Source organism: Hydrogenophaga sp. GW101-3F08 (genome assembly GCF_059424585.1).
In genome coordinates this window covers 1-57,500 of the sequence record NZ_JBWKZP010000014.1, presented here as the reverse complement: position 1 = coordinate 57,500, position 57,500 = coordinate 1, and the positions used below count along the sequence as shown (strand labels likewise).

The following is a 57,500-nucleotide window of genomic DNA, read 5'->3' as shown; positions in this document are numbered from 1 at the left end:
GCTGGAGGTGGCCAGCGGCAACGCCAGCGGCAAGATCGTCGCCGAACTCGACCGCATCAGCAAATCCTTCCCCGGCGCGGATGGCGGACAACGAACGGTGATCCGTGATTTCACGGCCACCATCCTGCGCGGCGACAAGATCGGCCTGATCGGGCCCAATGGCGCAGGCAAGACCACCCTGCTCAAGATCATCCTGGGTGAACTGGCGCCCGACAGCGGCACCGTGCGCCAGGGCAGCAAGCAGACCGTGGCGTACTTTGACCAGATGCGCGACCAGATCGACCTGGACGCCACGCTGGAGGACTTCATCAGCCCGGGCAGCGAGTGGATCGAGATCGGCAACAAGCGCACCCACGTCAAGAGCTATCTGAGCGACTTCCTGTTTTCCCCGGCGCGGGCCAACGCGCCGGTGCGCACGCTCTCGGGTGGCGAACGCAATCGGTTGCTGTTGGCCCGCCTGTTCGCGCGCCCGGCCAACGTGCTGGTGCTCGACGAACCGACCAACGACCTCGACATCGACACCCTGGAGCTGCTGGAGGACCTGCTGCAGCAGTACGAGGGCACGGTGTTCCTGGTCAGCCACGACCGGCGCTTTCTCGACAACGTGGTCACCAGCACGCTGGTGTCCGAGGGCGAAGGGCGCTGGCGCGAATACGTGGGCGACGTGCAGGACTGGCTGACCCAATCGGCCCGTGCCGAAGCCTTGCAGCGCGATCGCACGCCCGCGGCCGCCACGTCCGCGCCTCCTGCAACGCCCGCGCCCGCCAAAACGCCCAGCGCCACGGCCAAACCGAAGCTGAGCTACAAGGAGCAGCGTGAATTCGATGCGCTGCCCGCGCGCATCGCCGCGCTCGAAGCCGAACAGGCCGAGATTGACCGCCTCCTCGCCGATGGCCAGCTTTTTGCCACCGACGCCACACGCGCCGCTCAACTTGGCGCCCGGCATGCCGATATCGAGGCGGAGTGGCTGCAGGCTCTGGAACGCTGGGAGGCGCTCGGCGGCAGCTGACGCCTTTCGTGCAAGGACCGCACGCAGCCCGTCTCTCATGCCAACGACGCCCCCTCGCATTGCTCAGGATCTGCAGCGCGCGCTCCAGGAGTTGCGCGCTGAGCGAGAGCGCACCCAGCAGTTGTTGGCCGAGCTGGAGCGGCAAAACCACGAACTGGACCAGTTGCGCAGCTCGGTGCACTGGGAGTCCAACAGCCGCCTGCTGGCCGAAGAAGCGCTGGACGCCACCCAATACCGACTGCAGCTGGCCGTGGACGCGGCCGGCCTGGCCTTGTGGGACTGGCAGCTCCGTTCGCCCCAGGTGTACCTGACGGCGCGCTGGGGCGAGATGCTGGGCGACGTCGCCATGGACGGCTACTGGGACACCACCGCCCTGCTTGAACGCGTGCACCCGGACGACCGGGGCCTGGTGCAGACCGCCGCGCGCAAACTGCGGACCGGGCGGCGGCAGCGTGGCGTGGTGCAGTACCGCGTGCGCACCGCCGACGGGAAATGGCTCTGGATCGAGAGCCACGGCATGGTCACGGAGCGGGACGCCACGGGGCGACCGCTGCGCCTCATGGGTACCCACGCGGACATTGGCGAGCGCAAGCGGGTGGAAGAAGCGGGCGTGCGCGCTCGCGAGCTGGCCGAGCAGGCCAGCCGGGCCAAGAGCGAGTTCCTGGCCAACATCAGCCACGAGGTGCGCACCCCGCTCAACGCCCTGATCGGTCTGACCCGCCTGCTGATCGACTCCCCGCTCAACCTTGAACAGAAAAGCTGGCTCGACCTGATGGACAAGTCGGCCCACGCCCTGCTGGACCTGCTCAACGATGTGCTGGACCTTTCGCGCATCGAAGCCGGCAAGCTGCCCATGGAAAACGTGCACTTCATGCTGCGCGACACCTTGCAGGAAGTGAGCGCTCTCTATGGCGAACAGGCACAGGCCAAGTCGCTGGGCTGGAGCCTGTTGCTGGCACCCGACCTGCCCGAGCGCATGCAGGGCGACCCCGGGCGGTTGCGCCAGGTGCTGGGCAACCTGCTGTCCAACGCGCTGAAGTTCACGCCGCGCGGTGGGCGCATCGTGATCACGGCGCGTGTGCTCGCAGCCAGTGCGACGGCGCCGCAACGCCTGCGGCTGCAGGTGCAGGACAGCGGCGTGGGCATTGCCCGCAAGCACCAGGCCAGCATTTTTGACGCATTCACCCAGGCCGACGCCTCCACCGCACGCCGCCACGGGGGCAGCGGGCTCGGTCTGGCCATCTGTTCGCAGTTGGTCAAGCTGATGGGCGGCGGCATCGAACTGGTGAGCGAGCTGGGCCAGGGCAGCTGTTTCACCGTGACGCTGCCCATGGGCGACAACGCCGCGGATGCGGGGCCACACAGCGCGCCGATGGAACTGAGTGAAGTGGCCCAAGCCGGGCGGCGTTTTGCCGGCCTGTGCGTGCTGGTGGCCGAGGACCACCCGGTCAACGAGCTGCTGATGCAGCAGTTGCTCACGCGCCTGGGCTGTACCGTGCGACTGGCGCGCGACGGGGAACAGGCCGTGGCACGGTGGGAACAGGGCGGCGTGGATCTGGTGCTGATGGATGTGCAGATGCCGGGCACCAACGGTCTGCAGGCCGCCCAGCGCATCCGCGATCTCGAAATCGGCCGGCGCATCCGCCGCACCCCCATCGTGGCGGTGACGGCCAACGCCATGCCGGGCGACCGCGAGGCCTGCCTGGCCGCGGGCATGGACGGCTATATCTCCAAGCCGGTGAGCCCGCAGACCCTGATCCGCACCATGGACGAGGTGCTGATGCGTGTCTCGGGCGTGTTCAGCGACTGGCGCGAGGCGGTGGAGCTGGCGCCCGATCAGACCGGCGCCACCGGTACCGCGCCAGCGGGGCCGCTTGATCTCGACGCGCTGCGCCGCCGGCTCGACGGCGACGACACCACCCTGCGCCAGCTGGCGCTGGCCATGCGCAGCGACCTCGGCGAACGCCTGCAACAGCTGCAACTGGCGCTTCAGGCCCGCAACGCCGACCTAGCGGTGGCCCACGCCCACGGGCTCAAAGGCTCGCTGGGCAGCATGACCGCCGAGCGCGGCGCGCGCCTGGCCAAGGGACTGGAACTGGCGGCGCGCTCGCGCGACTGGCCGCTGTTTGGCCGTGTGTTGCCGCTGATGCAGGCCGAGGCCCAGCGCATCGACACCGCCCTGTCCGACCTGCTCAGCGCTGCGCCACCAGGCGACTGAAGACGCGCCAGAAGGCCGCGTCCTGCGTGGTCGCGAAATTGATGCGCATGAGCGTGCTGGGTGCGCGCGCGGCGTGGAACAACGCGCCGGGCGCGAGCAGATAGCCCTCGTCGAGCATGCGCTGCGCCAGCACGTCGGTGTCCACGCCGGTGTCCACCCAGCCAAACAGGCCCGTGGGCTCGGCCGCGAAACGGCAACCCGCCGCCAGCGCCAGCTTCACGCTGCGCGCCCGCGCCGCATCCAGCCGGGTGCGGATGCGCTCGGCATGGCGCCGCAGCTGCCCCTGCTCGATGCACAGCGCCAGGGCCTTCTCCAGCAGGGCCGGCGTGGTCAAGGTGGCCAGCAGCTTGGTGTCCAGCAAGGACTCCACCAGGGCGGGCGGCGCGGCCAGGAAGCCGATGCGCCAGTTGGGCGCCAGGATCTTGGCGAAACCGCTGACGTAGATCGTGCGCTGCAACCCGTCCAGCGCGCTCAGGCGCGTGGCGTGTTCGGGCGCGATGTGGCTGTAGGTGTCGTCCTCGACGATGTGGAAGTCGTGCTGGTTGGCCAGCTGCAGCACGCGGTGCGCGCTGCCGGGCGAGAGGCAATAGCCAGTGGGGTTGTGGAATACGCTCACGCTCACATAGAGCTTGGGCTTGTGCGCCTCGCAGTACTTCGCCATCACCTCCAGGTCGGGGCCGTCGGCACGGCGCGGCACGGGCAGGATGTGCATGCCCAGCGCCGAGAGCCGTGCGAACTCCACCGCCCAGCCCGGCTCCTCCACCATCACCGGATCGCCCGCGCGCAGCAGCGTGCGGCTGACGATGTCCAGCGCGTGGGTGGCGCCCACGGTGGTGATGATGTGCTCGGGCGCGGTGTGCACGTTCAGCGAGGCCAGCTTCTTGGCCAGCACGCGGCGCAGCCCGCCGTCACCCAGCGGCTCGCCGTACTGCAGGGAAAAGTCCTGCAGCGCGCGCGTGCCCGTGACCTTGCGCACGGCCGCCGGCATGAAGGTCGATTCGAGCCAATCGGGTGGAAACACGCCCATGCCCGGCTGGGGCTTGTTGCTGATCTTGTGGAACATGCCGCGGATCAGCGCGGTGGCGTTGACCGGTGGCGCGTCGCGCCCGGGGCCGCGCATGGCCATCCAGTGGGCGGTGTTCCAGTGGGCCGCCGCGGCGCCCGGCGGCCCGGGCTCGCCCGCCGCCTGCGTGGCGTGGTCCGCGCGCTCCGGCGTCAGTTCCCGCACAAAGAAGCCGCGGTTCTTGCGCGCCTCCACCAGCCCCTGCGCCAGCAACTGGTCGTAGGCGGCCACCACGGTGGACGGACTCACATCGTGCTGCAGCGCGCACTGGCGCACCGAGGGCAGGCGCGCGCCGGGCGCCATCAGCCGGTTACGGATGCGCTCGGCGAAACGCGTCGCCAACTGCTCGGTCAGGGATTGCGTGGAAGACTTCATCAACATGGGCGCGCATCCTTGGGGGGGTGTCTGTACTGCCACGGCAAACCATACAGTTCATCAACTGCACTGGTTAACTGTATTGGTCGTGTATTGATTTGAAAGATTACATTGAACCCCATCGATTGACAAGACCGACCGAACCACCGCCCCACCCCGCCCCATGAGCGCCTCCGAGCTGACCGCCCTGCTGCTGTTTTGCACCGCGATGAGTTTTTCGCCGGGGCCGAACACGACGCTGTCCACGGCGCTGGCGGCCAACCTGGGCCTGCGGCGCGCCATGCGCTTTTGCCTGGCGGTGCCCGCGGGCTGGACCCTGCTGATGCTGGCCACCGGCCTGGGGCTGGGCGCGCTGATCACCGGCGTGCCCGCGCTGCGCTGGGGCGTCACGCTGTTTGGCGTGGTCTACATGCTGTGGCTGGCCTGGAAGCTGGCGGGCGCGGGGCAGCTGTCCCAGGTGGACGCGTCGCGCCTGAACGTGGGTTTCTGGCAGGGCGTGGGCCTGCAGTTCCTCAACATCAAGGCCTGGATGCTGGCGCTCACGCTCACCGCGGGCTGGGTCGTCAACGCGGCCGGGCAGCCCTCGGACAACCCGGGGCAACGCCTGGCCATCATCTGCGGGGTGATGGTGGGATTCGCCTTCAGCAGCAATTTCCTCTACGCCCTGGTGGGCTCGCTGCTGCGCCAGTGGTTGGCGCAGGGCCGGCGCCTGCTGTGGTTCAACCGCGTGCTGGCCCTGGTGCTGGTGGCCACGGCCCTGTGGATGCTGATGGTGGGAACGCAACAAGGAGGCACCCCATGACCGCCGCCAAGGAAAAAGAAGCCCTGCTCTGGGGCCTGGTGGGCATCACCCTGTTTGCCGCCACGCTGCCGATGACGCGGCTGGCCGTGGGCAGCGCCGAGGCGCCACAGCTCTCGCCCTGGTTCGTCACCTTCGGGCGCGCGGCGGTGGCCGGGGTGTTGTCCATGCTCTATCTGCTGTGGCAACACACCCGAGGGCAGCTCAAGGTGCCCCGGAAAGCCGAGTGGCCGCTGGTGGGCGTGACCGCGTTTGGCGTGATCGTGGGCTTTCCGCTGTTTCTGGCACTGGCGCTGCGGCACGTGCCCAGCACCCATGGCGCGGTGGTCACGGCGCTGCTGCCCCTGTCCACCGCGGTGCTGGGCGCGCTGTGGTTCCGCCAGCGCCCCTCCAACGGTTTCTGGGCCTGCGCGGTGCTGGGCAGCGGCCTGGTGCTGGCCTACATGGTGTGGCGCGCGGGCGGCCTCTACCTGGGCGCGGCCAACATCTACCTCGTCATCGCCATGACCACGGGCGCCTTCGGCTACATCGGCGGCGCGCGCCTCACGCCGCGGCTGGGCGCCGAGCAGGTGATCTGCTGGGTGCTCATGTGCAGCCTGCCGCTCACCCTTCCGATGGCCTGGTTGTTTGCGCCGGCCGACGTCTCGGCCATTGCGGCCATCAGCTGGTGGGGCTTCGTCTATGTGGCGCTGTTCTCCATGTGGATCGGTTTCTTTGCCTGGTACCGCGCGCTGGCGCTCGGCGCGGTGCGCGTGAGCCAGATCCAGCTGGTGCAGCCGTTCCTGAGCCTGCTGTTTGCCGTGCCGCTGGTCGGCGAGCGGCTGGACGGGGTGACGCTGGCCTTCGCCCTGGCGGTGATCGCCACCGTCTACGCCGGGAAAAAGATGCCCGTGCACCAGAAGGTTCCCGCATGACCCCCACGCCATACCTGGAGCCACACCGTCCGGTGCTGCGCGCCGACATGGCCCTGCACGGGTTGCCGGTGGCGATCGGGGCCTACGTTTCCGTGAAGGACTGAACATGCAGCTGCACCACATCCCTTTTGGCACCACCGACTGGCGTTCCCTGCCGCGCGAAGAGAAAAGCGCCCAGGCCGGCCAGGCCTACTGGCGCACCCTGCAGCTGGGCGACGTGCGCGTGCGCATGGTCGAATACACCCCCGGCTACGTCTCGGACCACTGGTGCACCAAGGGCCACATCCTGCTGTGCCTGAGCGGCGAGCTGCACACCGAGCTGAAAGACGGCCGCCGCTTCACGCTGACACCCGGCATGAGCTACCAGGTGGCCGACAACGCCGAGCCGCACCGATCCACCGCGCCGCAGGGCGCCACCCTTTTCATTGTTGATTGACTGAACGACTGAACGACCGGAGATGCACATGAAACCCAACGATCTGCCCATGGCCAACCCCTGGACCCTCGCGCGCCGCGCCGAGCGCATGAACCCCTCGGTGATCCGCGAAATCCTCAAGGTCACCGAGAAGCCCGGCATCATCAGCTTCGCGGGCGGCCTGCCTTCGCCCAAGACCTTCCCGGTGGACGCCTTTGCCGCGGCCTGCGCCCAGGTGCTGGGCACCGACGGGCGCGCCGCCCTGCAATACGCGGCCAGCGAAGGCTATGCGCCACTGCGCGAATTGATCGCGGCCCAGTTGCCCTGGGACGTGGACCCGGCGCAGGTGCTCATCACCACCGGCAGCCAGCAGGGCCTGGACCTGGTGGCCAAGGTGCTGATCGACGCCGGCAGCCGCGTGCTGGTGGAGACGCCGACCTACCTGGGCGCGCTGCAGGCCTTCGCCCCGATGGAGCCCGAGGTGGAGAGCGTGGCCAGCGACGCCGAGGGGGTGGACGTGGACGACCTCGAACGCAAAGCCGGCCGCGGCGCCGAGCGCGCCCGCTTCCTCTACGTGCTGCCCAATTTCCAGAACCCCACCGGCCGCAGCATGAGCGAGGCGCGGCGCCAGGCGCTGGTGGAGCGTGCGGCGGCCATCGGCCTGCCGCTGGTGGAAGACAACCCCTACGGCGACCTCTGGTTCGACCAGCCGCCGCCCCTGCCGCTGACCGCGCGCAACCCCGAAGGCTGCATCTACCTGGGCTCGTTCTCCAAGGTGCTGGCACCCGGCCTGCGGCTCGGTTATGTGGTCGCACCCAAGGCCATCATGCCGAAGCTCCTGCAGGCCAAGCAGGCGGCCGATCTGCACAGCCCCAGCTTCAACCAGCGCATGGTGGCCGAGGTGCTGAAAGACGGTTTCCTGGAGCGCCACGTGCCCACCATCCGCGCGCTCTACAAGCGCCAGTGCGCCGCGATGCTCGACGCACTGAAAACCGAGATGGCCGGCCTGAACGTGCAGTGGAACTCACCCGACGGCGGCATGTTCCTCTGGGTGCGCCTGCCCGAGGGCATGAACGCGGTGGAACTGCTGCCCAAGGCGGTGGACAAGGGCGTGGCCTTCGTGCCCGGCGCCGCGTTCTACGCGAGCGAACCGGACCCGCGCGCGCTGCGCCTGTCGTTCGTCACCGCCAGCGTGGAGCAGATCCACATCGGCGTTGCCGCGCTGGCCCAGGCGATCCGGGAACAACAGCAACCGGGCTGAGCACCATGCTGCGCATCTGGGGCCGCCTGAGTTCGATCAACGTGCGCAAGGTGGTGCTGTGCGCGCAGGTGCTGGGGCTGGAATTCGAGCGCATCGACGCGGGCCTGAGCTTTGGCGTCGTGAACACGCCGGACTACCGTGCCCGCAACCCCAACGGCCTGGTACCGCTGCTGCAGGACGGCGACTTCACGCTCTGGGAGTCGAACGTGATCGTGCGCTACCTGTGTTGCCGCGAAGGTTCGGCCCTGTACCCGCTGGACCTGCGGCAGCGCTTCAACGCCGAGCGCTGGATGGACTGGCAGCAGACCACGCTCAACCCGGCGGGCAGCCCCGGCTTCAAGCAGTGGATACGCACGCCGGACGCCCAACGCGACCCGAAGGTGATCGCCGCCTCGGTGGCCGCCACCGAACCGCTGTTCCAGCAACTCGACGACCACCTCGCCCGCCACGCCTTCATGGCGGGCGACGCGCTCACCATGGCCGACATCCCCATCGCCTGCGAAGTGCACCGCTGGTGGGGCCTGCCGCAGCCGCGCCCGGCCTGGCCGCACCTTCAACGCTGGTACGCGCAGTGGCTGGCCCACCCGGGCAGCCGAGGCGTGCTCGACCAGCCTTTGTCCTGACCCTGGAGCCCCCCCATGCAGCAACGCCCGTTCAAACAGGTGGACGTGTTCACCACCACCCCCTACCGCGGCAACCCGCTGGGCGTGGTGCTCGATGGCACCGGCCTGTCGGCCGCCGAGATGCAGCATTTCACGAACTGGACCAACCTCTCGGAATGCAGCTTCCTGCTGCCACCCACCCCCGAGGGCGCGGCCGCCGGCGCGGACTACCGCGTGCGCATCTTCTGCCCGGGCCGGGAACTGCCGTTCGCCGGCCACCCCACGCTGGGCAGCTGCCACGCCTGGCTGGAGGCGGGCGGCGTGCCACGCTCCGAACACGTGGTGCAGGAATGCGGCGTGGGCCTGGTGAAGCTTCGCCGGGGTGAAAGCGCGCTCCCTCGAGGAGCAGCGACCCGCGAAGCGGCGCAGCGTGGGGGCGAGGCCCTGCTCGCGTTCGCTGCGCCACCGCTGATCAAGAGCGGTCCGTTGGATGAAGCCGATGTGCAACTCATCGCGCGCGGCCTGGGCGTGGCGCGCAGCGACATCACGGCCCACGCCTGGTGCGACAACGGGCCCAACTGGCGCGGCGTGATGCTGCAGAGCGCCGAGCAAGTGCTGGCGCTCAAGCCCGATGGCGCGGTGCTGGCGGGGCTGGACATCGGCGTGGTCGGGCCCCACCCGGCGGGCAGCGACACCGCGTACGAAGTGCGCGCCTTCTTCCCCGGCAACCAGGGCCTGGCCGAGGACCCGGTCACCGGCAGCCTGAACGCCGCGCTCGCGCAGTGGCTGATCGGCGCCGGCCTGGCGCCCGAACGCTACGTGGCCGCGCAAGGCACGGCGATGGCACGCGAGGGCCGCGTGCACATCGAGCGCGACGCCAGCGGCAGCATCTGGGTCGGTGGCGCATCCGTCACCTGCATCGACGGGCGCGTGACGCTGTGAGCGTGATCCCGGGCGCCCAGATCGACCACCTGGTGGTGGCCGCGCGCACGCTGGACGACGGCGTGGCCTGGTGCGAGGCCACGCTGGGCGTGACGCCCGGGCCGGGCGGAGAGCACCCGCTCTACGGCACGCACAACCGCCTGCTGCGGCTGGCCTGCGCGAGCGCGCCACGCGCCTACCTGGAGATCATCGCGATCAACCCGCGGGCCACGCCCACGCGCCCGGCCGGGCACGCGCGCTGGTTCGACCTGGACGACCCGGCCCTGCAACACCGGCTGGCGCAACACGGGCCGCAGCTGGTGCACTGGGTCGCCAGCGTGCCCGACATCGAAGCGGCCCACGCCCGCCTGCTGGCGCTCGGCATCCAGCGTGGCCCGGTGATCGGCGCCTCGCGCCCCACGCCGCAGGGCCTGCTGCAATGGCGCATCACCGTGCGCGAGGACGGCCAGCGCCTGTTCGACGGTGCCTTGCCCACGCTGATCCAGTGGGGCGACACGCACCCGGCCGCGTCCATGCCACACAGCGGCCTGACGCTGCAGGCCCTCACCCTCTCCCACCCCGAAGCGGCCCGGTTGCAGCAGGCCTTGGCCGCGATCGGCCTGGACGGCGTGGCCGTGGCGCCGGGCCCGGCCGCGCTCAGCGCACGGCTCAACACACCCCTGGGTCCGCGCACACCGTGCTCGATCCCCTGACTTCCCCGCTCAAACCATGCCCCACACCCTGCCCACCCTTGCCGACATCGAAGCCGCCGCCCAGGTGGTGTACCGCGAATTCCCGGCCACCCCGCAGTACCGCTGGGCCACGCTGAGCCAGCGCCTGGGCGCGGACTGCTGGGTCAAACACGAGAACCACACCCCGGTGGGCGCGTTCAAGATCCGTGGCGGCCTGACCTATTTCGATCGGCTGAAACAGCGCGGCGAAATGCCCCGCGAAGTGATCAGCGCCACGCGCGGCAACCACGGCCAGAGCATCGGCTGGGCGGCGCGCGCGCACGGCGTGGCCTGCAGCATCGTGGTGCCGCACGGCAACTCGCTGGAAAAGAACGCGGCCATGCGCGCCCTGGGTGTGAACCTGATCGAACACGGCGCCGACTTCCAGGAAAGCCGCGAACACGCCATGCGGCTGGCCACCGAACGCGGTGCGCACATGGTGCCGAGCTTCCACAAGGACCTGCTGCGCGGCGTGAGCACCTACTGGTGGGAGTTCTTCAAGGCCGTGCCGCGGCTCGACGTGGTCTACGTGCCCATCGGCCAGGGTTCGGGCGCGTGTTCGGCCATCGCCGCCCGGCGGGCGCTGGGGCACGGCGCGCGCATCGTCGGCGTGGTCAGCGCGCACGCCACCACCTATGCGGACTCCATCGCCGCGGGTCGTGTGGTCGAAGCCCCCGTGACCACCGAACTGGCCGACGGCATGGCCTGCCGCGTGGCCGACCCCGAGGCCCTGGCCGTGCTGGCGCCACACCTGGACCACATCGTGCGGGTGACGGACGACGAAGTGGCCGCCGCCATGCGCACGCTGTTCGCCGACACGCACAACCTGGCCGAAGGCGCCGGCGCCGCAGCCTTCGCGGCCGCGTGGCAGGAAAAACAAACCCTCCAGGGCCTGAACGTGGGCGTCAGCCTGAGCGGAGGCAATGTGGACAGCGCCATGTTCGCCAAGGTTCTGGCCAGCACCAACTGAAGACCGGGACCCTCCGGCGCGAAAGGTCCGAACCGGGAACGCGGCGGAACTGGCTTTGCCAGGCCGCTCGCGTTGCCCCCCCGGGGGGGTGACCCGCCCTTAGGCGGGGCGCGGGGGGGACACCAACCGTGCCACCACCTCGCAGAACGCCTCGACCGCGTCGGTCTTGAACACCACCTCGCGCACACCGGCGGCCACCGCCTCGGCCTGCAGTTCGTCGGTGATGTAGCCCGAGGCCACGGCCACCGGCAGGTTCGGGCTGAGCGCCAGCACCGAGCGGGCCACGTCCAGCCCCGACATGCCGGGCATGTTGTAGTCGGTCATCAAGAGGTCGAAGGCGGCGGGCTCGTTGCGCACCGCGTCGATCGCCTGCTTCTGGTCGGTGAAGGTGGTCACCTTGTAGCCGCGTCGCTCCAGCAGCCGGCGCACCAGAAACACCAGCGTGTCGTCGTCATCCAGGTACAGGATGTGGCGCTGGGCTGTGATGAGGTCGTCGGCCATGGCGGGGGTCTCCACTGAAGTTGGTAAGGGCGGCTCGCTGTCGTCACGGTGTTCTGGCGCCATTGTGCCGCCATCCAGACCCGCTCCGCCGTTCGCGGCCAGGGGGGTTTTCGGGGCCGGCTCGGTGTGCGGTGCGGCCGGAAAATACAGCATGAAGGTGGTGCCTTGGCCGGGCACGCTGTCCACCTGGATCGCGCCGCCGTGGGCCTGCACGATGCCCAGCACCACCGGCAGCCCCAGCCCGGTGCCGCTGCCCACCGCCTTGGTGGTGAAGAAAGGTTCGAAGATGCGGTTGCGCGTGGCCGCATCCATGCCACAGCCGTCGTCCGTCACCATGACGCGCACGGCGCCCACGCCGCTGATCGCGCTGCTGCGCGCCAGCTCGGCGGGCAGGTTGGGGTCGCCCGGGGGCACGGTGTCGACCCGGAACTCGATGCGCCCGGGTTGGCCCTTCAAGGCGTGCACCGCGTTGGTCCCCAGGTTGAGCAGCACCTGCCCGATCTGGGTCGGGTCGGCCTGGATGTCCGGCGTGCCGGTGGCGAAGCACTGCACCAGCTGCACCTGCGAGGGCGTGGCCGCCCGCAGCAGGCTGCAGGACTCGGCCAGGATGTCGCCCACGCAGACCGGTTTGCGCTGCATCGGCTGCTGGCGGCTGAAGGCCAGCACCTGGCGCACCAGCTCACGGCCCCGGCGGGCCGCGGCGCTGATCTCGTGCAGGCTCTCGCGCGCCGGCGCGCCCGGCGGCAGGTCCTGGCGCGCCAGGTCGGCGTTGCCCAGGATGGCGGCCAGGATGTTGTTGAAATCGTGCGCCACGCCCCCGGCGAGCGTGCCCAGCGCTTCCATCTTCTGCGACTGGGCCAGTTGCTGTTCGAGCGCCTGCTGTTGCCACTGCGCCTGGCGCAGCGAGGTGATGTCCACGAAGGTGAACATCACGTGCCGCAGGCCGCCGATGGCGTCGTTTTCGGGGTAGGCGTTGCACAGCGCCCACTGGGTCTGCGCGCCGTCGCCCGACTGCATGCCCATGATCACGTCGGCCACGGGTTGCCCGGTGGCGAGCACGCGTTCAAACGGGACCTCGTGGCGCGGCATCGGTCGCCCGTCTTCGCGCAGCAGGCGCCAGTCGGGCGCCAGCGGTTCGGGCATCGCCGAACGGGCATCGCACTCGCTCCAGCCCAGGAAGCGCCGTGCCGCGCTGTTGACACTGGCCAGCGTCTGGTCGGGCCGGAACACCATCACGCCGGCGCTCAGGTTTTCGATCAGCGCGCGCGAGTCGGCCTCGCGGGTCTGCAGCACCTGCCGCGCCCGGTCCCCCTGCTGCTGCAGGCGCAGCGTGACCAGCGAACTGAAGATCACCAGGCGCAGCAGCACGTCGATCATGGTGGCCAGCAAGAGCACGGGCACCGCCGGGCTGGTGCGTTCGCCGGTGGCGCTGACCGGCAGGAACCAGACGCTCACCGCCAGCCCGATCAGCGCCACGAGCTTGAACCAGGTGACCCAGCGCAACACCTGCAGTTCCAGGATGCGGTGAATGGGGTCGAAGCGGCGGATGTCGTGCAGGGCCACGCCGGCGATCACGACCCCCGCCACGGAAAACAGGGTCTGGCGCGCCGCCATCGAGTCCCAGACCGAGGTCAGCAGCACATTGCCCACGAACACGGCCAGCAGCGCCGCCAGCACCGGCCGCAGCGCGTAGGGTTGCCCCAGGTAACTGCGGAGCCCGATCCACAAGAACGCCGCGCTGGCGACGAACGCGGTGTTGGCCACACCGAAGGTGAGCAGCTCGGGCCCGTCGGGGCGCAACCCCAGCCCCACCGAACCCAGACCCGCCAACAGCCCGGAGACCGTCCACCAGCCCGGGCCGCCCACGGAGGGGTGGCGGCGCGACTGGGCGAAAAATGCGGCGGTTGCCAGCCCATCGACGCAAAGCCGAAGTGCCAGGATGGTCAGCAGATCAAGTTGCATGGAGGGTGGGCGGGTTTCTCGTGCTCCCATTGAAGCACAGGACCCCCCGGCCAAACGCCGGATCTGCCCTGCTTTTCCAGCGCGATTCCGGTCCGGGATGGCGGCAGTCGCTGCCGGGACAAAGCCCGTGCCCCGGCCTCCACCAGAATGCCGCCATGGGAACCCTCTACCTTGTGCGCCATGGCCAGGCCTCGTTTGGCGCCGACGACTACGACCGGCTCAGCGCGCTCGGCCAGCGGCAGAGCCAGCGGCTGGGCCAGTACTGGGCCGAGCGCGGCCTGCGCTTTGACGCGGTGCTCACCGGCACGCTGCGGCGCCACGCGCAGACCTGGGCCGGCATCGCCGAAGGGGCCGGGCTGGGCGACGCCCAGGCGCTGGCCTGGCCCGGTCTGAACGAATACGACAGCGAGGCGGTGATCCGCGCCGTGTTGCCCCGCGGCGGGGACACGGTGCTGGGCGACCCGCACTCGCCCGAGGGTTATCGCGCCCATTTCCGGCTGCTGCGCGACGGCCTGGCGCAGTGGATGGCGGGCACCGTGAGCCCGCAGGGCATGCCCAGCTACGGCGATTTCGTGCACGGTGTCACCAGCGCGCTCGACCATGTGCGCACGCACCACCACGGCCAGAAGGTGCTGATCGTCTCCAGCGGCGGGCCGATCGCCACGGCCGTGGGCCATGTGCTGGGCCTGAGCCCCGAGGGCACGATCGAGCTGAACATGCGCATCCGCAACAGCGCCGTGACCGAGTTCCAGTTCAGCCCGAAGCGCCACACCCTGCTGACCTACAACACCTTGCCGCACCTGGACGGCAGCGCGTACGCAGACTGGATGACGTACGCCTGATCAATCAAACGCCGTGCGCTCGGTGAGCGTGTCCGGCGGCAGGCGGTCGATTTCGCCCAGCAGGTGCGCCAGCGCGCGCCCTGCCGCATCGAGCACCGCGCGGCCCTTGTCGGCGCTGGCGGCGCCCGCGTTGCCCACCGCGCCGCTGGCGTTGTAGTCCTGCATCATCCAGCCGAGCTTGGCGCTGCGGCCGTTGCCCAGGATAGGGAAGCGCTGGGCGCGGTCCTGCGAGCTGGAGCGGAAGTAGCCGGCCTGGTCCATGCGCACCCGCCCGGGCGCAAGCGCCAGCATCAGCGACGTTTCGATCTCGCCGGCGTGCACGCCGAAGCGGTGCTCTTCGGCGCTGAAGAGCGCGTTCAGGTCCTGGCCCTGCGTGTCGGTCAGCGGCAGGTTGAACCAGCTCACGCTGTAGACCAGCATGCCCAGCCGCGCGCGCAGGTCGCGCGCCACCAAGTCCATCGCGCCCACCTGGCCACCGTGGGCGTTGAACAGCACCAGCTTTTTCACCCCGCTGGCGGCCACGCACTCGCCGATCTCGGTCCACACGCGCAGCACGGTTTCGGCCTTAAGCGTGAGGGTGCCGGGGAAACGTGTGTGCTCCGGCGAAAAACCCACCGCCTGGGTGGGCAGGAACAGCGCCGGCAGATGGGGGGCGAGGTGCGGCAGCGCGGCGGCGATCACACCGTTGACGATGTCGGTGTCCACCGACAGCGGCAGGTGTGGGCCGTGCTGCTCGGTCGCGGCCACCGGGAGCACGGCGATGGCGCGCGCCTTGTCGAGCGAAGCGAAGTCGGCGGTGCTCAGGTCGGACCAGTGGCGGGCTTGGGCTTTCATGGGGGGCATCTTACGGCGGTCCGCGCCTTCTTTGGGGCGGGTGGACCGGGGCCGGCGCGAAGCGCTCGGTAAGATGGATCACATGACCCAGGATCTCTTTCGCCAGGACGCTTACCTGCAGCACTGCGGCGCCACCATCACGGCCGTCAGCGAACACGGCATCGTGCTCGACCGCAGCGTGTTCTACCCGCCGGGCGGCGGGCAGGCCGGCGACGCCGGCGAACTGCGGCTGGCCGATGGCAGCGCCATCGCCATCGTCGACACCCGCAAGGGCAAAGACGCCGAAGGCCGGCCCACGGCCGACATCGTGCACGTGCCGGCGCCCGGCCAGGCGGCGGCCCTCGCGGCGGCCACCGTGGGCAGCCCGGTCACCGCCCACATCGACTGGGCGCGCCGCCACCGGCTCATGCGCTTTCACACCAGCACCCACCTGCTGTGCCATCTCGTGCCGGTGCCGGTGAACGGCTGCTCCATCACGCCGGACTACGCCCGCCTCGACTTCCACATGACCGACCCGCTGGACAAGGACGTGCTCACCGCCGGCATTGAGGCCCTCGTGGCCGCGGCCCACCCGGTGGCCATCGGCGCCATCACCGAGGAAGAGCTCGATGCCAACCCCGCGCTGGTCAAGAGCATGAGCGTCTCGCCCCCTCGCGGCAGCGGCAGCGTGCGCACGGTGCGCATCGGCCACACCGATCTGATCGACCTGCAGCCCTGCGGCGGCACCCACGTGGCCAACACGGCCGAGATCGGCCGGGTCGTGGTCACGAAGATCGAGAAAAAGAGCGCCACCACGCGCCGCGTAATACTGGGGTTCGCTGACTGATCTTTCCGGAGAAAGGCCGATCCGCCGCCGGGCCGCCCCAAGGCGGATCAGCCCCCCTGGGGGGCAGCGACCCGCGCAGCGGCGGAGCGTGGGGGCTACTCCTTATTCCTGATACATCCACCCCCGCGACCAGGGCAGCGCCTGTGCGCTCTGCCCGGCCGGGCGGCACAACACCTGGTAGAGCGCCACCTCGTCGTGGTCAAACGCCCAGGCGCAACCCGCCAGGTAGATACGCCAGATGCGCCAGCGCCGCTCGTCCACCAGCGGCTTGATGCGCTCGGTGTTGGCCTCGAAGGCCTCGGTCCAGAGCTCGGTGGTGCGCATGTAGTGGCGCCGCAGGTTTTCCACGTCGAAGGCTTCCAGCCCGCCTTCCTGCAGCGTGCGCAGCACCGTGCTGACGTGGGGCAGCTCCCCGCGCGGGAACACATAGCGGTCGATGAAGCGGCCACCGCCGTGGCGCGTTTCGCCGTCCATCGCGTCGGTGCTGGTGATGCCGTGGTTCATGGCCCAGCCGTCGGGCTTGAGCAGCGCGCGGATGTGGCCGAAGTACGCCGCCAGATTGTCCAGCCCCACGTGCTCGAACATGCCCACGCTGGTGATGCGATCAAAGGGACCGTCGCCCACGTCGCGGTAGTCCTGCAGCCGGATGTCGATGCGGTCCTCCAGGCCGGCGGCGCGCACCCGCTCGCGCGCCAGCTCAAACTGATTTTTCGACAGCGTCACGCCCACGCACTGCGCACCAAACCGCTGCGCCGCGCGCAGCACCAGCGCGCCCCAGCCGCAGCCGATGTCGAGCAGGCGCTGGCCCGGCTGCAGGCGGATCTTGGTGAGGATGTGGTCGATCTTCTTCACCTGCGCCTCGTCCAGCGTTTCGTCGCCGTTCTCGAAATAGGCGCACGAATACACCATGCCCGGGCCCAGCCACTGGGCGTAGAACTCGTTGGACACGTCGTAGTGGTACTGGATGGCCTCGGCGTCGCTCTCGCGCGTGTGGCCAAAGCGCCGGCGGATGCGCCCGAGCAGGCCTTTTTCCGGCTCGGCCGTTTCGGCCAGCCGGTGCGCCACCGCCAGGATTTCGGACAAGGGCCCGTTCACGTCGATCAGGCCCTCCACATAGGCCTGGCCCAGCGTGTCCAGGCCGGGGTCGATCAGCAGCGGCAGGGCCGATGAGTCGCGCACGAGGATCTCCACCCGGGGTTCCACGAAGTCGCCCAGCGCCAGCGCCGAGCTCCCGGCCTCGCCCCAGCGCAGACGCACCGGCAGGTTGGCCCGTGTCTTCACCCGCTGCGCCCAGGGCAGCAGCGCTCGCTCCACGATCGATCCCATGCACGCACCTCCATGCCAGTCCAAACCATGCGCCGAACCCGTTTTTACCGAAAGCCGCCCTTTCTGTGAACCCTGTCACGGAAATGCCCCCGCCGCGGCGCCGGCCAGGAGCGGCCACGCCACCGCCCGCCCCCAACAACAGTGTTACCTTATATTTGAGCGAATCATGCGCCCTGTGAACGCGTTGTGGTGCGGAACTTGAACGCAGCCGCGCCCTCATACTTCACCGGCACCGCCGGCCCGCCAGGGCCACCCACCCTCACCCGCTCCCTCGAATGCTCCCGAAACCCATGCCATCGGCCGTCGCGGCCACCCTCCGCCTGACGCTGCTCCTGCTGTGGGCGCTGTGCCTGCCGCTGGCGGCGCAGGCCCAAGGTCTGCTCTCGGGCGCCCCCGTCCAGACGGTGGTGCAGACCGACCAGGTGCGCGCCGAACTGCTGGCCCACGCCCCCGACGGCGCGGGCCCGGGCAAAACCGTCTGGGTCGGGCTGCAGCTCAGCCACACCCCCGAGTGGCACACCTACTGGAAAAACTCGGGCGACTCGGGCCTGCCGACCCAGTTCGAATGGACCCTGCCCCCGGGCGTGACGGCGGGCGGCATCGCCTGGCCCACGCCGCGCAAGTTCCCGCTCGGCCCACTGGCCAACTACGGCTACGACGGCACGGTGCTGCTGCCGGTGCCGCTGACCATCGACCCCGGCTTCAACGGCAACCACCTGGAAGTGCAGCTCTATGCCGCCTGGCTGGTCTGCCGCAAGGAGTGCATTCCCGAAGAAGGCCGTTTCACGCTGCGCATCCCGGTGCAAGGGTCGACCGGCCTGCACGGCAGCGTGTTTGACGCCGCCTTCGCCGCCGCCCCCAAAGACCAGCCCCCCGCCGACAGCGCCCTGCAGCCCGACGCCGGCTTCCTGAAGGTGTCGCTCAGCGGCCTGCCCGCGGCCTGGCGGGGCCAGACCCTGGAGTTTTTCCCCGAAACCGCCGGCCTGATCGAACCCGGCTCGGCCTGGACCCAGGCCTGGGACGGCGAGCGCTGGAGCGCGCGCCTGCCGCTTTCACCACAGCGCAGCGAGAGCCCGGCCCGGGTGCCCCTGGTGGTGGCCCAGGCCAACCCGCCCGGCTCGGGCGCGGGCAGCGCCGGCGTGCGGCTCGACGTGCCGGTGCAAGGCGCCTGGCCGGCCGTCGCAGCCCTGCCCGTGGCCGTGCCCGACGCCCTGCAGGCCGCGCTCAACGCCAACGCCGCCCGCGCGGCCAGCGCCCCGCCGCCCGCCAGCGGCACCCCCATCACCCTCTGGGCCGCGCTGATCGGCGCGCTCCTGGGCGGCATGATCCTCAACCTCATGCCCTGCGTGTTCCCGGTGCTGGCCATCAAGGTATTGGCGTTCGCGAAACACGCCGACGACCGCACCGCCCACCGCGCCCACGGCCTGGCCTACACCGCCGGGGTGGTGCTGTCGTTCCTGGCGCTGGGCGGCCTGCTGCTCGGCCTGCGCGCCGCGGGCGAACAACTCGGCTGGGGCTTCCAGCTGCAGAGCCCCGGCGTGGTGGCCGGGCTCGCCGTGCTGTTCACCCTGATCGGCCTGAACCTGGCCGGCCTGTTCGAAATCGGCAGCGTGCTGCCCAGCCGCGTGGCCCACTTGCAGGCCAAAAACCCCACGGCCGACGCCTTCCTCACCGGCGTGCTCGCCACCGCCATCGCCTCGCCCTGCACCGCGCCCTTCATGGGCGCCTCGCTCGGCCTGGCCATCGGCCTGCCCGCCGTGCAGGCGCTGGCCGTGTTCGGCGCGCTCGGCCTGGGCATGGCCCTGCCCTACCTGGCCGCGAGCTGGTGGCCCGCCATCGCACGCGCACTGCCGCGCCCCGGCGCCTGGATGGACACCTTCCGGCGGGGCATGGCCTTCCCCATGTTCGGCACCGTGGTCTGGCTGATCTGGGTGCTGGGTCAACAGAGCGGCATCGACGGCGCCGCCGCCCTGCTCATGCTGCTGGTGGTGCTGGCGCTGCTGGTGTGGGCGCTCGGCCTGCGCGGCAAGAGCCGCGCCGTGCTGGCCGGCCTCTCGCTCGCCGGCCTGCTCTGGCTGGGCTGGGCGGTCGGCCCCAACGTGACGCGCCTGCAGGACGCCAGCCCCGGCGCCGCGGTGGCCACCACGGTGGACGGCCTGAACTGGCAGCCCTGGAGCCCCGAGCGCCAGGCCACGCTGCTGGCCGAGGGCCGGCCGGTGTTCGTCGACTTCACCGCCGCCTGGTGCGTGACCTGCCAGTACAACAAGCGCACCACCCTGGCCAACGCCGAGGTGCTCGGCGACATGGCCACGAAAAACGTGGCCCTGCTGCGCGCCGACTGGACCCGCCGCGACCCCGCCGTCACCGCCGCCCTGGCCAGCCTGGGCCGCAACGGCGTGCCGGTGTACGCGATCCACCAGAACGGGCAGCCGAGCACCGTGTTGTCCGAAGTGCTGAGCGTGGGAGAGGTTCGCGCCGCGCTCGCGGGTTTGTAATCCCCGAACCAGCCCGGCCCGCGTTCACTTCCTGGCCAAGAACCAGGCGACCAGCGCGTTGGCGTGGCCGTGACCCAGCTGGTGCTCGGTCTTGAGGAGGCTCACCAACTCCATGTGCTTGAGCGGGCCGGCCTGCGCCAGTACCTGCATCCAGTGGGCGATGGGTTTGCCATACGTCTTCTCGATGGATGGAAAGTAGGATGCGGGACCTTTCACCACTTCTTGCGTTGCCATGGAGGCTCCTTTCGGTCGTTGTTGCGAGGCAAACGGGGCGCGCAGTCTAGATGCACCCACACGCCATGGGCAGCAGGCGACATGGGCTGACTGGCTCCATCACAACGACGAACGTGGGGGCTGGATTTCGACAGACGGAGCGACGGCATCGAAGTGCCACGACGGGTCTTGGAGATCAGGCCCGTGTGGCATGTTCACGATGGCATTTGCATGGGGGAGTGGGAGCTCCCATCGGGCAATCGACCCATTGCGCATCCGCACCTCGGTTCAGATGGGCAAAGGGTCAGGCCTCGGGTGTTTTCGTCGAGCGTGCCAGCGTTGGTGAAATCAATTGCCTCCAGAAGAGTATTCACCAACGGGTGCCGCTGGTCGTGCAACCAATAACTGGTTCCACAGGGGCCCATTCAATGATCCGGGATGCGACACATGGCTGCGCCCGGAGTTGTAACCATCTCCAACTTGTGCAACAAGTCCGTCTATACTGAAAAAGCAGTTGAGGGACGGGGGTCAGTCTGTCGGCTGCAACGGAGGCAAGACCAAAGCGGTTCGAACCTCATCGCATAGGCGGTGAAAAAATCGGACTTCCGACTGACTGCAGTGTCCACATTTTTGAGGAGAATAGGTATGAAAAGAGCTCGTTTCAATCCAATAACTCTTATCCTCGCGCTTTTCGCGTTGGCGGCCGGCTCGATGGCGCAAGCGCAGGCGACCCGCACTTGGGTGTCCGGTGTGGGCGATGATGTCAACCCCTGTTCCCGCACCGCCCCGTGCAAGACCTTTGCGGGGGCCATCTCAAAGACCGCCACGAATGGCGAAATTTCGGTTCTGGATCCGGGTGGGTATGGCGCCGTGACGATCACCAAGTCCATTACCATTGATGGAAGCAAAGGCGCCGGATTTGGCTCGATCCTGGCGGCGTCCACCAACGGAATTATTATTAACATCACGGATATGGCTGACACCCGAAAAACCGTGGTTCTGCGCAATCTGTCCATTAACGGCGGCGGCACCGGGTTGAGGGGAATCAATATCCTGGCGGCGGCGAAAGTGATCATCGCGGATAGCCAGATTTTTGGTTTTCAGGGAAGCCCAGGCGTAGGCATCAGCGATACGCGCGCCGGGGGCAAGCTGATTGCTTACGGCACCGAAGTCAGCCACAATTTGGGAAGCGCGATCCTGATGCAACCCACGGCTCTCGTCACGGCGGCGCTCGATCACATGCAACTTAGCGCCAATGGCAATTCGGGAATATTCGCGGGAAACAACACTCGGGTCACCATCAGCAATTCCATCGTTGCAGGCAACGTCTCTCACGGCGTGTTCGCGGACGGCACCGGAATCATCAACTCCGACAATGTGCACATATCAAACAACGGCAACACAGGCGTCATTACCACCGGTGGAGGGACTATTCGCCTCTCCAATTCCGTTGTGACGAACAATGCCGTCGGCTTTAACAATGGCGGAACGATCAACACCTTTACACCCGCCAGCAACAAGATCATGGGTAACGCAGGCGCGAATGTCGGAGCGCTTACGCCAATAGCTCAGCAGTAACACGCAACGACCGATTGATGCTACGTTCCAAAGCCAGCCGCTATTCGGCTGGCTTTGTTGTGCTCCAGCCTTAAGGGTCACGCCGCCTGGGTTTATAGAGACACAGCCCGCCATACCGGAAGCCAACGGATACGGTTGGCAAAAAATCGACCCTCATTGTGGTCGCGCCCACATGGGTCAATTAGACATGATTGGATTCTCCACTTTTCAGCGCAATCCATATACTCGACGTGAGGGGGCTCCAATACGGCGTGATTTCGTCGTTCACCAAGGTGCGATAGAACGCGCAAACTGCACCCATCACCCGCGTCGAAATCGCCTCCAGCACTGCTGATGCAGCCTGCCAGGTCCGGTGCGCCTTGACATCACCAAAGGAAGCTCGCAGCCACCCCATCTTGACCGCAGGACGCGGTCATGCTTTTGGGAATGCGTTGTCAGGCTGGCGGCCAGCGATGTGGCAGCAGCTCGCCGATCTGGGCGGGCACCACCGGGATCGATATCGAGAGGACGGCTTTCATGATGCCCGACATTCAAAATCGGAGGCGTTGCACGGCTTTATCGCGCAGCGTCCCCTGCAACGCAGAGCGGGGTGTCTTGCGATAAGTTCTTGAATGGGTCATGGATGCACCTTCTCGTGCCGTTCCAGCATTGATACGAACTGTGAAATTCGTCTTGCGCGCGTTTCGACCTTCTTGGCCGTTTGAATCCTGAACAGAACAGCGTACCGATTCCGGCTGTCGAGCGTTTCGAAAAACGCTTTGGCTCGCGCATTGCCATCCAAAGCAGACTGAAAATCGCTGGGTACAGTTGCTTTGCTGGATGAGTCATACGCAGCCTCCCATCGCCCGTCGAGCTTCGCGCGCTCAATCTCTTTCAGCCCAGCAGGTCTCATTTTCTTTGCTTCGATCAGAGCCAGCGCTTTGTCCCGATTGATCTTCGACCAAAGACTCTTGTCCGAGCGTCGGGTAAATTTCTGGAGCCAGAATTGATCGCTGTGCGCCTGCTTTTGCCCATCTATCCAGCCAAAGCAAAGTGCGACTTCGACGGCCTCGTCGTATGAAACCGACAGCGCATCGGTGCCCTTCTTTGCGAGCTGCAACCAGACCCCAGGCGATGAGGTGTGATTTTCATTCAGCCAGGCTGACCAGTCCACTTGCCGTTCAAAACGATGAATCGGCAGCTCAGTCGAGGACTTGGGTTGAGGCTTCATTCGCGATTCCTGAGGAGCCGATGTAGTTGAATGCATCATGCGCCTCCCTTGCAGCTGATGAACCTTGTTGACCTGGACCCCGAACAGCGCGAGGTGGCGGCGGGCTTTTTTCTGAATGGGCAGTGTAAGTTTCAATCGGCGACGCGGGCAATGGCAGGCGCCGGTTGACAGGCCTGCTGTGTGCGGCTCAACACGCTGGCCCGCCACCGTCTGACCCGCCTGCGCCAGCGCAAACCGTCCGCCCACCCCAGGCGGGATAATCCCCGCTTCCCATCAGACGACCGCACCGGACACCCCCATGAGCCACGCCCCCCTGCAGAACGACACTTTCCTGCGCGCCTGTCTGCGCCAGTCCACCGAGTACACCCCCGTGTGGCTGATGCGCCAGGCCGGGCGCTATCTGCCGGAATACCGCGCCACGCGCGCCAAGGCGGGCAGTTTCATGGGGCTGGCGACGAATGTGGACTTCGCCACCGAGGTGACGCTGCAGCCGCTGGACCGCTACGCGCTGGACGCGGCGATCCTGTTTTCCGACATCTTGACCGTGCCCGACGCCATGGGCCTGGGCCTGTCGTTTGCCATGGGGGAAGGCCCGAAGTTCGAGCGCACCGTGCGCACCGAGGCGGACGTGGACCAGCTCGCCGTGCCCGACATGGACAAGTTGCGTTATGTGTTCGACGCGGTCACCAGCATCCGCAAGGCGCTCAATGGGCGGGTGCCGCTGATCGGTTTTTCGGGCAGCCCCTGGACGCTGGCCTGCTACATGGTGGAGGGCGGCGGCTCGGACGACTACCGCGCGGTGAAGACGCTGATGTACAGCCGCCCGGACCTGATGCACCGCATCCTGGCCGTGAACGCGGATGCGGTGGCGGTGTACCTGAACGCGCAGATCGAGGCGGGCGCGCAGGCGGTGATGGTTTTTGACAGCTGGGGCGGTGTGCTGGCGGACGGCAAGTTCCAGGACTTTTCGCTGACCTACACCAAGCGTGTGCTGGCGCAGCTCAAGCGCGAACACGACGGCGCCACCATTCCGCGCATCGTGTTCACCAAGGGCGGCGGCCTGTGGCTGGACGACATGAAGCCGATGGACTGCGACGTGTTGGGGCTGGACTGGACGGTGAACCTGGCCAAGGCGCGCGCGCAGGTGGGCGAGGGCCCGCACGGCAAGGCGCTGCAGGGCAACATCGATCCCAACGTGCTGTTTGCTTCGCCGGCCCAGATCGAGGTCGAGGTGGCGAGCGTGCTGGCGAGCTTTGGCACGCCGCACCAGGGCCCGGGCGAAGGCGCCACCCACATCTTCAACCTGGGCCACGGCATCAACCAGCACACCCCGCCCGAGCACGTGTCGGCCCTGGTGGACGCGGTGCACGCGTTTTCGCGGCAGCAACGGGCGCGGGCCTGAACGCCAGCGGCCGTGAGCGCCGCGGCCCGCAGGGCGAAGGTACTCCGTGAGCGCCGCCCGACCGCTCCGAAGGCGCTCAGCCCCGCAGGGCACAGCGCGGAGGGTCGTCCAGTGAGCACCGCGGCCCGCCTGGACAGCGCGCCTTGGGGCAGGCTGCGGCGACGGGAAAAACCGTCATGCGCCGGTCACAATGACCACCGCCCGACAGGCCCATAGCACAAAACCAGCGGAAAAGAGGACTTGACAGCCATCACTTATGCACAAAATTTGTGCTGCGGCGCGCAAAAGGGTCCGGCTCTGGAAAACCGTGAAGTCTTTGACACCCATCTTTGCAAGTTGTTGATTTCATTGGATATTGATTTCTGCTTTTTTTCCGGGCAGTTTAAACAAACCCTTGATTTTCAAGGGCTCCCGGCCCGTCAACACCATCTATCAACAAAGTTATCCACAGAAAACCTGAACAGTCGCGGAAGCGAAGTCAAATCAACAACTTACATCGCTTTCCTGCAGTTCGACTGAGGAACAACCGCTAACCATGGCTTTCTGGCCCAGTGTGATCGTGGCGACCCCGGCCCACAGCGGGGTGGGCGCCAGCCTGACTTACCGAAGTGAGTTGTTGCTCGCGCCGGGTGCGTTGGTGCGGGTGCCGCTGGGTTCGCGCGAGGTGCTGGGCGTGGTCTGGGACTGCCCGACCACACCGCCCGAAGGGCTGACCGAGGCGCAGACCAAGGCGGTGGCGGGCGTGCTCGACGGCCTGCCCCCGCTCAACGGATGCTGGCGGCAGTTGGTCCGCTTCGCCGCCCAGTACTACCAGCGCAGCCTGGGCGAGGTAGCGCTGGCCGCGCTGCCGCCGCAGTTGCGCGAGTTGGGCAATGACCAGCTCGCGCGCCGGCTCAAACGCCGCGCCAAGGCCGTGGCCAGCGCCACGCCGGCGGAGGAGGAAGCGGGCACCGCCCCGGTGCAGCCCGGCGGCCACGACCTGAGTGCCGAGCAGGCCGAAGCGCTGCAGGCCTTGGCGGCGGCCACCGCGCCGGTACTGCTGTACGGCGCCACCGGCAGCGGCAAGACCGAGGTGTACTTGCGCGCCACGCAGCAGGCACTGCAGGCGGGCGCCCACACCCAGGTGCTGGTGATGGTGCCCGAGATCAACCTCACGCCGCAGTTGGAGACGCGCTTTCGCGAGCGCTTCGAGCCCGCGTTCGGTGCCGGCTCGGTGGTCTGCCTGCACAGCGGCATGACGCCGGCGCAGCGCCTCTCAAGCTGGCTGGCGGCGCACACGGGCAGCGCGCGCATCGTGCTGGGCACGCGCATGGCGGTGTTCGCCAGCCTGCCGGGGCTGCGGCTGATCGTGGTGGACGAAGAGCACGACCCGAGCTACAAGAGCCAGGAGGGGGCGCGGTATTCGGCGCGGGATCTGGCGGTGTATCGGGCGAAGATCGAGAGTGAGGCTTTGGCCACTGACGGAACGGGTCTGCACGCGGACCCTCACCCCCGCCCTCTCCCAGAGGGAGAGGGCGTGAACACCCCTCGCTGCCAGGTGCTGCTGGGCTCGGCCACGCCTTCGCTGGAGAGCTGGCACGCGGCCGACCAGGGGCGTTATGTGCGGCTGGCGATGCCCGGGCGCATCGGCGGCGGGGCGCTGCCGCGCCTGCGCCTGGTGGACATGAACCACCAGCCCAAGGGCGCCGTGCTGGCGCCGCCGCTGGTGGCGGCCATGGGCGAGCGCATCGCGCGCGGCGAGCAGTGCCTGGTGCTGCTGAACCGCCGCGGCTACGCGCCGGTGCTGGCCTGCCACGACTGCGGCTGGAAAAGCGGTTGCCCACATTGCAGCGCCTACCGCGTGTTCCACAAGCTGGACCGCACCCTGCGCTGCCACCACTGCGGCTTCACCGAGCGCGTGCCGCGCGCCTGCCCGGACTGCGGCAACATCGACATCGCGCCGGTGGGCCGCGGCACCGAACAGATCGAAGAACAGCTCGCCGGCCTGCTGGCCGACGTGCGCCGGCCCGACGGCAGCCCGGCCCGGGTGGCGCGCATGGACGCGGACTCGACCCGCCTCAAGGGCAGCCTGGAAATGCAGCTCGCCGCGCTGCACAGCGGCGAGGTGGACGTGTTGGTGGGCACGCAGATGATCGCCAAGGGCCACGATTTCCGGCGCATTACCCTGGTGGCCGGCATCAACGCCGACTCGGCCCTGTTCGCCAGCGACTACCGAGCGCCCGAGCGCCTGTTTGCGCTGCTGATGCAGGCGGCGGGCCGCGCCGGGCGCGACGCGGCGCAGAGTGGCGCGAGCGAGATGTGGGTGCAGACCTGGTACCCGCAGCACCCGCTGTTTGCCACGCTCAAAAAACACGACTACCCGGCCTTCGCCGCCGAACAGCTGACCGAGCGCGAGCAGGCCGGCATGCCGCCCTACGGCTTTCAGGCCCTGCTGCGCGCCGACGCGCGCACCCAGCAGGCCGCGCAGGCGTTTCTGAACATCGCCGCCGAGCAGGCCACCGGCCTGCCGCTCCGCGACCAAATCACGCTCTACCCCGCCGTGCCGCTGACCATCCAGCGCGTGGCCAACGTGGAGCGCGCGCAGATGCTGGTGGAAAGCGCCTCGCGCGGCGCTCTGCAGCGCTTTCTGGCGGCCTGGCAGCCGGTGCTGCACGGTTGCCGCAGCGCGCCCGAGGCCAAGGGCCTGGTGCGCTGGGCGGTGGACGTGGACCCGCTGTCCATTTGAGGGAATCCCATGGCACGCAAATCCAAAGCGACACCCCAGCCGCCAGAACCCGAAGACGAAACCGAAGAACCGGGCTCGCCCGCGCCGCGCATGAAGATGAACACGCCCTGCGCGTGGGACGGCGACACGCTGGTGGTCAACATCCTGGGCACGCCGGCGGCCAAGCGCGACGCGATCGGCAAGACCAAGGGCCACCAGCTCAAGGTGAGCGTGACGGCCACGCCGGTGGCGGGCAAGGCCACCGATCACATGGTGAAGTTCCTGGCGGAAGAGTTCGACGTGCCGGCCAAGGCCATCACCGTGGTGTTCGGCCGCTTCAACGTCAACAAGCAGCTGCGCATCCTGGCGCCGAAGAAGATACCGGCGGTGCTGGCGAAAGTGCTGGAGGGCTGAGCCGTTCGCCACACACGCGGAACCCGCGCGGTGTCACGGGCGTTTCACGAACGGCGCCCAGAATCGTGGCTGTGCTCAATGTCCGACACACAACGGACGGCATACCCGGCCACCCTCGCGGTGGCCGATCCATTGGGGCCGGGCGGTAACAGCGCCGCTAGCCCACCGCACCAGCGCTCAGGTGCAGCCGACGGGTCAGCGCAAACCGGGCGAAATCGGCGTCGAAGCTCACCAGCTAGCCCCGGATGCGGTGGAACCGGCTCCGCCGGGCCACTCGCATCGCCCCCTGGGGGGTGACGGGCGCAGCCCGGCGCGGGGGGGTTACAAATCCATCACCTTGGTCCAGGCCGCGACGAAGTCTTTCACGAACTTCTTGCCCCCGTCGTTCTGCGCATACACCTCGGCGATGGCACGCAGCTGCGAGTTGGAACCGAAGGCCAGGTCCACACGGGTGGCCGTCCATTTCACGGCGCCGGTCTGGCGGTCGCGGCCCTCGTAGGCGTTGTCACCGGTCGGCTTCCAGGCGGTGGACATGTCCACCAGGTTGATGAAGAAGTCGTTCGTCAGTTGGCCCGGGCGCCTCGTGAACACCCCGTGCTGCGAGCCCCCAACGTTGGCGCCGAGCACGCGCAACCCGCCGACCAGCACCGTCATCTCAGGTGCGCTGAGCATGAGCAGTTGCGCCTTGTCGAGCAGCATCTCTTCGGGCGACACGCTGTAGGCGGCCTTGCGGTAGTTGCGGAAGCCGTCGGCCTGGGGTTCGAGCGCGGCGAACGATTCCACGTCGGTCTGTTCTTGCGTGGCGTCGGTGCGGCCGGGGGTGAACGGCAAATCCACCGGCTGGCCGGCGGCCTGGGCAGCGGCCTCCACGCCGGCGTTGCCGGCCAGCACGATCAGGTCCGCCAGCGACACTTTCTTGCCCCCGGTGGCGCCGGTGTTGAAGCCGCGCTGGATTTCCTCCAGCACGGCCAGCACCTTGGCCAACTGGGCCGGCTGGTTGGCCTCCCAGTCTTTCTGCGGGGCCAGGCGGACGCGGGCGCCGTTGCTGCCCCCGCGCCGGTCGGAGCCGCGGTAGGTGGAGGCCGAGGCCCAGGCGGTGGACACCAGCTCGCTCACGGCAAGGCCCGAGGCCAGCACGCGGGCCTTGAGCTCCTTCGCGTCGGCGGCGTCGATCAGCGGGTGGTCCACCGGCGGCACCGGGTCCTGCCAGATCAGGTCTTCGGCCGGCACTTCGGGGCCGAGGTACAAGGCCTTGGGGCCCATGTCGCGGTGGGTCAGCTTGAACCAGGCGCGGGCGTAGGCGTCGGCGAACTCGTCGGGGTGGGCCGCGAAGTGGCGCGAGATCTTCTCGTAGGCCGGGTCGAAGCGCAGCGAGAGGTCGGCCGTGGTCATCACGGGCGGGTGCTTCTTGCTCGGGTCGTGGGCGTCGACCACCATGTCCTCGGGCGCCACGTTCTTGGCGCGCCACTGAATGGCACCGGCCGCCGTGGTCATCTGTTCCCACTCATATTTGAAGAGCACCTTGAAGTAGCCCATGTCCCACTTCGTCGGGTTGGGTTTCCAGGCGCCTTCGAAGCCGCTGGTGGTGGCGTCGCCGCCCTTGCCTGTGCCATGCTGGTTGATCCAGCCCAGGCCCATTTCCTCGATGGGCGCGGCCTCGGGTTCGGGGCCGACCAGGGCCGCGTCACCGGCGCCGTGCATCTTGCCGAAGGTGTGGCCGCCGGCCACCAGGGCCACGGTTTCATGGTCGTTCATGGCCATGCGGGCGAAGGTCTCGCGCACGTCGCGGCCGCTGGCCACCGGATCGGGCTTGCCGTCCGGGCCCTGCGGGTTCACGTAGATCAGGCCCATCTGCACAGCGGCGAGCGGATTCTCCAGATTCCGCTCGCCGCTGTAGCGGCTGTTGGGTTTGTCGCTGGTGGCCAGCCACTCCTTTTCCGCGCCCCAGTAGATGTCCTCTTCGGGCGCCCAGATGTCGGCACGGCCACCGCCGAAACCGAAGGTCTTGAAGCCCATGGTTTCCATGGCCACGTTGCCGGCCAGGATGAACAGGTCGGCCCAGGAGATGGCGTTGCCGTACTTCTGCTTGATCGGCCAGAGCAGGCGGCGGGCCTTGTCGAGGTTGCCGTTGTCGGGCCAGCTGTTGAGCGGTGCGAAGCGCTGGTTGCCGGTGTTGGCGCCGCCGCGGCCGTCCGCCGTGCGGTAGGTGCCGGCGCTGTGCCAGGCCATGCGGATGAACAGGCCGCCGTAGTGGCCGTAGTCGGCCGGCCACCAGTCCTGGCTCTGGGTCATCAGCGCCGCCAGGTCTTTCTTGAGCGCGGCGTAGTCCAGCTTCTGGAAGGCCTCGGCGTAGTCGAAGTCCGGGTCCATCGGGTTGGACACCGGCTGGTGCTGGTGCAGGATGGACAGGTTCAGCTGGTTGGGCCACCAGTCGGCATTGGACTGGGCGCCGTGCGTGGCGCGCGCGCCGGCGGCGGCGTGGAAGGGGCATTGGGCTTCGGTTTGGGGGGTGCTCATGGTGTTCTCCTGTGGGTGGGCGGTTGACCGGAAAAGGGGGAAAAGGGGTTCAGAACGTGGCGGCCAGGGCCGCCAGGGCGTCCATCCAGTCGCGGTGAACCCAGGGGGTGGAGGCAGACGGTGCCATGACGGGACTCCTGTGCGTGTGAGGGAACCCATACCTTAGGGATGCCGGGTTGAAATGTCGACTCAATTGAACCAATAAATTCGATAGCCAACACCAATGGATCGATGCAGAACCTCACGGGGGCGTCTTCCCGCCCACAGGATGGAACTGTTCAAATGCGCGCGCACCCATGACCATGCCCCCAAGGAGGACAAAGATGACGATGACGGTGATGAAGCGGACCTGGCGCGCGCTGATGGCGCTGTGGCTGGCGGTGCTGCTGGCGGCCTGCGCCAGCGGCCCGAAGCTGGTTTCGCACGGGTTCAGCTTTGACGCGCTCAAGGACAAATGGGCTGAGTCCGTGGACCTGCTCGCCTACGCGTACGGGGATGGGTACCAGATGGTACGCAACGACATCGCAAACCCCCGCAGCTCGGTGTACGCAGGATTGTCGAAACTACCGCCTGGCACAGGCGTCAATGGCCCAATGCCGGTGGGTGAATTCCTTTTCGTCAAGTGGCGGGTGAAGGCCACTGGCGAGGTGCTGGAGCAACGCGTCGATTTGCGGAACAGGCTACCCAGGGACATGACCGACCACGAGCTGACCTTCGTGATCGACGGGCGGCAGCTGCATGTGTATGTCGTGACGCCTCGCCGCAAGAAGTCGTTCGATGAACCTCCGATTCTCAAGACTTGGCGATCCGAGTTCGCCCATGCGTACGAGATCTTCCCCACGATGCAGAAGCTTTGAGTGGAGAAGCCATGGGCACCTCACCTGTACGACTGCTCAGCGACGAAGAGATGGCGCGACTGCCTACCGCATGCGCTTCGATGGAGGCGGTGGGCAAAGCCGGCGCTTCCAGCCGTTTCAATTTCTTCGCAGCCTTCGATGGCACCAACAATCACAAAGGCAATCTCAAACTCTCGGGCGACCCCTATCAAACGAATGTCGCCAATTTGTTTGAACAGGCAGATCGTCAACGCTCCTCAACATTTGAATCGGCCTACTACCCAGGTGTCGGCACGGGCGGTTCCCAAGGCAATGTTTTCAACGCCGGCCTCAACCCCACTCCTGCCATCGACGCTGCGGCGGAAAAGGCCTACGCAGACTTCAGCCACGCCGCTCAGAGATACCTGCGAGACAACCCCGACGCCACCCCCGCCGACCTCGGCGCCTCCGTCACCGGTTTCAGCCGCGGCTGCACCTCGGCCGTGCGCTTCGCCCAGCTCGTCAACGAACGCGGCCTGGTGGCCCCCGACGGCGCCGTGGTCGCGAAGCCGGGCAGCGTGCCCATCACCGCGATGGCGCTGATGGACCCGGTAGCCACCGGCGTTCAGGGCGAGCTGGCCGTGCCGCCCAATGTCAAAGGCCAGGTGCTGGTGGTGCAGGCCGAGCAGGAAAACCGCAGCTGGTTCCGGCCACTGGACTACAGCGACGACCCACGCGTCGTCACCGTGCGCCATCCCGGCAACCACGTCGGCGTGGGCGGCGGCTACGACCGCAACGGCACCGCCGCGAATGTGCACGAGGGCATCACCGCCTACTTCCAGCGCCGAGGCCTGCCGCTGGCCGACGTGCCGCCCGAGCAGCGCCACGACCCCAGCCAGCGCCCCTGGCTGCGCACCGAGGCCTACCAGACCGCGCGCAATGGCGACGTGCTGACCGAGGACAACGGCAAACCCAAGGCGCGCTGGCCGCTGGACGACCCGGACCAGCCCCGGGTGCAGGTCAAACCGCCCATGTCCGAACAGCACAAGGCCTGGCTCCGGCAGGCCTACACCGAGCTGGCCCCCACGCTCAAGACCACCGGGCTGAGCCCCGAGCAGTGCCTGCAGGTGAGCGCGGCCTGCGTGGCCAGCGCCGCAGGGCACGACGGCTGGGGCCCGCCGCAGCGTTTTCTGGTGAGCAAGGACGGCGGGCGGGTCGCGGTGCAACACCAGAGCGGGCGCTTCGACGAGCTGAGGGTGGACGACTCGCTGCGAACCAGCGCCCAAAGCCATCTGGATCGTGCGCAGGAGGCCCGGGACACCGTGCCCGGACCACAGCAGGAACGTGCAGCACCGGTGCGCAGCGAGCAAGCGCTCGCGCGCTGATGCGCGGGCCGTTCGCGGCACCCCGAGACGAACCCGGGCTCAGGTCAGCAGGGACACGGCCCCGGAAAACGTCAGGAACGCCGCCGCCGTGGTCATCAGGATGATGCGGGCGATGCGCCCGTTGTCGGCGCCCAGGCGCTCGGCCAGCAGCGAGACATTGCTGGCGCTGGGCAGCGCCGCCACCAGCACCATCACCGTGAGCGCGAACGGATCGAGCGGCACGCCGATCTGGATCGCGCCCGTGCCCACCGCGAGCACCAGCAGCGGGTGCAGCAGCAGCTTCATCAGCGCCACGGGCACGTAGTCCGACAGCGGCATCGGGTGGTTGGACTGGATCTGCGAGCGCGCCAGCACCGCGCCGATGGTGAACAGCGCCACCGGCGAGGCCGCGTCGGCCAGCAGCCAGGCCGTCTTTTCCACCGGCCCGGGCAGGCTGAACCGCACGGCCGAGGCCACGGCGCCCAGGATGATGGCCCAGGGCATGGGATTGGCCACCACGCCGCGCAGGGCTTTTTTCGCAGCGTCCAGCATGGCGGCGGCGCCATGGCCCTCGCCCTCGTCGAGCCGCGAGAGCGCGATGCACAGCGAACTGGTGATCACCATGTCCACCACGATCAGCACGATCACCGGCCCCACGCTCTGCGGCCCCAGCAGCGCTGCCAGCAGCGGCACACCCATGAACCCGGTGTTGGGAAACGCCGCGACCAGCGCACCCAGCGACGCGTCGTTCCAGCGGATGCGGCGGTTCAGCGTCATGACGACGGCAAACCCCACCATCACCAGCGCACACAGCAGGTAGACGCCGGCCACCGACGCGTCCAGCAGCTGCGCGATCGGCGTGGTGGAGCCGAAGCGGTACAGCATGCAGGGCAGCGCGAAATACAGCACAAAGCCGTTGAGCCCGGGGATCGCCTCCAGCGGCAGCATGCGCCGGTGCGCCGCCACGAAGCCGCCCAGCACGAGCGCGAAAAAAGGGAAGGTGACGAGCAGGATGTTGAGCACGGTGGGCGATTGTCTCAGGCGGCTTCAAACCGACCGGGACCCAGGTACAAAGCGCTGAGCTTCCAGCGACAGGCCCCCAGTGGCCCGCACGGCGCAACCACCCCCACCCTGCCGGTATCATCCATGGCTTCGCCCGTCCCGCCCGCCTCCCGATCGCCCGCATGTCCCACGGCCTGAACCTTGCCCAACTCGACGCCGTGAACCACCTGGGTGGGCCTTGCCTGGTGCTGGCCGGCGCCGGTTCGGGCAAGACGCGGGTGATCACGCACAAGATCGGTCGGCTGATCCAGGCCGGGCTGGCGGCGGACCGCATCGCGGCCATCACCTTCACCAACAAGGCCGCGAGCGAAATGCGCGAGCGTGCTGGCCAGCTGGTGGGCCGCGACGCCAGGAAGGTGCTGATCTGCACTTTTCACGCGCTGGGCGTGCGCCTGCTGCGCGAAGACGGCACGGCGCTGGGCCTGAAGAAGCAGTTTTCCATCCTCGACACCGACGACATCACCAGCCTGCTCAAGGACTGCGGCGGCACCACCGACGCGGCCACGGCGCGTGGCTGGCAATGGACCATCAGCGCCTGGAAGAGCGCGGGCCTGAACTCGGCCCAGGCGCTGGCCGCCGCGAAGGACGAAGACGAGCGCGTCACCGCCACCATCATGGCGCGCTACGAAGAGCGCCTCACCGCCTACCAGAGCGTGGACTTCGACGACCTGATCAGCCTGCCGCTCAAGCTGCTGAGCGAACACGCCGACGTGCGCGAGCGCTGGCAGCAGAAGATGGGCCACGTGCTGGTGGACGAGTACCAGGACACCAACGCCACGCAGTACGAGCTCTTGAAACTGCTGGTGGGCGAGCGCGCGCGCTTCACCGCCGTGGGCGACGATGACCAGTCGATCTACGGCTGGCGCGGCGCCACGCTGGACAACCTCAAACGCCTGCCGCAGGACTTTCCCGAGCTCAAGGTCATCAAGCTGGAGCAGAACTACCGCTCCACCAGCGCCATCCTGCGCGCGGCCAACAACGTGATCGGGCCCAACCCCAAGCTGTTTCCCAAGACGCTGTGGAGCGATCTGGGCGAGGGCGAGCCGGTGCGCGTGGTCGATGCCGACAATGAGGAGCACGAGGCCGAACGCGCGGTGGCGCGCATCCAGAGCCTGCAGGCCAGCTCGCAGCACAAGGAGTGGCGCGACTTCGCCATCCTCTACCGCGCCAACCACATGGCGCGTTCGTTCGAGCAGTCGCTGCGCCGCGCCAACATTCCCTACAAGGTCTCGGGCGGCCAGAGCTTTTTCGACAAGGCCGAGATCCGCGATCTCTGTGCCTGGCTGCGCCTGCTGGTGAACAACAACGACGACCCGGCCTTCCTGCGCTCGGCCACCACGCCCAAGCGCGGCATCGGCCACACCACGCTGCAGGGGCTGGGCAACTTCGCCACGCAGTACAAGCTGAGCCTGTTCGAGGCGCTGTTCGCGAACTCGCTGGGCACCGCCCTGCCCGCGCGCGCCGTGGCCACGCTGCACGAGTTCGGCCGCGCGGTGAACGACCTCGAATACCGCGCCAGACACACGGTGGGCCACGAGGCGGCGCGCGCCTTCCTCACCGAGTGGTTGAAAGACATCGCCTACGAAAAGCACCTCTACGACAGCGAGGACAACGAGAAGGTCGCGGCCGCGCGCTGGACCAACGTGATGGACTTCTGCGACTGGGTGGCCGGGCGCTGTGGCGGCAAGATCGAAGACGACGCCGGCATCCAGACCGAAACCGAACGCAAAACGCTGCTGGAGGTGGTGCAGACCATCGCGCTGATCTCGACGCTCAGCGAGCGCGAGAAAGACCAGAACGTGGTGACGCTCTCCACCCTGCACGCCTCCAAAGGCCTGGAGTGGCCGCATGTGATGCTGGTCGGCGTGAACGAAGGCCTGCTGCCGTTCAAGATGGACGAAGAGCCCGGCCAGAGCGACGCGGCGGTCGAGAACATGGCACAGCGCCTGCAGGAAGAGCGCCGCCTGATGTACGTGGGCATCACGCGCGCGCAGCGCACCCTGGCCGTGAGCTGGCTCAAGCGCCGCAAGAAGGGCCGCGAGAGCATTCCCGGCCAGGCCAGCCGCTTCATCAAGGAAATGGCGCTGGACCAGAACACCGTCAAGGAAGACCCGCGCGAAAAGCTGCGCGCCCTGCGCGCCGAGTTCGCCCAGCGCGCCACCGAACAGGCCGCACAGAAAGCGGCCGAGACGCCATGAAGCAGCCACCGAAATCCCTTCGCGCCGGGCTCTGCCTGCTCGGCTTGGCCCTGGCCTGGGCAACGCCGACCGCCGCGCAGACCCCGCCCGCCCAGCCCGCCAGCGCGGCCACCACCTGCCCGAGCCTGGACGAGGACCCGGCCCGGCTCCATGGCCTGTGGCAGTTGGCCCTGTGGCTGCCCGATGGCAGCGAAGCGGCGCCGGTGTCCACCGGCGCCCTGCTGTTCGAACGCCACCCCGACTACCCGGGCAGCGTGCGCGGCAACCTCAAGCGCTCCACCGAGGGCCACGACGTGCTGGCGCTGGTGGCGGGCGACGTGAGCGAAGGCGTGTTCAACCTCGACGAATCGAGCGACGGCGTGCTCATGGACGCCGTCTGGACCGGCACCCCGCAAGACTGCGGACAGCTGATCCGCGGCACACGCCGGCCGGCCGAAGGCCGCGCGCCAGGCGTGCCCGTGCTGCAATTTTCATTGCACAAGACCCCCAGCACACGCTGATCTCCCGCCGGTGGGCGGGATGCGGGGCGGCGCCCACACGCCCCACGGAAAACGCTATGAGATCAATAGCCAGTTCCTATTGAGAACGGTCAACGGGTTGACCCCGGTCAAACAACACCCGGGTTTACCCCCATAGAGTGGGTCCGTCACAAGCGAACGTCTGCGGACAGACACACCGCCACCTCTGCCGTGACTCTTCTGACACTCTGCAAAGGAAATACCTTGAAAACCACGACATCACTCCCGTCGGCCATGTGCGCATGGGCCATCGCAGCGATCCTGGTCAGCAACTCCGCCATCGCGCAAAACACCGAACCGGTGTCCCCCGTTCCCGCCCCCAAGGCGGTGAATCCCGCCGCCGTGGAACTTGGCAAGAAGCTGTTTTTTGATCCGCGGCTGTCCAAGTCCGGCTTCATCTCGTGCAACTCGTGCCACAACCTGAGCCTGGGCGGCACCGACAACCTGAAGACCTCCATCGGCCACCACTGGCAGCAGGGCCCCATCAACTCGCCCACGGTGCTGAACTCGCGCCTGAACCTCGCGCAGTTCTGGGACGGCCGCGCCAAGGACCTGAAAGAACAGGCCGGCGGCCCGATCGCCAACCCGGGCGAAATGGCCTTCACGCACGAGCTCGCCATCGAGACGCTGAAATCCATCCCCGGCTACGTGGAAGAGTTCAAACAGGTCTTCAAGACCGATCGGCTCAGCATCGACGAAGTGACCACCGCCATCGCCGCGTTCGAGGAAACCCTGGTGACGCCGAACTCGCGCTTCGACCAGTGGCTCGACGGCGACAAGAAGGCGCTGACCAAGGACGAACTCGCCGGCTACCAGCTCTTCAAGGACAGCGGCTGCGTGGCCTGCCACAACGGCCCCAACCTGGGCGGCAACTCGTTCCAGAAAATGGGACTGGTGCAGGCCTACAAGACGGCCAGCACCGCCGAAGGCCGCAAGGGCGTGACCGGCAAGGACGCCGACCGCCTGAACTTCAAGGTCCCGACGCTGCGCAACGTGGAACTGACCTACCCCTACTTCCACGACGGTGAAGCCGCCACGCTGACCTCTGCTGTGGACCTGATGGGCCGCCTGCAGCTGGGCCGCGAGTTCAGCAGGGAAGAAAACGCCCGGATCGTGGCCTTCCTCAAGACCCTGACCGGCCAGCAGCCGCAGATCGCCCTGCCGATCATGCCGCCCTCGACCGACAAGACGCCCAAGCCCCGGCCGTTCAACTGAACGGCCGGGCACGCCTCCCCACCGGCCGAACGCGCGGCCACGCATCGGAGGGCGGCGGGGTGTGGGGACAAGGGCCCTGATGGCGGCGCCTGTTCACCTCGGGCGCGCGCTGTCACAATCGCGCTTCGTTGAGAGAAAGGCCCCACAACATGTTTCGCTCCCTGTTGAAATCGAAAATCCACCGGGTCGCGGTCACGCACTGCGAACTGCACTACGAAGGCTCATGCGCCATCGACGAAAACCTGCTGGAAGCGGCCAACATCGTCGAAAACGAACAGATCCACATCTGGAACATCAACAACGGTGAGCGCTTCACCACCTACGCGATCAAGGGCCAGCGCGGCACCGGCATGATTTCCGTGAACGGATCGGCCGCACGCCGCGCCGCCGTGGGCGACCTGATCATCATCGCCGCCTTCGCCCAGGTGCACGAAGACCAGGTGGCCACGCACAAGCCGCAGCTGGTGTTCGTGGACGAAGCCAACCGCCAGATGGAACTGCGCCACGCGGTACCGACCCAGCAACTCTGAGGGTACGCAAGCGCGCCCACCAGGGCCACGCAGGCGGCCCGCCGTCAGGGTCGGCCCGGGCAACAAAAAAGCCGCTGTTTTCACAGCGGCTTTTCCTTGTATTTGGTGGCCTGGGACGGAATCGAACCATCGACACGCGGATTTTCAATCCGCTGCTCTACCAACTGAGCTACCGGGCCAAAGAGAAGCGGAAGTATAGCAGCTTCGACGGCCGATTTTTCCGCTACGGGCCACTCAGAGCGCGCCGCGTTTGCTGCGGGCCAGGTCCACGCCGAGCTGCTTGAGCTTGCGGTAGAGGTGGGTGCGTTCCAGACCGGTCTTTTCGGCCACGCGGGTCATGGAGCCGGACTCCTTGGCCAGGTGGTATTCGAAATAGGCCTTCTCGAACTCGTCGCGCGACTCGCGCAGCGGGCCTTCAAGGTTGAACGAGCGCATGGACTGCGGGCCCATGTCCATTGCCACCGGTTCAGGCAGGCTACCGCCGGTCATGGCGACTTCCACCGTGAGATCGGCCACGGGCAGGCCGCCGTTCTTGATGGGCGCTGCCATCAGACTGGGCTTGGCCACGGCCTTGTTCAACCCCAGGTCCACCGCCTTGAGCAGTTTTTGCAGGGTGATGGGTTTTTCCAGGAAAGCGGTGGCGCCGATGCGCGTGGCTTCGACGGCGGTGTCGATGGTCGCGTGGCCACTCATCATGATCACCGGCATGGAGAGCAGCCCGGTGCTGGCCCATTCCTTGAGCAGGGTCACGCCGTCGGTGTCGGGCATCCAGATGTCGAGCAGCACCAGATCGGGCCGCAACATGGCGCGCACGGAACGTGCCTGGGCGGCGTTTTCGGCAAGTTCGACCGTGTGTCCCTCATCGTTGAGGATCTCCGAAAGCAGGTCCCGGATCCCCAGTTCATCGTCTACGACCAAAATAGTTGCCATGGCTTGCAGTGTGCCCCTCAGTACATGTTGTCAATTCGCAACTGCGAATGATAACGACACTTGCGCGCCCTCCACCTTGCCGTCGATCAACAGATTGGACAAGTCGACCCGGCCCCCGTGCTCGTCCATCATTTTCTTGACCACGGCCAGGCCCAGCCCGGTGCCCTTGACCTTGGTGGTCACGTAGGGTTCGAAGGCGCGCTTGAGGATGTGTTCGGCGAATCCGGGGCCGCGGTCCACCACGGACAGGCGCACCCAGTTGCCCTTGTCGGACAGGCGGGTGCGCAGCAGCACCTCGGCGCCGGGGTGGCCAGCCATGGCGTCCTGCGCGTTCTGCACCAGGTTGTGCAGCATCTGGCGCACCTGCTGGGGGTCGGCCAGCACCGGCGGACAGTCGGGAGACAGCTCGTGCCGCACCGGCACGGCGGCGTGGTCGTAGAGGCTCAGGATGTCGCGCACCAGCGCATTGAGGTCGGTTCGGGTGAGCTGGGCCGCGGGCAGGCGCGCGTAGTCGCGGAACTCGTTGACCAGGCGTTTCATGGCATCGACCTGGTCGACGATGGTGCGCACCGACTTGTTCAGGATCGCCTGCTCGGGCGGCTGCACCTTGCCTTCGAGTTTCATGGCCAGGCGCTCGGCCGACAGCTGGATCGGGGTGAGCGGGTTCTTGATCTCGTGCGCCAGGCGGCGCGCCACCTCGCCCCAGGCCTGCGAGCGCTGCGCCGACACCATTTCGGAGACATCGTCGAACACCAGCAGGCGCTCGTTGTTCGGCAGCAGGGCGCCGCGGGCGATGAGGGTGATGCCTTCGTCGAAAGGCGTGGCGCCGTCGGCCCGGAGTTCGAACGACTGCTGCCAGTAACCGCCTTCGTGCGGGGTCTGCTCGGACAGGAAGCGCTCGAACTGCTGCAGCACACCCGAGGCAAAGGGCTCCAGCCCGGGCACGTCGACCAGCGGGGTGCCCAGGTGCAGGGCCAAAGGCGTGTGCAGGATGCGCTCGGCGCCGGGGTTGACGCTGTGCACCCGCCCTTCTTCGTCCAGCACCACCACGCCCGCGGTGAGGTTGTCCAGGATGGTCTGCAGGTTGCCGCGCGCCGCGTCGACCTGCGCCATGCTGCGCTGCACGTCGGCGCGCGCGTCCGACAGGTCCTGCGTCATGCGGGCAAAGGTCCGGGTGAGTCCGGCGAGTTCGTCGCGCGCGGCCAGCGAGCGCTTGGGGGAGAGGTCACCCGCCGCCACTTCGCGCATGCCTTCGGCCAGCACCAGCAGCGGACGCACCAGCTGGTTGCCCAGCAGCACCGCCAGCAGCACCGCGCCGAACACCGCCAGGAACAGGGCCAGCGTGAGCGTGCCGATGTACATGCGGCGCAGGCCCTGGCGGGCCAGCGCCCGCTCCTGGTATTCCCGGTTGGCCTGTTGCACCGCCAGGGCATCGGTCACCAGAGCGGCCGCCAGCGGCACCACCACCTGCAGGTAGCGCGGCTCGGCATCGAAGCCAAACCCCGGTGAACTGACCAGGGCCAGCACCTTGATGCGGGCGCGCCCCGCGGCCAGCACGGCTTCGAGCTCGCCGTCGCCGCCCTCTTCCAGGCCTTCGATCTGCGCGGCCACACGCACCGTGCGCAGGTTGCGCAACTGCGCGAGGCTGGGGCGCTCGGGGTTGATGTCGAAGCGCGATTCCCCCGAACTGGCCAGCGCCTGGCCCGAAGCGCCCCACAGCACCAGGTCGCTGGCCCCGAGCTGCTCGCGCAGGCGCTCCAGCGCCAGCACGGACGAGGCGTTGGGGGTACGCGCCAGGCCTTCGGCGGCCATGCGGGTCTTGCTGCTGAGATCGGCGGTCAGCGTGTCGAGCGCGGTGCGCCCCAGGTTCAGGCCCGCGTTGAGCGCGGACTCCACGCGCACGTCGAACCAGCTTTCGATGGAGCGCGAGACGAACTGGTAGGACACGGTGTAGATCAGCAGCCCGGGCAACACCCCCACCAGCCCGATGATGCCGGCGAGCTTGACCAGCAGCCTGCTGCCGAACTTGCCGCGCTTGAACCGCATCGCCAGCCGCACGGCCAGCCACAGGATGATCAGCAGCAGCACGGCGGCCACGGCCGCGTTGATCCCCACCAGCCAGGCGAAGTTCTGTTCGTACAGCGCCCGGTTGCGGGTGGCCAGCGTGAGCAGGAACAGCAGCACCATGCCCACCCCGGCCATGAACACCAGCGCCGCGGCGAACGCCCAGCGCGCCGGGGCGGTGCGTTTCTTGTGTGGATGGGTGTCGCTGGGGCTCACGGTGCGATGCGCTCCACGGTCAGCGCTGGGGCTCGGTCACGTCGGCTTCGTCTTTGTCAGGCAGCGGTTCGGCGGGTTTTTCGGCTTCGACGTGTTCCGGCACGCGGAGTTCGCGCTGCAGCTCCACCGTCCAGTCGGGCTGGTTCACCATGCCGATCTGGAACGGGCGCGGCAGCAGCGACAGGTCCAGCCGGAACGCCAGTTCGACGCGGTGGGCGCTGTCGGCCTGGGGGCCGTCGGCGATGCGCCAGCGCGAGATCCGCCCCACACCGGCCAGCGCATCGGCCAGGGTGGCGTAGTTCTGGTGCAAGGCGTACTGCAGCCCCGCCCCGCCGCTGTCGGCACCCGCGTCGTTGGACAGGCTCAGACGCCAGCGCCGCGTGAGCGGCTGGTAGGCCAGGCGCAGCGTGCGCACCGCGCTGGACACGCGCTTGTCGGTCCAGTACCAGCGCTTGCGGTACACGTCGGCCTGCCAGACGAAATACAGCGGCACCGATTTCTGCAGGGCGTCTTCGACCGCGTGCGCCGGCGACAGCCCCAGCCGGGCCGACAGAAACAGGCCGTCGGCGGTGCGCTGCAGGGCCAGCTGCAGCGTCTCGGGTTCGCGGGCATGGGCCGACCAGGGCAGCAACAAGGCCATCCAGGACGCGCAGATGAGCGCTCGCAGCCAGTGCCACACAGGGAGGGTCGGAAATGAGGTGTTCAGCGCGGGTTCAAGGCCGGGCCTTGTCGATGCGGGCGTAAAAGAATCCGTCGTATCCACCCGGAGCATTGTCGTTGAACTCCCCATCGGCAATGACCGTTCCCGGCAGCAAATGACCCGGTGACGCCTGCAGGACGGCGTCGGTGTGGCGCCCAAGGAACGCCTGGACCTGATCGGCCCCTTCGGCACGAAACACCGAGCAGGTGCAATACAGCAATCGCCCGCCCGGCTTGAGCAGCGGCCACAAGGCGTCGAGCAGCTGGCGCTGGATGGCCACCAGTGTGTCCACGTCGGCCGCACGGCGCAACCAGCGCACGTCGGGGTGGCGCCGCACGATGCCCGAGGCGGTGCACGGGGCGTCGAGCAGGATGGCGTCAAACGGCTGGCCATCCCACCAGGCGGCGGGCTGGCCGGCGTCGGCGCACTGCACCTCGGCGCTCAGGCCCAGGCGGTGCAGGTTGTCGTGAATGCGCACGCAGCGGCGCGCGTCCACGTCCAGCGCCAGCAGGTTCAGCTCGGCGCGCTCCAGCAGGTGGGCGGTCTTGCCGCCGGGGGCGGCGCAGGCGTCGAGCACGCGGTCGGCCGCGGTCCACCCGCGCCCGGCGAGCAGCAAGCCCGCGGCCATCTGCGCCGCGCCGTCCTGCACCGAACAATGGCCCTGGCTGAAACCGGGCAGGCGCTCGACGGGCTGCGGCGCATCCAGCACCAGGCCGTCCTCACCGATGGCGCGGGCGCTCAGGCCCATGGCTTGCAGCGCCTGCAGGCAATCGGCCCGGCGGGTGCGGCGGCGGTTGACGCGCAAGACCATCGGGCCGGGCTGGTTGTTGGCCGCCAGGATGGCCTGCCACTGCCCGGGGTGGTCGCGCTGCAGCTGCTCGATCCACCAGGCGGGGTGGTTCCAGCGCGCCACCGGCTGGCCGGCCACGTCGCCCAACAGGGCATCCCTCTCCCGCAGAAAGCGCCGCAGGCAGGCGTTGATGAAAGCCGCCTGGCGGTGGGTGTTGCGGTCCTGCCGGGCAGCGTCCACCGCCTGGTTCACCACGGTGTGGGGAGCGTATTGCAGGCCCGTCCGTTGGGGCACCCCTTCGGCATCGTCGGGCTCTTCGGGCAGGAGCAGGGCCACGGCGCTGTGGAGCAGGGCCTGCACCGCGGCGTCGGGTTTGCGCTGCACCAGCCGGGCCACCAGCGCACGCGCGCTGCCCAGATGGCGCAACACATGGAAAGTGAGCGCCTGCACTCCAGGGCGCAGAGCCGCGTTGACCTGCGGCAGCACGTCGCTGAGCGAACGCCCCTGCTCCACCGCGAGCACGCAGAGCGCGGTCTGGTGCAGTTGCGTGGCCAGGCTGGGCGCGAGCCGGGGCGCGCTGCCCTGGTCAGAGGTTGTGGACGGGGAGTTGGGGGTTGGGTGGCTCACATGGGCATCCATGTTGGGGTGTGCGGAGTGTGGGGCCAATGGCCTTCCACCCACCGTCACGGGGTCAAATCAGGGTCCACCCCGGGTCGTCGCCGGGGTTGCTGGCAGGAGGGGGTGGCGCCTCGCTGGCCGGCGGGGGCTCATCGTCGCGGGTCAGCGGCAGCGGGCCCATGGCCCGGCCGTAGATGTGGTGGATGCGCTGCTCCAGCGTGGGGTGCGAATCGAGCCAGTGGGCCACGGCGCCGGATTCGTTGGCCACCAGCAGCATGTGCTGCACCATGGAGCCCACGCGCCGCGACACCACGCCTTCGCGCTGCTGGCTCATGATCTTGCGCAGCACGCCACCCAGGCCGTCGCGGCTGCGGGTCCACTGCACGGCGCGGGCATCGGCCAGGTATTCGCGCTGGCGCGACACCGCGGCCTGCAGCGCATGGCCGGCGAGCCAGCCCAGCCAGCCCGCGGCCATGATGGCCAGACCGATCAGGGCCAGGGCCATGCGGCGGTCTTTTTCGTCCGGCTCCACCAGTTGCCGCCCCATGCGGTACAGCATTTCCAGCCCGAACACCATGCCGATGAGCCGCATGTTGAGCCGGGTATCGCCTTCGCCGATGTGGCTGAACTCGTGCGCCACCAGGCCCTGAAGCTCCTCGCGCGTGAGGTGTTCCAGCGCACCGCGGGTGACGGCCACGACGGCGTCGTCCTCGTCCCAGCCGGCGGCAAAGGCGTTGATGCCCTGATCGCGCGCGACCACCATCGCCAGCGGACGCTTCATGCCCGACGAGATCGACATCTCGTCGACGATGTTGGAGAAGCGCTGCTCGTCAAAATCGCCCGAGGGCTGGGCCGGGCGCGCGCCCATCTGTTCGGCCAGCCGCTGCCCGCCACCGCTGGCCAGGCGCGAGGTTTCCACCCACCAGCCCCCCAGCACGAACAGCAGCACCACTGCGGTGTTGACCGCGAAATAGTGGCGCGGGTAGCTCATGTCGCCGGGTACCCAGAAACCCCAGGTCAGGCCCCAGGCCAGCGCCAGCGCGGCGTTGATCGCCAGCACCAGCAGCAGCACGGTGAGCACGAAGGCGAGCAGCAGCTTGCGGGTCTCACCGCGCGCGTCGCGCTGAAATTCAAAGAACCGCACGGCGGCGCCCGGCGCAGAAGGGCCTCAAAAAGCGACCTTCACCGCCTGGCGCTCGACGTCGCTGGTGGTGGACTCCAGCATGGACTGGGGCTGGAAGTTGAACAACCGCGCCACGATCAGGGTGGGGAACTGCGCGGCCGCGTCGTTGAACTCCAGCACGTTGTCGTTGTACGCCTGGCGCGCGAAACCGATCCGGTTCTCGGTGCTGGACAACTCCTCGCTGAGCTCGCGCATGGTCTGGTCGGCCTTGAGATCGGGGTAGGCCTCGACCACGGCGAACAGGCGCCCGAGGGCCCCACCCAGCACCTGCTCGGCACCACTCAGCGCACCGAGCGCACCGGCATTGAGCGGGCTGCCCGCGGCCGTCTGCTCGGCGGCCTTGGCCTGGTTGCGGGCCGCGACCACGGCCTCCAGCGTCTGCGCCTCGTGGGCCAGGTACTTGCGCGCGACCTCCACCAGGTTGGGGATCAGGTCGTAGCGGCGCTTGAGCTGCACATCGATCTGGCCAAAGGCGTTGGCGATCGCGTTTTTCAGGCGCACCAACCGGTTGTAGGCCCCCACGGCCCAGAAGAACACCAGCAGGCCCAAGACCAGCAACACCCACAGCGTGGCAGACATGTTCTCAACTCCTTGTATCGGACATCCAGTACCCACCGGACCGGGCAGCCCTGCACCGGCACCTGCCCGCAGAGGGCGCCCGCAATATACCCCAGCCCTTTGCGCAAGCCCCCTGGCCGAAGACAGGCGCCCAGAAAAAAGCCCCCGGTCGGATGACCGGGGGCTTTTTAGGAGCGGCCGGCGGGCCGGCCCTGGGCGGGTTGCGCCCTATTCGGCGGATTCGCTCGGGCTGGACGTGTCGGCCTGATCGGCCGCCAGCGACAGCGCATCGGCTTCGGCGATGGCGCGACGCTCTTCGTCGTCCATCTTTTCCTTGACCTTGCGCGCCTCGTGGTAGGCCATGCCGGTACCGGCCGGGATCAAACGACCCACGATCACGTTTTCCTTCAGACCACGCAGCTCGTCGCGCTTGCCCATGATGGCCGCTTCGGTGAGCACGCGGGTGGTTTCCTGGAAGGAAGCCGCCGAGATGAACGAGTCGGTGGACAACGAGGCCTTGGTGATACCCAGCAGCACGTTGCTGTAGACCGCGGGCAGCTTGCCCTCGGCGCGCAGCGCGTCGTTGGTGTTGAGGATCTCGGAACGCTCGACCTGCTCACCGGCGATGTAGTTCGAATCGCCCACGCTCTCGACGACCACGCGGCGCAGCATCTGGCGCACGATCACTTCAATGTGCTTGTCGTTGATCTTCACGCCCTGCAGGCGGTACACGTCCTGCACCTCGTCCACGATGTAGCGCGACAGCTCTTCGATGCCCAGCAGGCGCAGGATGTCCTGCGGATCGGCCGGGCCGTCCACCACGCTCTCGCCCTTGTTGACCACCTGGCCTTCGTGCACCAGGATGTTCTTTTCCTTGGGGATGAGCTCGTCCCAGATCTTGCCTTCCGGATCGGTGATCTGCAGGCGGACCTTGCCCTTGGTTTCCTTGCCGAACGACACCGTACCGGTCATCTCGGCCAGCATGCCCTTGTCCTTCGGGCTGCGGGCTTCGAACAGCTCGGCCACCCGCGGCAGACCGCCGGTGATGTCGCGCGTCTTCTGGCCTTCGACCGGGATGCGGGCCAGCACGTGGCCGGGGCCGACGTCCTGACCGTCGCGCACTTCCAGCAGCGCGCCGATCTGGAAGCCCACCGTCACCGAGTGGTCGGTGCCCGGGATCTTCACTTCGTTGCCCTGGGCGTCGAGCAGCTTGACCAGGGGGCGCACCACCTTGGTCGAACCGCGGTGCTTCGGATCGATCACCACCAGCGAGGACAGGCCGGTCACGTCGTTGACCTGCTTGGCCACCGTCAGACCTTCTTCCACGTTCTCGAACTTCACCTGACCGGCGAATTCCGTGATGATGGGTCGGGTCAGCGGGTCCCAGTTGGCGAGGATGGCACCGGCCTTGATCTGCTGGTCGGCCTTGACCGCCAGGATCGCGCCGTACGGCACCTTGTGGCGCTCACGCTCGCGACCGATTTCGTCGTGGATGATGATCTCGCCGGAACGCGCGATCACCACCAGCTCGCCCTTGGTGTTGGTCACGTAACGCATGGTCGCGTTGAAACCAATGGAACCGCTGGACTTGGCTTCCACGCTGGAGGCCACGGCCGCACGCGACGCCGCACCACCGATGTGGAAGGTGCGCATGGTCAGCTGCGTGCCGGGTTCACCGATGGACTGGGCGGCGATCACACCGACGGCTTCGCCGATGTTCACCAGGCCGCCACGGCCCAGGTCGCGGCCATAGCACTTGGCGCAGATGCCGAAGCGGGTTTCGCAGGTCAGTGCGGTGCGCACCTTCACCTCGTCCACGCCAGCGGCTTCCAGATCGTCGAGCATGTCCTCGTCCAGCAGGGTGCCGGCCGGCAGCAGAACCGCGCGGGTCTCGGGGTGGATCACTTCCTCGGCCGTGGTGCGGCCCAGGATGCGGTCGCGCAGCGACTCGATCACCTCACCGCCCTCGACGATGGCGCGCATCAGCGTGCCATTGGTCGTGCCGCAGTCCTGGCTGTTGACCACCAGATCCTGCGTCACGTCCACCAGACGGCGGGTCAGGTAACCCGAGTTGGCGGTCTTCAGCGCCGTGTCGGCCAGACCCTTACGGGCGCCGTGCGTGGAGATGAAGTACTGCAACACGTTCAGACCTTCACGGAAGTTCGCCGTGATGGGGGTCTCGATGATGGAGCCGTCCGGCTTGGCCATCAGGCCGCGCATGCCGGCGAGCTGGCGGATCTGGGCCGCGCTACCGCGGGCACCGGAGTCGGCCATCATGTAGATGGAGTTGAACGACTCCTGGTCGACTTCCTTGCCGTGGCGGTCGGTGGTCTTCTGCTTGGCCAGCTGGGCCATCATGACCTTGGAGATCTCGTCACCGGCCTTGCCCCAGATGTCCACCACCTTGTTGTAGCGCTCGCCCGCGGTCACCAGACCGGAGGCGTACTGCTGGGCGATTTCCTTCACTTCCTTCTCGGCGCGGTCGATGATGGCCGGCTTTTCCTTGGGCACCAGCATGTCGTCCACCGCGATCGAGATACCGGCGCGGGTGGCCAGACGGAAGCCGTTCTGCAGCAGCTTGTCGGCGAACACGACCGTCTCCTTCAGCCCGCACTTGCGGAACGAGCTGTTGATCAGGCGCGAGATTTCCTTCTTCTTGAGCGCCTTGTTCAGCACCTCAAAAGGCAGGCCCTTGGGCAGGATTTCCGACAGCAGCGCACGGCCCACGGTCGTGTCCACCAGCGAGGTGCTGGGCACGAATTCGCCGGTTTCCTTGTTCTTGGCCCACTCGGTCAGGCGCACGCTGATCTTGGCGGTGATTTCCACCACGCCGTTGTCCAGGGCGCGCTGCAGCTCCAGCAGGTCGGCAAAGATCATGCCTTCGCCCTTGCCGTTGATGCGCTCGCGGGTCGCGTAGTACAGACCCAGCACCACGTCCTGCGAGGGCACGATGGAGGGTTCGCCGTTGGCCGGGAACAGGATGTTGTTCGAGGCCAGCATCAGGGTGCGGGCTTCGAGCTGGGCTTCCACCGACAGCGGCACGTGCACGGCCATCTGGTCACCGTCGAAGTCGGCGTTGAAGGCCGCGCAGACGAGGGGGTGCAGCTGGATCGCCTTGCCTTCGATCAGGATGGGCTCAAAAGCCTGGATGCCCAGGCGGTGCAGCGTCGGTGCGCGGTTCAGCATCACCGGGTGCTCTTTGATCACCTCTTCCAGGATGTCCCACACCACCGGCGTGCCGGCTTCGACTTCCTTCTTCGCGGCCTTGATGGTGGTCGCGATGCCCATGGCTTCCAGGCGCGAGAAGATGAAAGGCTTGAACAGCTCCAGGGCCATCAGCTTGGGCAGGCCGCACTGGTGCAGCTTGAGCGTCGGGCCGACCACGATGACCGAACGGCCCGAGTAGTCAACGCGCTTGCCCAGCAGGTTCTGGCGGAAGCGGCCGCTCTTGCCCTTGATCATGTCGGCCAGCGACTTCAGGGCGCGCTTGTTGGCGCCCGTCATGGCCTTGCCACGGCGGCCGTTGTCCAGCAGCGAGTCCACGGCTTCCTGCAGCATGCGCTTTTCGTTGCGCGCGATGATTTCAGGGGCCTTCAATTCCAGCAGACGGCGCAGACGGCTGTTGCGGTTGATGACGCGGCGGTACAGGTCGTTCAGGTCGGAGGTCGCGAAGCGGCCGCCGTCCAGGGGCACCAGCGGACGCAGGTCCGGCGGCAGCACGGGCAGCACGTCCAGCACCATCCACTCGGGCTTGATGCCCGACTTCTTGAAGGCTTCCAGCACCTTGAGGCGCTTGGCGTTCTTCTTGATCTTGAGCTCGGAGCCGGTCAAGTCGTTGCGCAGCTTCTCGATCTCGATGTCGAGGTCGATGGCCTGCAGCAGTTCCTTGATGCCCTCGGCGCCCATCTTGGCGATGAACTCGTCGCCGTACTCCTTACGCTTGGCGTCGTAGTCGTCCTCCGACATGATCGCGAACTTCTTTAGCGGGGTCATGCCCGGATCGACGATCACATAGGCTTCGAAGTACAGCACGCGCTCGATGTCGCGCAGCGTCATGTCCAGGATCAGGCCCAGACGCGACGGCAGCGACTTCAGGAACCAGATGTGGGCGCAGGGCGCGGCCAGGTCGATGTGGCCCATGCGCTCGCGGCGCACCTTGGTCTGCGTGACTTCAACGCCGCACTTCTCGCAGATCACGCCGCGGTGCTTGAGGCGCTTGTACTTGCCGCACAGGCATTCGTAGTCCTTGATCGGACCGAAGATCTTGGCGCAGAACAGGCCGTCGCGTTCCGGCTTGAAGGTGCGGTAGTTGATGGTCTCGGGCTTCTTGACTTCGCCGAAAGACCACGAGCGGATTTTTTCCGGCGAGGCCAGGCCGATGCGGATCGCATCGAAGTGCTCGTCGGGCGTGAACTGCTTGAACAGGTCGAGTAATGATTTCATGGGTTCAATCCTTGTCTTGCCGGCGAATTAGGAGCGTTCCAACTCGATGTCGATACCGAGCGAGCGAATTTCCTTGACCAGCACGTTGAACGACTCGGGCATGCCCGCGTCGATCGAGTGCTCGCCCTTGACGATGCTTTCGTACACCTTGGTGCGGCCCTGCACGTCGTCGGACTTGACGGTGAGCATTTCCTGCAGGATGTAGGAAGCGCCGTAGGCTTCCAGCGCCCACACTTCCATCTCGCCGAAACGCTGTCCACCGAACTGCGCCTTGCCGCCCAGCGGTTGCTGCGTGACCAGGGAGTACGGACCGGTCGAACGGGCGTGCATCTTGTCGTCCACCAGGTGGTGCAGCTTCAGGTAGTGCATGTAGCCCACGGTGGTCTTGCGCTCGAAAGCGTCACCGGTGCGACCGTCGTACAGCTGCGCCTGGGTGCGGGTTTCGGTCAGGCCCTTGGCCTTCGCGATGTCGTCCGGATACGCCAGCTTGAGCATGTCCATGATTTCCTGCTCGGAAGCGCCGTCGAACACCGGGGATGCGAACGGCACACCGCGGGTCAGCTCTTCGGCCATGGCGCGCAGCTCGTCGTCGTTGAGCTTGGACAGGTCTTCCTTGCGGCCCGTGCCGTTGTAGATCTGTTCCAGGAAAGCACGCACTTCGGACATGGCGGCCTCGCGCTGCAGCATGTCGCCGATGCGCTGGCCCAGGCCCTTACCGGCCCAGCCCAGGTGGACTTCCAGCACCTGACCGATGTTCATGCGCGAAGGCACGCCCAGTGGGTTCAGCACGATGTCCACCGGCGTACCGTCGGCCAGGTGGGGCATGTCTTCCACCGGGGTGATCTTGGAGACCACACCCTTGTTGCCGTGGCGGCCGGCCATCTTGTCACCGGGCTGCAGGCGGCGCTTGACGGCCAGGTAGACCTTGACCATCTTGAGCACGCCCGCGGGCAGCTCGTCGCCCTGCGTGAGCTTCTTGCGCTTCTCTTCGAACGCCAGGTCAAAGCTGTGGCGCGTCTGCTCCATGGAGTTCTTGATCGACTCCAGCTGGGCCGCCACGTCGTCTTCCGCCGGACGGATGTCGAACCAGTGGTACTTCTCGACTTCGTCCAGGTAGGCCTTGTCGATCTTGGTGCCCTTGGCCAGCTTCTTCGGGCCGCCATTGGCGACACGGCCGGTCAGCAGCTTCTCGATACGGTCGAAGGCGTCGGCTTCCACGATGCGCAGCTGGTCGTTCAGGTCCAGGCGGAAACGCTTGAGTTCGTCGTCGATGATCTGCTGGGCGCGCTTGTCGCGCGTGATGCCTTCGCGGGTGAAAACCTGCACGTCGATCACGGTGCCTTGCGAGCCCTGGTCCACGCGCAGCGAGGTGTCTTTCACATCGCTGGCCTTCTCGCCGAAGATCGCGCGCAGCAGTTTTTCTTCCGGCGTCAGCGTGGTCTCGCCCTTGGGCGTGACCTTGCCGACCAGCACGTCACCGGGCAGCACTTCGGCGCCCACGTAGATGATGCCGGAGTCGTCCAGGCGGTTGAGCTGCTGCTCGGCCAGGTTGGGGATGTCGCGGGTGATTTCTTCCGCGCCCAGCTTGGTGTCGCGCGCCATGACCACGAGTTCCTCGATGTGGATCGAGGTGTAGCGGTCTTCGGCGACCACGCGCTCGGAGATCAGGATCGAGTCTTCGAAGTTGTAGCCGTTCCAGGGCATGAAGGCGATCAGCATGTTCTGGCCGATCGAGATCTCACCCAGGTCGGTCGACGCGCCGTCGGCGATCACGTCGCCCTTGCCCAGCTTGTCGCCCTTCTTGACGATCGGACGCTGGTGGATGTTGGTGTTCTGGTTGGAACGCTGGTACTTGATCAGGTTGTAGATGTCCACACCGACTTCACCGGCCACGGCCTCGGCGTCGTTCACGCGGATCACGATGCGGGTCGCGTCCACGTAATCGACCACGCCACCGCGATTGGCGGTCACCACGGTGCCGGAGTCGATCGCGGCCACGCGCTCGATGCCGGTGCCGACCATCGGCTTTTCGGGGCGCAGCACGGGCACGGCCTGGCGCGACATGTTGGCGCCCATCAACGCGCGGTTCGCGTCGTCGTGCTCCAGGAAGGGCACCAGCGAAGCGGCCACCGAGACGATCTGGGCGGGCGACACGTCCATGTACTGGATGGTGTCGGCCGGGGTCAGGATCGATTCGCCTTTTTCACGGGCGGAGATCAGGTCACCGGTCAGCTTGCCGTCCTTGTCCAGTGCGGCGTTGGCCTGGGCGATGACGTACTTGCCTTCTTCGATGGCCGACAGATAGTCGATCTGGTTCGTCACCTTGCCGTCCACCACACGGCGGTACGGGGTTTCGATGAAACCGTACTCGTTCAGGCGGGCGTACAGGGCCAGCGAGTTGATCAGGCCGATGTTCGGGCCTTCAGGCGTTTCAATGGGGCAGACGCGGCCGTAATGCGTGACGTGCACGTCGCGCACCTCGAAGCCAGCGCGCTCGCGGGTCAGACCGCCCGGGCCCAGGGCCGACACGCGGCGCTTGTGGGTGATCTCGGCCAGCGGGTTGGTCTGGTCCATGAACTGCGACAGCTGGGACGCGCCGAAGAACTCCTTGAGGGCCGCGGAAATCGGCTTGGAGTTGATCAGGTCGTGCGGCATCAGCGGCTCTTGCTCGGCCTGGCCCAGACGCTCCTTCACGGCTTTCTCGATACGCGCCAGACCGGTGCGGTACTGGTTCTCGGCCAGTTCGCCCACGCAACGCACGCGGCGGTTGCCCAGGTGGTCGATGTCATCAACTTCGCCACGGCCATTGCGCAGGTCCACCAGAATCTTGACCACGGCCAGGATGTCTTCGTTGGACAGCACCATGGCGCCGGTGGATTCGTCGCGGCCCACGCGGGCGTTGAACTTCATGCGGCCCACGCGCGAGAGGTCGTAGGTGTCCGGGTTGTAGAACAGGCGGTGGAACAGGGCCTGCACCGCGTCTTCGGTCGGCGGCTCGCCGGGGCGCATCATGCGGTAGATGGCGACACGGGCGGCGAACTCGTCGGCCGTTTCGTCGCTGCGCAGGGTCTGCGAAATGTAGGCGCCCTGGTCGAGTTCGTTGGTATAGAGGCACTGCAGGTCCTGCACGCCGGCGCTGCGCAGTTTCTTCAGCAGGGCTTCCGTCAGCTCGTCGTTGGCCTTGGCGATGATCTCGCCGGTGTCGGCGTCCACGATGTTGCGCGCGACCACGCGACCGATCATGAAGTCTTCGGGCACGCTGATGTGCGTGGTGCCCGACTGCTCCATCTCGCGGGTGTGGCGCACCGTGATGCGCTTGTCCTTGGCCACCACGACCTTGCCGCTCTTGTCGGTGATGTCGAAACGGGCCACTTCACCACGCAGGCGCTCGGGCACGAAGGCCATTTGCGCGCCGCTGTCCATCAGGCGGAAGTGGTCGTTGACGAAGAAGTTGGCCAGGATGGTTTCCGGCGTCAGGCCGATGGCCTTGAGCAGGATGGTGACCGGCATCTTGCGGCGGCGGTCGACGCGGAAGAACAACACGTCCTTCGGATCGAATTCGAAGTCGAGCCAGGAGCCGCGGTAGGGAATGATGCGGGCCGAGAACAGCAGCTTGCCCGAACTGTGGGTCTTGCCCTTGTCGTGTTCGAAGAACACGCCCGGCGAGCGGTGCAGCTGCGACACGATCACGCGCTCGGTGCCGTTGATGATGAAGGAACCCTTGTCGGTCATCAGGGGCACTTCACCCATGTAGACCTCTTGTTCCTTCACTTCCTTGATGACCTTGGACTGGTTGGTCGAAGACTCGCGGTCGTAAATGATGAGCTGCACGCGGGCGCGCACGGCCGATGCGAAGGTCAGACCACGGGTCTGGCACTCACGCACGTCGAACGCCGGGCGAGCCAGGTTGTACTCGACGAACTTCATCTCGACAAAGCCGTTGTGCGAGACGATGGGGAAGGCGGCCTCGAACGCGGCCTGGAGGCCTTCGTTGGTGCGCTTTTTCGGCGCGGAGTCGGCCTGCAGGAAGGCGGTGTATGCATCCTTCTGCATCTGCAGCAGGTAAGGAATCGCGAGCACGTTCTCGCGGGTACCAAAACTCTTGCGGATGCGTTTGCGTTCGGTGTATGAATAGTTCGATGCTGAGGCCATGAGATCTCCGGACTTGAGGTCTGCGGCGACTGTCTGCCTACCAGGGAGAACTCCTGGTGGCTTGCTTGGTGGCTGGCCTCTACCAACCATTGGCGGACGGCCTGCGCATTGCACACAGGCCCGAACCAAGTCGTTTTCTGCAGTCGGGGTCAGAAAACACTGATAAGCAAACTCGACAGAATTTACTTATCAGTGTTCATTTAAAACACGGCGCCCATGGAACAAGCACAGGCGGCCCTGAAAGCACCAAAGGCTGGAGGCCCTTTCGAGCACTCCAGCCCCTGACCAGAACCGAATTACTTGAGCTCGGCCTTGGCGCCGGCTTCCACCAGCTTCTTCACAGCGGCTTCGGCGTCGGCCTTGGCAATCGCTTCCTTCACGTTCTTCGGAGCGCCATCGACCAGGTCCTTGGCTTCCTTCAGACCCAGACCGGTGATTTCGCGCACGGCCTTGATGACGGAGACCTTGTTCGCGCCGGCTTCGAGCAGCACGACGTTGAATTCGGTCTTCTCTTCAGCGGCGGCGGCGCCAGCGCCAGCACCACCAGCGGCAGGAGCGGCCATGGCGGCAGCGCTCACACCAAACTTCTCTTCGATGGCTTTCACCAGGTCGTTGAGTTCCATGACCGTCATGCTGTCCAGCGCGGTCAAAAATGCGTCTTTATCGAATGCCATTTTGATTTCCTAACAATTGGTTAAACGAATCTGCCACGCCTTCAGGCGGCGGCAGCTTCCTCTGCCGGGGCTTGTGCCGCCGGGGCAGCGCCTTCGCCTTTTTTCGCCGCCAGCGCGCCCAGCACAACGGCCGTACGCGACATGGGGGACATCAGCAAGCCACACAACTGGGCCAGCAGCACTTCCTTCGAAGGAATGCTGGCGAGCTGCTTCACGCCCTCGACGTCCAGGACTTTGCCACCGTAGACACCTGCACGAATCACCAGCTTGTCGTTGGTTTTCGCGAATTCGGCCACCACTTTCGCGGCGGCCACGGCGTCTTCGGAGAAGCCATAGATCAGCGGACCGGTCATCTGGTCAGCGGCCACTTCGAAACTGCTACCAGCCACCGCACGGCGGGCCAGGGTGTTTTTCAACACGCTCAGGCTCACACCGTTGCTGCGGGCTGTGACGCGCAGTTTGTCCATGTTCGCGACCGTGATGCCACGGTATTCCGCCATCACGAGCGTTTGAGCTTTAGCGGCGAGGCTGGTCACTTCGGAAATGACCGCTTCTTTCTCACTGCGATTCAGACTCAAGGTCTACTCCTTAAATGTGCCTTCGGTCATCGGACCTCTGGCACGCCTCATTGCAGCGACCAACTGTTTAGGGAACAAGTTCCATCTGCAGCGGGATCGCCATCTGCGTTGGCTTTTCACAATTAAGTCGGGCCATTCCCTCACGGGTTCGGACCAACACCAACGGTCTTGGATGGCCCCACACAGCGGCATCGCTGCCGCCCTGCGGGCCCACCACACCCGGGCCACCGCAGTGGCCCGAATTCTTTTCGCGATCAGGCCGCGATGGATTGCATGTCGACGCGAACGCCCACACCCATGGTCGAGGACACCGCCACCTTGCGCAGGTACACACCCTTGCTGGTGGCGGGCTTGGCCTTGGTCAACGCGTCCAGCAACGCCACCAGGTTGCCCTGGAGCTTGTCGGCGTCGAACGAACGGCGGCCGATGGTGCCGTGCACGATGCCGGCCTTGTCCACGCGGAACTGCACCTGACCGGCCTTCGCGTTGCGCACAGCCTGGGCAACGTCGGGCGTCACGGTGCCGACCTTCGGGTTGGGCATCAGGCCGCGCGGGCCCAGGATCTGACCCAGGGTACCGACCACGCGCATCGCATCGGGCGAAGCGATGACCACGTCGAAGTTCATGTTGCCGGCCTTGATGTCGGCGGCCAGATCGTCCATGCCGACGATGTCGGCACCCGCGGCCTTGGCTTCCTCGGCCTTGGCGCCCTGGGCGAACACGGCCACGCGCTTGGTCTTGCCGGTGCCGTTGGGCATCACGACGGCGCCACGCACCACCTGGTCCGACTTCTTGGCATCCACGCCGAGCTGGATCGCCACGTCAATGGATTCATCGAACTTGGCGTTGGCGCATTCCTTGATGATGGCCAGGGCATCGGTCAGTGGGTACAGCTTGTTGCTGTCCACTTTGCCTTCGAAAGCCTTCTGTTTTTTGGTCAGTTTGGCCATGTCACACGCCCTCCACAATCACGCCCATCGAGCGGGCCGAACCGGCGATGGTGCGCACGGCGGCGTCCACATCGGCAGCGGTCATGTCTTTCATTTTGACCTTGGCGATTTCTTCCAGCTGAGCGCGGGTGATCTTGCCAACCTTGTTCTTGTTGGGCACCGAAGAGCCCTTGTCCAGCTTGATGGCCTTCTTGATCAGGGTCGTCGCGGGCGGCGTCTTGATGATGAAGGTGAAGCTCTTGTCCGCGAATGCCGTGATCACCACGGGCAGCGGCAGACCGGGCTCGACGCCCTGGGTCTGGGCGTTGAACGCCTTGCAGAACTCCATGATGTTCAGGCCGCGCTGACCCAGCGCCGGACCGATCGGGGGAGAGGGGTTGGCCTTACCAGCTGGCACTTGCAGCTTGATGAAGCCGACGATTTTTTTCGCCATTTTTTAGCTCCTGCGAGTGCAGACGGCTGCCATCAAGACAGCCTCCTCGCGTTGGGGGACCCGGGAGAATCAAATGGCACAGGCGTCGGGCCGACCCGCCTGTGCCACGAAAAAACTCAGGTCTTCTCGACCTGGCTGAATTCGAGCTCGACCGGCGTGGCACGACCGAAAATGGTCACGGACACGCGCATCTTGTTCTTCTCGTAGTTGACTTCTTCGACCGTGCCGTTGAAGTCGGTGAACGGGCCTTCCTTGACACGCACGTATTCGCCCACGACGAACTCCACCTTATGACGCGGCTTGTCAGTGCCTTCCTGCATCTGGTTGACGATCTTCTGGACGTCTTCTTCGGAGATCGGCGCCGGACGGTTCTTGGCACCGCCCACGAAACCGGTGACCTTGTTGGTGTGCTTCACCAGGTGCCAGGTTTCATCGTCCATCACCATTTCCACCAGCACATAGCCGGGGAAGAACTTGCGTTCGGTGGTGCGCTTCTGACCGTTCTTGACTTCCACCACCTCTTCGGTGGGCACCAGAATGCGACCAAACTTGCTCTGCATGCCTTCGCGGTTGATGCGCTCGACGATGTTGCGCTCGGCAGCCTTCTCCATGCCGGAATAGGCGTGCACCACGTACCAACGCATCCCTTCGGCGGGCACGCCATCGGTCACGGGGCTTTGATGATCGGTCATTATTTTCTCCAGCCCAGGATCAGGTCGTAAAACAGCCACTCAACGGTCTTGTCGGTCAGCCAGAGGAACAGCGCCATCACGAACACGAACGCAAACACATAGGCCGTCATCTGGATCGCCTCCTTGCGGGCCGGCCAGACCACTTTCTTGGTTTCGCGCCAGGCGTCCCGCCCGAACGCCACCAACTGCCTGCCGGACTCGGATACCCCAAACACCACCACGGCCGCCGCCACGCCCACGATCAGCGCCACCCACTGAACCAGCGCACCCCGACCCGAAAGCAGGTAAAACGCCACAAAGGCACCCAACAGCAACGCGGCCGCCGCCGCCAGCTTGGCCTTGTCGGCACTGGTGTTGACGGTTTGAACTTCGGAAGTGGCCATGAGGATCCAGACGATTCAGTACAAAACTCGCATCTAAAGCCCAAAAAAGGCAAGAGGCTTGAGACACGCAAGCCCACCAGAGGTCTTGACGACTTCGGCGGGCTTGTAAAACCACAAAACAGTTCGGAATCAGATTCCGGCGTTGCCCTGTTCGGTGGCAGGGGCAGTAGGAATCGAACCTACAACCTTCGGTTTTGGAGACCGACGCTCTGCCAATTGAGCTATACCCCTACTGGCTTGTGCCCCCAGGAGGGCGATTACTCGATGATCTTGGCGACGACGCCGGCGCCGACGGTGCGACCGCCTTCACGGATGGCGAAGCGCAGACCTTC

Annotated in this window: 47 protein-coding genes and 2 tRNA genes (1 of these 49 running past the window's edge); 24 read left to right on the top strand and 25 right to left on the bottom strand. The window is 67.0% G+C overall.

Annotated features, from left to right (window positions below):
• Positions 1–1,009, top strand: the 3' portion of a protein-coding gene (abc-f, locus tag AC07YZ_RS24200; protein WP_494796635.1) for a ribosomal protection-like ABC-F family protein. Its footprint begins 887 nt before the window's first position; the window shows 1,009 of its 1,896 coding nt (coding positions 888–1,896); its start codon lies off the left edge, out of view; it ends in the stop codon at positions 1,007–1,009.
• 37 nt (positions 1,010–1,046) lie between these two features.
• A complete protein-coding gene (locus AC07YZ_RS24195) occupies positions 1,047–3,227 on the top strand; it encodes an ATP-binding protein (RefSeq protein ID WP_494796634.1) in 2,181 nt (726 codons plus the stop codon).
• Here the strand turns inward: AC07YZ_RS24195 and AC07YZ_RS24190 are convergent.
• Positions 3,202–4,671, bottom strand: a complete 1,470-nt coding sequence (locus tag AC07YZ_RS24190) for an aminotransferase-like domain-containing protein (protein WP_226490135.1) — start codon at positions 4,669–4,671, stop codon at positions 3,202–3,204. The genes AC07YZ_RS24195 and AC07YZ_RS24190 overlap by 26 nt on opposite strands.
• A 157-nt stretch (positions 4,672–4,828) precedes the next feature.
• Here AC07YZ_RS24190 and AC07YZ_RS24185 point away from each other — a divergent pair, with 157 nt between their 5' ends.
• The 8 genes from AC07YZ_RS24185 (at position 4,829) to AC07YZ_RS24150 (ending at position 11,278) form a co-directional block, all read left to right on the top strand.
• Positions 4,829–5,467: a LysE family translocator gene (locus tag AC07YZ_RS24185; RefSeq protein WP_226490136.1), complete on the top strand. Its 639-nt coding sequence runs from the start codon at positions 4,829–4,831 to the stop codon at positions 5,465–5,467.
• Positions 5,464–6,378: a DMT family transporter gene (locus tag AC07YZ_RS24180; protein WP_226490137.1), complete on the top strand. Its 915-nt coding sequence runs from the start codon at positions 5,464–5,466 to the stop codon at positions 6,376–6,378. Before AC07YZ_RS24185 ends, AC07YZ_RS24180 begins: the two co-directional genes overlap by 4 nt.
• A gap of 106 nt (positions 6,379–6,484) precedes the next feature.
• Positions 6,485–6,814, top strand: coding sequence for a DHCW motif cupin fold protein (locus AC07YZ_RS24175; RefSeq protein WP_226490138.1), 330 nt, complete (start codon positions 6,485–6,487; stop codon positions 6,812–6,814).
• Positions 6,815–6,842: 28 nt separating this feature from the next.
• Positions 6,843–8,054: an aminotransferase-like domain-containing protein gene (locus AC07YZ_RS24170; RefSeq protein ID WP_226490139.1), complete on the top strand. Its 1,212-nt coding sequence runs from the start codon at positions 6,843–6,845 to the stop codon at positions 8,052–8,054.
• Positions 8,055–8,059: 5 nt separating this feature from the next.
• A complete protein-coding gene (locus AC07YZ_RS24165; protein WP_226490140.1) occupies positions 8,060–8,677 on the top strand; it encodes a glutathione S-transferase family protein in 618 nt (205 codons plus the stop codon).
• A gap of 15 nt (positions 8,678–8,692) precedes the next feature.
• Positions 8,693–9,598: a PhzF family phenazine biosynthesis protein gene (locus AC07YZ_RS24160; RefSeq protein ID WP_494796633.1), complete on the top strand. Its 906-nt coding sequence runs from the start codon at positions 8,693–8,695 to the stop codon at positions 9,596–9,598.
• Positions 9,595–10,290, top strand: a complete 696-nt coding sequence (locus tag AC07YZ_RS24155; RefSeq protein WP_494796632.1) for a VOC family protein — start codon at positions 9,595–9,597, stop codon at positions 10,288–10,290. The genes AC07YZ_RS24160 and AC07YZ_RS24155 overlap by 4 nt, the downstream gene beginning before the upstream one ends.
• 16 nt (positions 10,291–10,306) lie before the next feature.
• Positions 10,307–11,278 carry a threonine dehydratase gene (locus AC07YZ_RS24150; RefSeq protein ID WP_494796631.1) on the top strand — a complete coding sequence of 324 codons (972 nt, stop codon included), beginning with the start codon at positions 10,307–10,309 and terminating at the stop codon, positions 11,276–11,278.
• A 99-nt stretch (positions 11,279–11,377) separates the two neighbouring features.
• Here the strand turns inward: AC07YZ_RS24150 and AC07YZ_RS24145 are convergent, their stop codons facing one another.
• A complete protein-coding gene (locus AC07YZ_RS24145; protein WP_226490144.1) occupies positions 11,378–13,741 on the bottom strand; it encodes a hybrid sensor histidine kinase/response regulator in 2,364 nt (787 codons plus the stop codon).
• Positions 13,742–13,896: 155 nt separating this feature from the next.
• Here AC07YZ_RS24145 and AC07YZ_RS24140 point away from each other — a divergent pair, with 155 nt between their 5' ends.
• Complete coding sequence (locus AC07YZ_RS24140) at positions 13,897–14,583, top strand: histidine phosphatase family protein (protein ID WP_494796630.1); 687 nt, start codon at positions 13,897–13,899, stop codon at positions 14,581–14,583.
• Here AC07YZ_RS24140 and AC07YZ_RS24135 read toward each other — a convergent pair whose 3' ends face one another.
• A complete protein-coding gene (locus tag AC07YZ_RS24135; RefSeq protein ID WP_494796629.1) occupies positions 14,584–15,417 on the bottom strand; it encodes a creatininase family protein in 834 nt (277 codons plus the stop codon).
• A gap of 82 nt (positions 15,418–15,499) precedes the next feature.
• On the opposite strand from AC07YZ_RS24135, the gene AC07YZ_RS24130 reads away from it, so the two are divergent.
• The gene (locus AC07YZ_RS24130) at positions 15,500–16,243 is read left to right on the top strand and encodes an alanyl-tRNA editing protein (protein ID WP_494796628.1); all 744 of its coding nucleotides are present in this window, start codon (positions 15,500–15,502) and stop codon (positions 16,241–16,243) included.
• Between the two features lie 102 nt (positions 16,244–16,345).
• Here the strand turns inward: AC07YZ_RS24130 and AC07YZ_RS24125 are convergent, their stop codons facing one another.
• Complete coding sequence (locus AC07YZ_RS24125) at positions 16,346–17,569, bottom strand: class I SAM-dependent methyltransferase (protein ID WP_494796627.1); 1,224 nt, start codon at positions 17,567–17,569, stop codon at positions 16,346–16,348.
• A 290-nt stretch (positions 17,570–17,859) separates the two neighbouring features.
• On the opposite strand from AC07YZ_RS24125, the gene AC07YZ_RS24120 reads away from it, so the two are divergent.
• A complete protein-coding gene (locus AC07YZ_RS24120) occupies positions 17,860–20,064 on the top strand; it encodes a protein-disulfide reductase DsbD family protein (RefSeq protein ID WP_494796626.1) in 2,205 nt (734 codons plus the stop codon).
• A gap of 24 nt (positions 20,065–20,088) precedes the next feature.
• Here AC07YZ_RS24120 and AC07YZ_RS24115 read toward each other — a convergent pair whose 3' ends face one another.
• Positions 20,089–20,298 (bottom strand): DUF4287 domain-containing protein, encoded by a 210-nt coding sequence (locus AC07YZ_RS24115; RefSeq protein ID WP_226490150.1) that lies wholly within the window; start codon positions 20,296–20,298, stop codon positions 20,089–20,091.
• Positions 20,299–20,922: 624 nt separating this feature from the next.
• Between AC07YZ_RS24115 and AC07YZ_RS24110 the strand changes: the two genes are divergently transcribed.
• Positions 20,923–21,855 carry a right-handed parallel beta-helix repeat-containing protein gene (locus AC07YZ_RS24110; protein ID WP_226490151.1) on the top strand — a complete coding sequence of 311 codons (933 nt, stop codon included), beginning with the start codon at positions 20,923–20,925 and terminating at the stop codon, positions 21,853–21,855.
• Between the two features lie 616 nt (positions 21,856–22,471).
• On the opposite strand, the gene AC07YZ_RS24105 is transcribed toward AC07YZ_RS24110, so the two are convergent.
• Complete coding sequence (locus AC07YZ_RS24105) at positions 22,472–23,065, bottom strand: YdeI/OmpD-associated family protein (RefSeq protein WP_494796625.1); 594 nt, start codon at positions 23,063–23,065, stop codon at positions 22,472–22,474.
• A gap of 298 nt (positions 23,066–23,363) precedes the next feature.
• Between AC07YZ_RS24105 and hemE the strand changes: the two genes are divergently transcribed.
• The 4 genes from hemE to AC07YZ_RS24085 all read left to right on the top strand — a co-directional run bounded on the left by hemE (position 23,364) and on the right by AC07YZ_RS24085 (position 27,585).
• Positions 23,364–24,467 carry a uroporphyrinogen decarboxylase gene (hemE, locus tag AC07YZ_RS24100; RefSeq protein WP_494796624.1) on the top strand — a complete coding sequence of 368 codons (1,104 nt, stop codon included), beginning with the start codon at positions 23,364–23,366 and terminating at the stop codon, positions 24,465–24,467.
• Positions 24,468–24,707: 240 nt separating this feature from the next.
• Positions 24,708–24,986, top strand: coding sequence for a hypothetical protein (locus tag AC07YZ_RS24095; RefSeq protein WP_226490154.1), 279 nt, complete (start codon positions 24,708–24,710; stop codon positions 24,984–24,986).
• A gap of 16 nt (positions 24,987–25,002) precedes the next feature.
• Positions 25,003–27,192 carry a replication restart helicase PriA gene (gene priA / locus AC07YZ_RS24090; protein ID WP_494796623.1) on the top strand — a complete coding sequence of 730 codons (2,190 nt, stop codon included), beginning with the start codon at positions 25,003–25,005 and terminating at the stop codon, positions 27,190–27,192.
• A 90-nt stretch (positions 27,193–27,282) separates the two neighbouring features.
• The gene (locus tag AC07YZ_RS24085; protein ID WP_494796658.1) at positions 27,283–27,585 is read left to right on the top strand and encodes a DUF167 domain-containing protein; all 303 of its coding nucleotides are present in this window, start codon (positions 27,283–27,285) and stop codon (positions 27,583–27,585) included.
• 321 nt (positions 27,586–27,906) lie between these two features.
• On the opposite strand, the gene katG is transcribed toward AC07YZ_RS24085, so the two are convergent.
• Positions 27,907–30,102, bottom strand: coding sequence for a catalase/peroxidase HPI (gene katG / locus AC07YZ_RS24080; protein ID WP_494796622.1), 2,196 nt, complete (start codon positions 30,100–30,102; stop codon positions 27,907–27,909).
• 323 nt (positions 30,103–30,425) lie between these two features.
• Between katG and AC07YZ_RS24075 the strand changes: the two genes are divergently transcribed.
• Both AC07YZ_RS24075 and AC07YZ_RS24070 read left to right on the top strand, forming a co-directional pair.
• Positions 30,426–30,959: a hypothetical protein gene (locus tag AC07YZ_RS24075; protein ID WP_494796621.1), complete on the top strand. Its 534-nt coding sequence runs from the start codon at positions 30,426–30,428 to the stop codon at positions 30,957–30,959.
• A gap of 11 nt (positions 30,960–30,970) precedes the next feature.
• Positions 30,971–32,302 (top strand): hypothetical protein, encoded by a 1,332-nt coding sequence (locus AC07YZ_RS24070; protein WP_494796620.1) that lies wholly within the window; start codon positions 30,971–30,973, stop codon positions 32,300–32,302.
• Between the two features lie 39 nt (positions 32,303–32,341).
• Here the strand turns inward: AC07YZ_RS24070 and AC07YZ_RS24065 are convergent, their stop codons facing one another.
• Positions 32,342–33,304 (bottom strand): AEC family transporter, encoded by a 963-nt coding sequence (locus AC07YZ_RS24065; RefSeq protein ID WP_226490160.1) that lies wholly within the window; start codon positions 33,302–33,304, stop codon positions 32,342–32,344.
• A gap of 161 nt (positions 33,305–33,465) precedes the next feature.
• Between AC07YZ_RS24065 and AC07YZ_RS24060 the strand changes: the two genes are divergently transcribed.
• From AC07YZ_RS24060 to panD, 4 genes are all read left to right on the top strand, one after another.
• Positions 33,466–35,541, top strand: a complete 2,076-nt coding sequence (locus tag AC07YZ_RS24060) for an ATP-dependent helicase (RefSeq protein ID WP_226490161.1) — start codon at positions 33,466–33,468, stop codon at positions 35,539–35,541.
• Positions 35,538–36,041, top strand: coding sequence for a hypothetical protein (locus AC07YZ_RS24055; protein ID WP_494796619.1), 504 nt, complete (start codon positions 35,538–35,540; stop codon positions 36,039–36,041). Before AC07YZ_RS24060 ends, AC07YZ_RS24055 begins: the two co-directional genes overlap by 4 nt.
• A 252-nt stretch (positions 36,042–36,293) precedes the next feature.
• A complete protein-coding gene (locus AC07YZ_RS24050) occupies positions 36,294–37,274 on the top strand; it encodes a cytochrome-c peroxidase (RefSeq protein WP_494796657.1) in 981 nt (326 codons plus the stop codon).
• A 149-nt stretch (positions 37,275–37,423) separates the two neighbouring features.
• A complete protein-coding gene (gene panD / locus AC07YZ_RS24045) occupies positions 37,424–37,804 on the top strand; it encodes an aspartate 1-decarboxylase (RefSeq protein WP_226490163.1) in 381 nt (126 codons plus the stop codon).
• A 103-nt stretch (positions 37,805–37,907) separates the two neighbouring features.
• Here the strand turns inward: panD and AC07YZ_RS24040 are convergent.
• The 17 genes from AC07YZ_RS24040 to AC07YZ_RS23960 form a co-directional block, all read right to left on the bottom strand.
• A tRNA-Phe gene (locus AC07YZ_RS24040) sits at positions 37,908–37,983 on the bottom strand.
• A gap of 55 nt (positions 37,984–38,038) precedes the next feature.
• Positions 38,039–38,734 (bottom strand): response regulator, encoded by a 696-nt coding sequence (locus AC07YZ_RS24035; RefSeq protein WP_226490164.1) that lies wholly within the window; start codon positions 38,732–38,734, stop codon positions 38,039–38,041.
• Positions 38,735–38,764: 30 nt separating this feature from the next.
• Complete coding sequence (locus tag AC07YZ_RS24030; RefSeq protein WP_494796618.1) at positions 38,765–41,014, bottom strand: sensor histidine kinase; 2,250 nt, start codon at positions 41,012–41,014, stop codon at positions 38,765–38,767.
• A 19-nt stretch (positions 41,015–41,033) separates the two neighbouring features.
• Complete coding sequence (locus AC07YZ_RS24025; protein ID WP_226490166.1) at positions 41,034–41,654, bottom strand: DUF4390 domain-containing protein; 621 nt, start codon at positions 41,652–41,654, stop codon at positions 41,034–41,036.
• Positions 41,655–41,727: 73 nt separating this feature from the next.
• Positions 41,728–43,143, bottom strand: coding sequence for a 16S rRNA (cytosine(967)-C(5))-methyltransferase RsmB (gene rsmB, locus AC07YZ_RS24020; RefSeq protein WP_494796617.1), 1,416 nt, complete (start codon positions 43,141–43,143; stop codon positions 41,728–41,730).
• A 52-nt stretch (positions 43,144–43,195) separates the two neighbouring features.
• On the bottom strand, positions 43,196–44,266 hold the full coding sequence (locus AC07YZ_RS24015; RefSeq protein WP_494796616.1) for a M48 family metalloprotease: 1,071 nt from the start codon (positions 44,264–44,266) through the stop codon (positions 43,196–43,198).
• 24 nt (positions 44,267–44,290) lie between these two features.
• Positions 44,291–44,884, bottom strand: coding sequence for a LemA family protein (locus tag AC07YZ_RS24010; protein WP_494796615.1), 594 nt, complete (start codon positions 44,882–44,884; stop codon positions 44,291–44,293).
• A gap of 207 nt (positions 44,885–45,091) precedes the next feature.
• Positions 45,092–49,306 (bottom strand): DNA-directed RNA polymerase subunit beta', encoded by a 4,215-nt coding sequence (gene rpoC / locus AC07YZ_RS24005; protein WP_068176142.1) that lies wholly within the window; start codon positions 49,304–49,306, stop codon positions 45,092–45,094.
• A 27-nt stretch (positions 49,307–49,333) separates the two neighbouring features.
• Positions 49,334–53,458 carry a DNA-directed RNA polymerase subunit beta gene (gene rpoB, locus AC07YZ_RS24000; RefSeq protein WP_226490170.1) on the bottom strand — a complete coding sequence of 1,375 codons (4,125 nt, stop codon included), beginning with the start codon at positions 53,456–53,458 and terminating at the stop codon, positions 49,334–49,336.
• A 296-nt stretch (positions 53,459–53,754) separates the two neighbouring features.
• A complete protein-coding gene (gene rplL, locus AC07YZ_RS23995) occupies positions 53,755–54,132 on the bottom strand; it encodes a 50S ribosomal protein L7/L12 (RefSeq protein ID WP_226490171.1) in 378 nt (125 codons plus the stop codon).
• Between the two features lie 41 nt (positions 54,133–54,173).
• The gene (gene rplJ, locus AC07YZ_RS23990) at positions 54,174–54,710 is read right to left on the bottom strand and encodes a 50S ribosomal protein L10 (protein WP_494796614.1); all 537 of its coding nucleotides are present in this window, start codon (positions 54,708–54,710) and stop codon (positions 54,174–54,176) included.
• Positions 54,711–54,964: 254 nt separating this feature from the next.
• Positions 54,965–55,660, bottom strand: coding sequence for a 50S ribosomal protein L1 (gene rplA, locus AC07YZ_RS23985; RefSeq protein ID WP_226490173.1), 696 nt, complete (start codon positions 55,658–55,660; stop codon positions 54,965–54,967).
• A gap of 1 nt (position 55,661) precedes the next feature.
• A complete protein-coding gene (rplK, locus tag AC07YZ_RS23980; RefSeq protein WP_226490174.1) occupies positions 55,662–56,093 on the bottom strand; it encodes a 50S ribosomal protein L11 in 432 nt (143 codons plus the stop codon).
• Positions 56,094–56,209: 116 nt separating this feature from the next.
• The gene (gene nusG, locus AC07YZ_RS23975) at positions 56,210–56,785 is read right to left on the bottom strand and encodes a transcription termination/antitermination protein NusG (protein ID WP_226490175.1); all 576 of its coding nucleotides are present in this window, start codon (positions 56,783–56,785) and stop codon (positions 56,210–56,212) included.
• Complete coding sequence (secE, locus tag AC07YZ_RS23970) at positions 56,785–57,168, bottom strand: preprotein translocase subunit SecE (protein ID WP_226490176.1); 384 nt, start codon at positions 57,166–57,168, stop codon at positions 56,785–56,787. Before secE ends, nusG begins: the two co-directional genes overlap by 1 nt.
• 155 nt (positions 57,169–57,323) lie before the next feature.
• A tRNA-Trp gene (locus AC07YZ_RS23965) sits at positions 57,324–57,399 on the bottom strand.
• A gap of 26 nt (positions 57,400–57,425) precedes the next feature.
• Positions 57,426–57,500, bottom strand: a 75-nt coding sequence (locus tag AC07YZ_RS23960; RefSeq protein WP_201785588.1) for an EF-Tu C-terminal domain-related protein, incomplete at its 5' end; no start/stop codon positions are given.

Bases quoted from the DNA above. Each gene is read 5' to 3' on its own strand.
- AC07YZ_RS24195 (WP_494796634.1), top strand. From the start codon at position 1,047: ATGCCAACGACGCCCCCTCGCATTGCTCAGGATCTGCAGCGCGCGCTC.
- AC07YZ_RS24190 (WP_226490135.1), bottom strand. From the start codon at position 4,671: ATGTTGATGAAGTCTTCCACGCAATCCCTGACCGAGCAGTTGGCGACG.
- AC07YZ_RS24185 (WP_226490136.1), top strand. From the start codon at position 4,829: ATGAGCGCCTCCGAGCTGACCGCCCTGCTGCTGTTTTGCACCGCGATG.
- AC07YZ_RS24180 (WP_226490137.1), top strand. From the start codon at position 5,464: ATGACCGCCGCCAAGGAAAAAGAAGCCCTGCTCTGGGGCCTGGTGGGC.
- AC07YZ_RS24175 (WP_226490138.1), top strand. From the start codon at position 6,485: ATGCAGCTGCACCACATCCCTTTTGGCACCACCGACTGGCGTTCCCTG.
- AC07YZ_RS24170 (WP_226490139.1), top strand. From the start codon at position 6,843: ATGAAACCCAACGATCTGCCCATGGCCAACCCCTGGACCCTCGCGCGC.
- AC07YZ_RS24165 (WP_226490140.1), top strand. From the start codon at position 8,060: ATGCTGCGCATCTGGGGCCGCCTGAGTTCGATCAACGTGCGCAAGGTG.
- AC07YZ_RS24160 (WP_494796633.1), top strand. From the start codon at position 8,693: ATGCAGCAACGCCCGTTCAAACAGGTGGACGTGTTCACCACCACCCCC.
- AC07YZ_RS24150 (WP_494796631.1), top strand. From the start codon at position 10,307: ATGCCCCACACCCTGCCCACCCTTGCCGACATCGAAGCCGCCGCCCAG.
- AC07YZ_RS24145 (WP_226490144.1), bottom strand. From the start codon at position 13,741: ATGCAACTTGATCTGCTGACCATCCTGGCACTTCGGCTTTGCGTCGAT.
- AC07YZ_RS24140 (WP_494796630.1), top strand. From the start codon at position 13,897: ATGGGAACCCTCTACCTTGTGCGCCATGGCCAGGCCTCGTTTGGCGCC.
- AC07YZ_RS24135 (WP_494796629.1), bottom strand. From the start codon at position 15,417: ATGAAAGCCCAAGCCCGCCACTGGTCCGACCTGAGCACCGCCGACTTC.
- AC07YZ_RS24130 (WP_494796628.1), top strand. From the start codon at position 15,500: ATGACCCAGGATCTCTTTCGCCAGGACGCTTACCTGCAGCACTGCGGC.
- AC07YZ_RS24125 (WP_494796627.1), bottom strand. From the start codon at position 17,569: ATGGGATCGATCGTGGAGCGAGCGCTGCTGCCCTGGGCGCAGCGGGTG.
- AC07YZ_RS24120 (WP_494796626.1), top strand. From the start codon at position 17,860: ATGCCATCGGCCGTCGCGGCCACCCTCCGCCTGACGCTGCTCCTGCTG.
- AC07YZ_RS24115 (WP_226490150.1), bottom strand. From the start codon at position 20,298: ATGGCAACGCAAGAAGTGGTGAAAGGTCCCGCATCCTACTTTCCATCC.
- AC07YZ_RS24110 (WP_226490151.1), top strand. From the start codon at position 20,923: ATGAAAAGAGCTCGTTTCAATCCAATAACTCTTATCCTCGCGCTTTTC.
- AC07YZ_RS24105 (WP_494796625.1), bottom strand. From the start codon at position 23,065: ATGAAGCCTCAACCCAAGTCCTCGACTGAGCTGCCGATTCATCGTTTT.
- hemE (WP_494796624.1), top strand. From the start codon at position 23,364: ATGAGCCACGCCCCCCTGCAGAACGACACTTTCCTGCGCGCCTGTCTG.
- priA (WP_494796623.1), top strand. From the start codon at position 25,003: ATGGCTTTCTGGCCCAGTGTGATCGTGGCGACCCCGGCCCACAGCGGG.
- AC07YZ_RS24085 (WP_494796658.1), top strand. From the start codon at position 27,283: ATGAAGATGAACACGCCCTGCGCGTGGGACGGCGACACGCTGGTGGTC.
- katG (WP_494796622.1), bottom strand. From the start codon at position 30,102: ATGAGCACCCCCCAAACCGAAGCCCAATGCCCCTTCCACGCCGCCGCC.
- AC07YZ_RS24075 (WP_494796621.1), top strand. From the start codon at position 30,426: ATGACGATGACGGTGATGAAGCGGACCTGGCGCGCGCTGATGGCGCTG.
- AC07YZ_RS24070 (WP_494796620.1), top strand. From the start codon at position 30,971: ATGGGCACCTCACCTGTACGACTGCTCAGCGACGAAGAGATGGCGCGA.
- AC07YZ_RS24060 (WP_226490161.1), top strand. From the start codon at position 33,466: ATGTCCCACGGCCTGAACCTTGCCCAACTCGACGCCGTGAACCACCTG.
- AC07YZ_RS24055 (WP_494796619.1), top strand. From the start codon at position 35,538: ATGAAGCAGCCACCGAAATCCCTTCGCGCCGGGCTCTGCCTGCTCGGC.
- AC07YZ_RS24050 (WP_494796657.1), top strand. From the start codon at position 36,294: ATGTGCGCATGGGCCATCGCAGCGATCCTGGTCAGCAACTCCGCCATC.
- panD (WP_226490163.1), top strand. From the start codon at position 37,424: ATGTTTCGCTCCCTGTTGAAATCGAAAATCCACCGGGTCGCGGTCACG.
- AC07YZ_RS24035 (WP_226490164.1), bottom strand. From the start codon at position 38,734: ATGGCAACTATTTTGGTCGTAGACGATGAACTGGGGATCCGGGACCTG.
- AC07YZ_RS24025 (WP_226490166.1), bottom strand. From the start codon at position 41,654: ATGGCCTTGTTGCTGCCCTGGTCGGCCCATGCCCGCGAACCCGAGACG.
- rsmB (WP_494796617.1), bottom strand. From the start codon at position 43,143: ATGGATGCCCATGTGAGCCACCCAACCCCCAACTCCCCGTCCACAACC.
- AC07YZ_RS24010 (WP_494796615.1), bottom strand. From the start codon at position 44,884: ATGTCTGCCACGCTGTGGGTGTTGCTGGTCTTGGGCCTGCTGGTGTTC.
- rpoC (WP_068176142.1), bottom strand. From the start codon at position 49,306: ATGAAATCATTACTCGACCTGTTCAAGCAGTTCACGCCCGACGAGCAC.
- rpoB (WP_226490170.1), bottom strand. From the start codon at position 53,458: ATGGCCTCAGCATCGAACTATTCATACACCGAACGCAAACGCATCCGC.
- rplL (WP_226490171.1), bottom strand. From the start codon at position 54,132: ATGGCATTCGATAAAGACGCATTTTTGACCGCGCTGGACAGCATGACG.
- rplA (WP_226490173.1), bottom strand. From the start codon at position 55,660: ATGGCCAAACTGACCAAAAAACAGAAGGCTTTCGAAGGCAAAGTGGAC.
- rplK (WP_226490174.1), bottom strand. From the start codon at position 56,093: ATGGCGAAAAAAATCGTCGGCTTCATCAAGCTGCAAGTGCCAGCTGGT.
- nusG (WP_226490175.1), bottom strand. From the start codon at position 56,785: ATGACCGATCATCAAAGCCCCGTGACCGATGGCGTGCCCGCCGAAGGG.
- secE (WP_226490176.1), bottom strand. From the start codon at position 57,168: ATGGCCACTTCCGAAGTTCAAACCGTCAACACCAGTGCCGACAAGGCC.